The sequence below is a fragment of the Aeromonas sp. TECH754 genome (genome assembly GCF_056279295.1).
Genome location: NZ_JBWBRA010000001.1, coordinates 2,911,484 through 2,969,154, shown reverse-complemented (window position 1 = coordinate 2,969,154; position 57,671 = coordinate 2,911,484). Strand labels below are relative to the sequence as shown.

Genomic DNA, 57,671 nt, shown 5'->3' with positions numbered 1-57,671 from the left:
TGGGCTCGCCATCAGCTCGCCCGCGGTTGGTAGCGCTTTCAACGAAGGCGCCCCGGTGGCCCTGGCGGTGAGCCTGAGCGGCAACAGCAGCGCGCTGACCCGGGTCGAGTATCTGATCGACGGGGTTCAGGTGGCGGTGAGCAGCGCGGCGCCCTGGTCGGCGAGCTGGACCGCCAGCGGGGTCAGCGCCCATCAGCTCAAGTCCCGCGGGCTGGACAAGGACGGCAAGCTGCTGAGCGAGGCCGATGCGGCTTTCAGCGTCAGTGCCGTGGTGGCGCCAGAGGCACCCAAGGTCAGCATCGCGAGTCCGGCCGCCGGGGCCAAGCTGACCCTGGGCCGCGCCGCCACCGTGACGGCCAATGTGACCGATGCCAACAACGACGTGGCCAAGGTCGAGCTCTATGTGAATGGCCAGAAGGTCGGTGAAGACAGCAGCGCCCCCTGGCAGTTGAGCTGGACACCGCAGAACAGGGGCCTGGCCGGCCTCAAACTGGTGTCCACCGATAAAGCCAATCTGGTCGGCGAATCGAGCCAGGTCGATGTACAGGTGGAAGAAGCCGCCTTGCCACCCACCGGTGGCAACCTCTCCTGCGACATTCGTCAGGTCTACCGCGCCGACGGCAGCGAGTGCATGGGGGATGACCATGCCCGCCGGGTCATCGGCTACTTCACCTCCTGGCGTACCGGCAAGAACGGCCTGCCTTCCTATCTGGTGAACGACATTCCCTGGGACAAGATCACCCACATCAACTACGCGTTCGCCGGGGTGGACGAGCAGAGCCATCTGATCAAGGTGGACGACTCTGCCACCAAGATGACCTGGGAGGGGGTAGCGGGCGCCGAGATGGATCCCGAGTTCGCTTATCAGGGCCACTTCAACCTGCTGTCGAAGTACAAGAAGCAGTATCCGGACGTGAAGACGCTGATCTCGGTGGGCGGCTGGGCCGATACCCGTGGCTTCTACACCGCCACCACCAAGGGGGATTGCTCGGTCAACACCGCCGGCATCAACGCCTTTGCCGACTCGGCGGTGGGCTTCATCCGCCAGTACGGCTTCGATGGGGTGGACGTGGACTATGAGTACCCCACCTCCATGAAGGATGCGGGCAACCCCAACGACTTCCCGCTCTCCAACCAGTGCCGGGCCAAGCTGTTTGCCAACTACGAAGTCTTGATGAAGACCCTGCGTTCGCGGCTCGACAGTGCCGGTACCGAGGATGGTCGCAAGTACATGCTGACGATCGCCTCGCCGGCGTCGGCCTATCTGCTGCGTGGCATGGAGAACTTCCAGGTCACCCAGTATCTGGATTACGTCAACCTGATGACCTATGACTTCCACGGTGCCTGGAACAACTTCGTGGCCCACAACGCCGCGCTGTTCGACAACAAGGCGGATCCCGAGCTGGCCCAGTGGGGGGTCTACAGCCAGGCCCAGTACGGTGCCATCGGCTATCTGAACTCGGCCTGGGCAGCGCACTACTTCCGTGGCGCCCTGGCGGCCGGCAAGATCAACATAGGGGTGCCCTATTACACCCGTGGCTGGCAAGGCGTCACCGGCGGTACCCATGGTCTCAACGGCAAGGCAGCCCTGCCGAGCCAGAGCAACTGCCAGCCGGGCACCGGTGGCAGCACCATCCCCTGCGGCAACGGGGCTGTCGGCATCGACAACATCTGGCACGATCTGGACAAGAACGGCAAGGAAGTCGGCGCCGGTGCCGTGCCCATGTGGCACGCCAAGAACCTGGAGCACGCGGCCAGCCTCGGCATCACTACCCTGCCGAGCTATGGCACGGCCTGGGGCCTGGATCCCAACGATCCGGCTGACGTGATCCAGGGCCAGTACGTGCGTTACTACGACGACAAGGCGCAGGCGCCCTGGCTGTGGAACGAGCAGAAGAAGGTGTTCCTCTCCACCGAAGATGAAGAGTCCATGGGCAAGAAGCTGGACTACATCGTCAACCGGGGTCTGGGGGGCGTGATGTTCTGGGAAATGGCGGGGGACTATGCGTTCGACCCGGCCAAGAACGAGTATGTGATGGGTAGCACCTTGACCAGCCTGGCGTACGACAAGTTCAGCAAGGCGAGCAAGGCGAACCTGAAACAGAACGATCTGCCGGCACCGGCGGCCCAGCTCGACATCGGTGTGAGCCTCTCCGGCTTCAAGGAAGGGGATTCGAACTACCCGATCAACCCCACGCTGAAACTGACGAATAAATCCACCCAGACCATCCCGGGCGGGACCCGCATCGAGTTCCTGGTACCCACTTCCACCTCTGACACCATCACGGATCAGAGTGGCATGGGCCTCAAGGTGGTCGAGAGCGGCGGCAACCAGAACTCGGACGGCATTGCCAACGAGAAGGACTTCCACAAGGTGGCCATGACGCTGCCGACCTGGAAGGCCTGGGCGCCGGGCTCCGACGTTGAAGTGGCCATGACCTACTACCTGCCGGCAGCGGGCGTACCGAGCGGCGTGCGCCTGATTGTCGGCAGCCAGACCATAGGTCTCAAGGCTGATTTCCCGGCCCTGGCCGAGGCGGTCGTGGGTACGGGCGGGGGTGATGGCGGTACCGGTGGCACCACCTGCAGCAGCCAGAACGTCAACCCGGCGAGCTATCCGGCCTATCCGAGCTGGCCTCAGGGCGATCACGCCAATGCCAACGATCGCGTGACCAATGGCAAGGCGGTGTGGCAGGCAAACTGGTGGACCAGCAGCGAACCCAAGGCGGGTGACGGCAGCTGGAAGCTGGTGTGCAGCTACTGATATGACGAAACGGCATCTTTCTGATGCCTCGTAGAGACGATAAATCCGGAGCCTGGCTCCGGATTTTTTTATGGGTAAATAGCGTGATAAACGGCCATAAAAAAGACCGCTCCGGAGAGCGGCCAATGTGCCACCAAGGCAACTGGTGGGGCAAGGCCCCTTGTGTCGTGGAGGCAGGGCAGGGGCTCTCCCTGCTGGGCCGTCACTGGGTGATGGCGCCACCTTGTTGTTCCTTCAAGAAGTTGATCCAGGGGGAGGCGCGGCCACTGACGTTGTCGTTTTGAGCCGCCTGACTGAAGGCGGAGAGGGCCTCCTTCGGTTTTTGCTGCTCGAAATAGGCCACCCCGGTCAGGAACTTCAGATCGGCGCGCTGTTCACCGTTGGCATTGGCTGCGGGTTTGGCGGCCAGCGCCACCAGATCCTGATAGCGTTTGCTCTGGATCATCATGCGCGCCATCTTCAGCTGCAGCTCGGCATCCGGGGCCAGCTTGTAGGACTTGGCCAGGGTATCGATGGCCGGATCCAGCTCCTTGGCCTGATGCCAGTAGTTGGCCAGCGTCTTGTAGTTGGCCGCGTTGCTCGCTATGGTCCCCTCCTTCATGGACTTCTCCATCACCCGGGCGGCGCGATGGGGAATACCGGCGAAGGCCAGGTAGTTGGCCAGTCGCTGCAGCTCGTTGGCCTCGGTCAGCATGCCGAGGTTATAAGCTCCCTCCAGCGCCGCCAGCGCCTTGGCGTCGTTGCCCGCCTGCATGTGCATGGCGGAGAGCTGGGTCCAGTACTTCTTCTTCTCCGGATACCTGTCGATGAGGGCGGTCAGCACCTCGGTCGCTGGCTTGTACTGTTTCAACTCGTAGTGCGCCGCCATCTTGAGCAGGTACCAGGATTCGGGCGCCTTGCCCCCTGACAGCTTGATGGCCTGATCCACCGCCGGTATGGCTTCCCGGTACTGCTTGAGCTGTACATGGGCGTTGGCCAACGTGATGTAGGCGTGGGGGGTGGGTTTCTCATCCTTGCCAAGGCTCGCGAACCACTGGTTCATGGTGCTGATGGAGGCCTTGAAGTTGCCCTCCGCCATGTAGAGCTGGGCCAGGTTGTAGCGCACCTGCTGGGCCACCGGTTGCGGCAGGCCGCCGGTGGCGATGGCATCAGCGAAGTACTTGGTCGCCTGGCTGTATTTCTCCTGCTGGGCGGCCGCGAAGCCCAGGGTCTGCAGTATCACCCCCTTGTCATAGACTCGCTCGCCTGCGCCAGACAGCGCCTCTTGCAGCTTGGCATTGGCCTCGCCGTATTTCTTCTCTGTGATCAACGCCTGGGCCTTGTTGACCGCGCGGTAGGCGCGATCGGACAGGGCGGGTTGCTCGGCGGCCCAACTGGCGGTGCTAAGCAGCACCGCCATGGCGACCGGGGCGAGGATCAGGCTACGTAACTTTTTCATCGCCACCTTCCTTAGTTGACCGCAAACTCGATCTCTTGCTGCATGCGGGATGCCTGCGGCCTGCCATCGACCATGGCCGGTTTGAACGTCCATTTGGCGATGGTCTTGCGCGCTTCCTTGCCGAGGTCATAGCTGCGCGGATCCTCTTTCACGATCCGCACGTCGCTGACGGTGCCGCGCTCGGTGACGGTGAACTCCACCACCACCTTGCCGCTCGCCAGCCCCGCCAGGGCCGCCTTGCGGGGCATCATGGGCTCGAAGGTCGCCATGGGAATGGCACCGTTGTTGCCCCCCATGCCACCACCACCGCCACCCGTGCTGTAGGCACCGAGGGCGTTGCCACCGCCGATGTTGACCGGGATGTCGAGTTTGGGCATGTCCATGGACGAGCTCTCCATCTGCGGCCTGTCCGTGCTGGCCACTTCCATCTCCGGAGGGGGAGGCGGCCGGTTCGGGGGCGGCGGCTTGGGCAGTTCCCGTTGTTTCTCTTGCAGGGTCTCCTGGGGTTTGAGGCGAATGAAGTCCGTCATGGTGACGTCTTCTCTCTCCGTCAACTCCCGGTGATCCGGCGTGATGAGTTTGTTCATTCCCAGAAACAGGAAGAACACCACCACACAGGAGACCGTTATCGCTATCAGGTATCTCATGGTGCTCGCTCCGGCATCAGCTGCTCTTGCTCGCCGCGATGGAGATGTTCTGGACACCGGCCATGCGGATCTGATCCATGACCTGGACCACCAGACCCGAGCGGGATTCGGTATCGGCCTGGATCACCACGGCACTCTCCGGGTTCTCCGCCCGCAGCCGCTCGATGTTGGCACGCACGGCGCCCACTTCGACGGATCGCTTGTCGACCCAGACCTGGCCGTTCTCGCGGACCGCAACCATGATGTTCCCCTTCTTCACCGTCTCCGCCGTGCTGGCGCTCGGGCGGTTGATCTCTACCCCGGACTCCTTGACGAACGAGGTGGTGACGATGAAGAAGATCAGCATGATGAACACTATGTCCAGCATGGGGGTCAAATCGATGGCCGCCTCATCAGCACCGCTATCGCTGTGACGTTTTCTCATGGCAAAAACTCCTTGTTTAACTGTGGCCAGACGGTGTGCCGTCTGGCGCATGCATCCTGCATCAGCCGTGTTTCAGGTTATCTTCCAGCCTCTCGACCGCCAGCTTGGCTTTGTGGTCGAGCTGGTTGACAAAAAACAGGCCGGAAAGGGCGGCAATCATGCCCGCCATGGTCGGTACCGTCGCCTTGGAGATGCCCGAAGCCATCGCTCTGGGGGAGCCGGTGCCGGTGATGGCAAGGGTGTCGAACACCTGCACCATGCCCACCACGGTACCGAGCAGACCCATCAGCGGACAGAGGGCGATCAGCACCTTGATGACCGGCATCCCCTTGTCCACGGCCATGGCAACCCTTGAGACCAGCTCGCGCCGGATCTGCTTGGCCGACCAGGAGAGGTGGTCGCTGCGGGCCAGCCAGGTCGCCTTGGTCTGCTTCACCTGTTTGGGATAGACGGTCATGAAGTAGAACCAGCGCTCCAGCAACAGGGCCCACATCATCAGGGTCAGGAAGAACAGGGCGACCAGTACATCGCCCCCCAATCCCAGAAACCGGCGGACCGACTCGACTTCTTCAATCAACCAGAACCACATGGATGACTCCTTAGGCTGCGGCCTTGGCGGCGTGCAGATTTTCCTGATAGCGGGCGACGAAACCGGCGCTCTGCTCTTCCAGGATCTGGATGAGACGGCGGCTCTGGGTCTGCACTATGGTGTAGAGGAACAGCATGGGCACGGCGACCACCAGACCTTGCATGGTGGTGACCAGGGCCTCGGAGATGCCGCCCGCCATCAGCTTGGGATCCCCGGTGCCGAACAGGGTGATGGCCTGGAAGGTGGCTATCATCCCCACCACGGTACCCAGCAGACCCAGCAGCGGCGCGACCGAGGCGATCAGCTTGATGAGGCTGATGCCCTTCTCGAACTTGGGCACGTTGCGCAGGATGATCTCGTCGAGCTTGGATTCCAGATCCTCTATGTTGTCACCGCGGTGGGACTGATAGGCCCCCAGCATCTCGCCGATGGGGTTGCCCTTGACGATTTGCTCGGATTTCAGCTGCTTGCGCATGGAGCTGCCGATCATCGACAGACGCAGGCCGCAGAAGATGGCCAGCAGGGTACCCAGTACACCGAGCACCATGATGACGTAGCCCACTTCCCCCCCCTGATCGATACGCTCCTTCAGGGTCGGGGACTGGACCAGCAGGGAGAGGATCACGCCACGGGACGGGTCGATGAAGATGGGCTCGACGGTGCCATTGCCCTGCTCAAACTTGGCCACTGGCTCCAGCACGCTGTTGTCGGGCTGGCGTGGCAGCTGTTCGAACTTGCCGGTCTCCGGTACGAAGGTGAGGTACTTGCCCTCGGAGACGGTGTTGAACTCGCCTATCTGGGTCACCGTCTTCTCGGCCTGGTTGCCCTCGCCGTAGACCACGGTGGCCGGGATCTGGCTCACCTTGCCACCGTCCACCATGCGGCCGAGGGTGGTGGTCCAGAAGGCGGTCAGGTCGTCGCTGGAGGGGAGCTCCTTGCTCTCCGCCAGGCGGGTCAGCAGTGTCGTCTGCTCAGGGTGTTCGACCCGGCGGGCGGAGGCGTTGAAGATCCCCTTGAACTCGCCGGCGAACTGGCGCAGCACGCCGAACATCTCGCCCATGTTGCCGGAGCGCTGACGCAGGGTCTCGGTCAGCTCGGTGAGCTGCTTGTCGTTGGCATCGAAGGTGGCCTTGAGCTGTTCGCCCTTGGCGGTCTCGGCGGCCAGCTCCGCCTTGGCCTTGGCCAGCAGGGCCCCTTGCTCGTTCTTGTCAGCCAGGAAGCGGGCCTCCCGCTCCTTGTTGAGCTGGGATTCGCTCAGGTTGGACGCCTTGACCTGGCTCAGCAGGGCATTGAGGTCCACCGGTTTCTCGGTGGCGGTCACCGGCAGGATGATCAGGGTGGTTCCCGCGATCAGGGAGGCAATGGCGAGTTTGATTCCTTTCATGATGCTTTCTCCGCAGTTTGAACCGGCAGCTTGATGAGCGCGGGTGGCGCCTGCTTCTTGGCGATACGCAAGCCCTGTTCTACTGCACTGCGATACTTCTGGGGCAGTTCTTCCCATTGACGGGTCTGCTTGTTCCACATGCCGGTCTCGTTGCCATCCGGGGATTGATAGAGCAGGGCGATGCGGCCGACCCGCAGGAACTCATAGGTCTTCTCGGTGCCATCCTTGTCCAGGCTGGCCTTGTAAGACTCTATGGTGCGGCTGAAGCCCTCCTCGATCTGATAGGCTTCGAGGATCTTGCGGTACTTCTCGGAGATGGTGACGTCGGCCCGGTTCATCAGGTCGGTCAGGGCCGCCACGCGGTCCTCCCGCTCGACCTTCTGGAACGGCAGGTCCAGGGAGACGAACTGATCGAGGGAGTCGATCATCTTGAGCATCAGGGGCACCACTTCGGTGCTGGTCTGATCGATCTGGGCTATCTGGCGCTGCATGGAGGCCAGCTCGGCACTCTGGGAGTCGACCATCTTGCCCACCTGCTCGTTGTAGGTGCGCAGGCTGTCGACCTGGCGCAGGGCGGCCTTGTACTGGGCCAGGGCAGACTCGGCAGACTCGGCGTAGCTGTCGATCTTCTGCTGGGATACTTTGGAGGCATTGTCGGTGGCGGCTTGAGCGTCCACTGCCTGACCGGCAGAGGCGGCACTCAGATTGAAGCTGGTCAGCAGGGCAGCCGAAACCAGGCTGCCGAGGAGCGCTTTCTTCATTGTAATAGTCCTTGTTTTCATAGGATTACCCTATCTCCGTGACTTCCTTGGAACCTTGGGCAGAGCCGGCCCGAGGGGGCCGGCTCGTCACTTTCCTGGTGGATCAGAACTTCTGGGCGTAGTCGAGGTAGTAGATGCGACCGTCGATGCTGTAGAGCTCCTCGTCATAGGTGAAGCCATCGCTCTCGAGGGACGGGCCCGCGTTGAACATGTTCTTCACCCCGACCTGGATCTTGCCGTTCCACGGCGCTTCCACGCCGACGTTCAGGTTCCAGGTGGTCTGGGACGCGATGTGGCCCACTTCCTGACCGGTGTCGGCGATGTAGTCCTGGCTCTGGGAGTCGATGTAGTTCGCGCTCAGGTAGGTATCCATGTTCCACCACTGGGACACGTTGACTCCCACGCCGGAGCTGAAGCGCATCTGCGGCTTGCCGTTCTGGCCGATCTTGTCGATGACGGGGCCACCGGCGTACAGGCCTTCCTTGTACTCCAGGATGTAGGTGCCGCCGAGGTCATAGCGGATGGTGGCGGAGGTCAGGTCGTAGCGATAATCCAGTTTGAGATCCAGGCCGCTGGTGTTCAGTGTCCCCCGGTTGACCATGGGGGAGATGGCACCGCTGATCTTGCCCTGGCTGTTGCGGGTGATGTTGCTGGAGCCCCCGTTATTCAGCTCGTCATAGATGACGGACTGCAGGGTGTTCAGCTGGATCACGTCGTCGATGCTGATGGTGTAGTAGTCCAGGGAGAGGTTCAGGTCATCCAGCGGACTGTAGGCCACCCCGAAGTTCCAGGTGTCCGCCGTCTCTTCCTTGAGCTGCTCGTTGGCAGTGCGGGTGGTGTCGTACTGGCGGTTCGGGCAGTCCGCCGCCGAGATGCCGTTCGCCTCGCAGTAGACATAGTCCTTGGCCCAGTCGGCCGAGAAGGAGTCAGCCGCGTAGAGGTCGCTCAGGCTGGGGGCGCGGAACGAGCGTGACCAGGAGGTGCGCAGCATCAGGTTGTCCAGCGGCTGGTAGCGCAGGCTCGCCTTGGGGGAGAAGGCGCTGCCAAAGTCGCTGTAGTCATCGAAGCGACCGGCCAGGTTCAGCTCGATCTGCTCTGTGATGGGCACCAGGGATTCAATGTAGGCGGCGGTGACATCGCGCACCCCGCCGGAGGAGTTGCCGGCGGAGCCTATGATGTTACCCGCTTCGGACTGGGCATCGTACTTGTCGCTGTAGACCCAGTCGTTGTACTCGGCGCCGGCGTACCAGCTGACTGGGCCGGCGGGCAGTTCACCCATGTCCCACTGCACTCCGGCGTACCACTGGTAGAAGTCCATGGTGGAGCGGCGGCTGGTGTCGGCGGTCATGGCGGCAGTGCTCTTGGGATCGAACTCCCCGCCGACGAATTTGCCGTCGGCTACTGCCTGCTGGGCGGCGGATTTGAGCACGTAACCGGTGCCGTTCTCCTTGTTGTCGGTCTTGGAATACATGTAACCGGCGTTCCACTGCATGTCGCCCACGGATTCTGTGGCGATGGTGCCCTCGAAGCCGAGGTTGAGGCTGCCGGTCATGTCGGTGACCAGGTTGTCACGAGGGCCGACGTTGCTGAAGCGGTAGTAGGCGTAGGCGGCCTCGCCCAGACCCTGGGTAGCGGCGGCATCCAGGCCGTTGTCGGTGAAGAACTGGGCGTTGTTCGGGTTGGACGGGTCTATGGCGAAGGCGCCGGCGGCGGGGGCGAAGCGACCGAAACTCTCGACCCGGGAGCCGATGATCTGCGGCACGAAGTCGACGGTGTCGTTGATGTGGTAGCGGCCGTTCACGTACAGGGTGTCACGGCTGCGGGAGGCCGTGGTGGCGGCTATCTGGCCGTAGTTGTAGTTACAACCGTCTTCAAAGTCGATGAAGGGGGATTTGCAACTGCCGTCGGCATTGGTGGCGCCGGCCAGGGGGCCGTATTTCCAGACAGGATCGCCGTTGGCATCCAGGCCTGTGATCCCTTCTACGTTGCGGCCGTAGGGGCTGGGGGACTCGTTGCCCTGCTTGGCGAGATAATCCCGATCGCGGGCGTAGATGACGTCTTTCTTGTCATGCTCGTAGACCGCCATCAGCGAGCCTTTCTCGCCGTTGATGCCGGCGACGACGGAGCCACTCGCCTCGTCACCGCCGTCTTCGGTCGGTGAGCCGAGGCGACCCTGGAAGGTCAAGCCCTCATAGCCCTCTTTGAGCACCACGTTGATGACACCACCGATGGCGTCGGAGCCGTAGATGGCCGAGCCGCCATCCAGGTTGACTTCAACCCGTTCGACGGCAGCCATGGGGATGGTGTTGAGGTTGATGGAGGTGCCGCCCATGGTGGGGGAACCCGCGACCCGCTTGCCGTTCAGCAACACCAGGGTGCGCTCTGACCCCAGGCCGCGCAGGCCGACGGTAGATTGGGACTGGAAGGAACTGCCTGAGGCGGGGGAGACGCCGCCGAAGGAGTTGTAAGAGGCCTGTTTGAGGTAATCGGCGACGGTCTGTTGACCGGATTGCTCGATTTTTGCCTTGGTCACTGAGACGACAGGGGTGGAACCTTCCACGTCGACTCGGGAGATCCGCGAGCCGGTGACTTTTATTTTTTGCAGTTTTTCGACGTTCTGGCCCTCTTCGGCCAGGGCAGGGGTGACCACAACTGCCGCGCTCGCCAAGGCAAACGCTATGGCAGCAGAGAGTCTGCTTTTCCTAAGCATCGCTAGTATCCTTCCTGATTGTTTTTTTGTTTGCTTCCTGTACCGCCCTCGTTGGAGCGGTGCGTAAGGCTTATCAAGGTTTAATAAGTGACGTCAAATGAGGCTTGAAGGATGGGGGAGGGGGTGTCAATAAGATGACTATTTTATATTGGTGGGATTTTTTGGAGTATTATTCCGGTTAATTAACAAATCACCATGTAAGAATGATGTTAAATCCAATTGTGTCAATTTTATTGATTATTTTTTAATTTATCAATAAAGGGCCTATTACCCCGATCCGTATATCGTGATTCGATATTTATACAGTATTTAAATCTGCCGTTAGCCAGGGGCGCGGTTTGGTGACGTATCGGTGTTATGGAAATTTCCTTCTTCATTTGTGGGTAAAATTACAGAGAGCGAGAACCATTGTATTTGATTGTTTTATAAGTATATTTTTCTTTGTTGTTCGAGTTTATAATTTGTTTTTAATAATTGAAATTTATTTCAACATGAGTGCGTAGCAGTTTTTTATCTTGAAGTTGAATTTTTAAGAAAAAATCTCAGTTATTTCTGCTGCAGATGGCGATGGCTATCCATCAGGCGCGTGCTACTTGATTTTTGTTGCAGAGCTTTTACAGTGACCGAGCGGATTGTCTGCCAATAGCAGTCAATTCAGTGAGTAATGCCAGGAAGGACAGGCTGTTCATTGGAATGAAGCGGCCATACAAGAACAACAAGGACGAGGTTTCCCCATGCTGTCGTATTTCTTACGTCGGATGCTTTTGATCATCCCGACGTTTCTCGGTATCACCTTGCTCGTCTTCACCATCACCCGTTTCGTGCCGGGCGGCCCGGTCGAGCGCATGCTGATGCAGGCGCAGGTATCACAAAATGAGACCGGGCGCTCCAGCGGCAGCAAGGGGGCGCAGGCCCTCTCCGACGAGCAGATCGAGGAGCTCAAGGCCTTCTACGGTCTGGACAAGCCCATGCTGGTCGCCTACTGGGAGTGGCTGCAAAAACTCGCGGTGCTGGATCTGGGGGAGTCGACCCGTTACTACGAGCCGGTGTGGGGGCTCATCAAGGATAGGCTGCCGGTCACGGCCTTCTTCGGGCTGGCGACCTTCCTGCTGAGCTACGCCGTCTCCATCCCCCTCGGGGTGGCCAAAGCGCTCAGGCACAACAGCCGCTTCGACTCCTTGAGCTCCATGCTCATCTACATGGCCTATGCGCTGCCCGCCTACGTGGTGGGGATCTTCCTCATTACCGTCTTCGCCTTCCACCTGGAGTGGTTGCCCATGGGGGGCTTCCCGGGGGACGATTTTGATACCATGCAGAGCAGCTGGGATCAGATCCGTACCGTCTTCGCCCACGCCCTCTTGCCCCTCATCGCTTACGCCATCGGGGATTTTGCCATCCTCACCATGACCATGAAGAACAGCCTGATGGAGAACCTGTCGGCGGACTATGTGCGCACCGCCGTGGCCAAGGGGCTGCCGTTTCGCAAGGCGGTCACCGATCACGCCATGCGCAACAGCCTGATCCCCATCGCGAGCCACCTGGGGTCCGTGCTCACCGTCTTCTTCGGTGGATCCTTTCTCATCGAGACCATCTTCAACATCGACGGCATCGGCCTGCTCGGCTACGAGGCCATCGTCGAGCGGGATTACCCCACTGTCATGGGGATCCTGGCCATCACCTCCATGCTGATGCTGGTGGGGAACATCGTCTCCGACATCTGCGTGGCGCTGGTCGATCCGCGCGTCAGGTTTGGGGAGTGAGCATGAAGCCAATCTCGCTTGTTATAACGATGTCACGCGATCTTGTCTCCGATATTTGCGTGCCGATGTCGGTCGATCCCCGTGTACGGTTTGGAGACTGACCATGAACCTGAATCTCAACCCGGTCACCCTGAAAAAACTCAAGCGCTTCAAATCCATCAAGCGCGGTTACTACTCCTTCGTCATCTTCTCGGCCTTGGTGATCATCTCCCTGCTGGCGGAGCTGCTGGTCAACAGCCGTGCCCTGGTGGTGAGTTATCAGGGCGAGCTTCACTTCCCGACCTACGGCGACGTGATCCCGGGCCAGCACTTCGGGCTGGACTACGAATACGAGGCCAACTACCGCCAGTTGCAAGCCAAGTTCGAGAAGGAAGGGAAGGGGGACTGGGTGCTGTTGCCCCTGGTGCCCTGGAACCCCTATGAGCAGGACTTCAAGCAGGATGCCTACCCGCCCTATGCCCCGAGCCTGGCTGAGCGCCACTTTCTCGGCACCGACACCAGCGGCCGCGACGTGCTGGCGCGGCTGGTGTACGGCTTTCGCATCGCCATCGGTTTTGCCTTCATTACCCTGGTGGCGAGTTACGTCATCGGGGTCAGTCTCGGCTGCATGATGGGCTTTCTCGGCGGGCGCTTCGACCTCATCTTGCAGCGCTTTATCGAGATCTGGTCCCAGGTGCCCTTCCTCTACGTCATCATGATCCTGGTGTCGCTGGCCAAGCCGAATTTCGGCCTGTTTGTCGGCATCAACGTGCTGTTCGGCTGGATGGGGATCACCTGGTACATGCGCACCCTCACCTACAAGGAGCGGGCGCGGGACTATGTGATGGCGGCGCGGGCCCAGGGGGCGACCACGGGGCGCATCATCTTCCACCACATCTTGCCGAACACCCTGATGATGATCGTGACCCTGGCGCCCTTCGCCGTGGTGGGCAACATCTCCACCCTGACGGCGCTGGATTACCTGGGTTTCGGCCTGGCGCCGCCGACCCCGAGCTGGGGGGAGCTGCTCTCCCAGGGCATCAACAATCTGGATGCCATCTGGATAGTGAGCTCGGTAGTGGCGGCGGTGAGCCTGGTGCTGATCATGGTCTCCTTCATCGGCGAGGCCATTCGGGAGGCGTTCGATCCGCGCAAGTTCACTCGTTACCAATGATGGTGTGGTGTGAGATGCCGGTAGTGCATTCAATGATGTGATTTAACCCTTAATCAAGAAGCCCCCGTAGCAGGGGTCATGACCAGGAAGTCAAATATGAAGAATAAAATAAAATGGATAGGTGCACTTTTCCTGCTGGTGAACGGCGCCTGGGTCTGGGCCGCCAGCCTGCCCGCGGATCTCAAGTGGGAGACCAATGACGCAGACCCGGTATTTGCCTCTCCCAAGGCGCTGCGAGGCGGCTCCCTTACCATGTTCATCGACAGCTTCCCGCTGACGTTTCGCACCGTGGGGCCCGACTCCAACGGCTCGTTTCGCTCCTTCATCCAGGACAACCAGCTGCGTCTCATCAGCTTTCATCCCAACACCGGCAATCCGATTCCGTCTCTCGCGACCCACTGGGCCATAGCGCCGGACAGCCAGACCGTCTACTTCAAGCTGGATCCCCGCGCCAAGTGGTCAGATGGCAAGCCAGTCACCGCCGACGACTACACCTTCGGCTACGAGATGATGCGCTCCAAAGAGATCCGGGCTCCCTGGTACAACAACTACTACACCACGGAAATCGTGGCGGTGGAGAAGGTCGACGATCACACCATCGAGGTCAAGTCGGGCAACCGCAAGGCCAGGCTGGACTTGCTCAACACCACGGAACTCTGGCCCCAGCCCAAGCACTACTACAAGCTGACCCCGAACTGGGTGAAGCAGTACAACTGGTCCCTGGTGCCCACCACGGGTCCCTACGTCATAACGGAGGTGAAGAAGGGCAAGTCCATCACCTTCAGCAAGCAGCCGGACTGGTGGGCCCAGAACGATCGCTACAACCAGCACAGATTCAATATCGATACCATCAAGGTGCAGGTCATCCGGGATCACAACATCGCCTTTCGCCACTTCCTGAAGGGGGAGGTCGATACCTTCGAGATGATCCTGCCGAACTGGTGGCATGAAAAAGCGGTCACCCCGGAGTACAAGCAGGGTTATGTGCAAAAGGTGATGGCCATGACCGACACCAAGCAGGGGGCGCAGGGGCTGCACCTCAACGTGACCAATCCCAAGCTGGCGGACATCAATGTGCGCCTCGGCATCCAGCACGCCATGAACCTCGACAAGATGATCGCCACCGTACTGCGCGGTGACTATGACAGGGCCACCACCTTCGGCTCGGGCTTTGGCGAGTTCACCGACATGAAGCTGGCGGAGCGGGCCTATGACGTGGCCAAGGCGCGGGACTACTTCGCCAAGGGGGGCTATGGCAAGCCGGGGCCGGATGGCATTCTGCAAAACGACAAGGGGGAGCGGCTCACCCTGGCCATCACCTACACCACTCAGGAGCACTCCAAGCGGCTGACCGTACTCAAGGAAGAGGCCAAGAAGGCGGGCCTGGATCTGGAGCTGAACCTGGTGGATGGCGCCACCGGCTTCAAGGTGATGCTGGAGAAGAAGCATGAGGCGGCCTGGCTCGGCTGGGGCGGCGGTGGTCTCTATCCCCAATACTGGGAGTCGTTCCACTCGGACAACGCCAACAAACCCCAGACCAACAACCTGTTCAACGTGGCGGACAAGGAGCTCGACCGCCTGATCGACGCCTATGACGTGGAATTCGACACCGCCAAGCGGGCCGCGCTCTCCCGCCAGATCCAGCAGCGCATCTATGACTTGGCCATCTTCGTGCCCGGCGTTCAGCTCAACTATGTGCGGGCCAGCAGCTGGCGTTATGTGATGCTGCCGGAGGTGCCAGCCACCAGGAACACCCCGGATCAGCTCTACTGGCCCATGGATGGTTACCCCCACAGCAGCGGCGGCCTGCTCTGGCTAGATCCCAAGGTGAAGGAAGAGACCCTGAAGGCCAAGGAGGCAGGGGAGGCGCTGACGCCCATCAACCTGCTCGACAAGACCTATGCACACCATTGAGGCCAGCGATAAAGGAGGGGCGGCCATGACCAAGCGTGAGGCCCCCATCCTCGAGGTACGCGACCTCGAGGTGGAGTTCGCCGTCGATGACGGCAAGATCAAGGTGCTGGACGGGGTGAGTTTCTCCGTGGCGCCGGGGCAGACCCTCGGCATCGTCGGTGAGTCCGGCTGCGGCAAGAGCGTCACATCCCTGGCCATCATGGGGCTCCTGCCAAAGCCTCACGGCCAGGTGGTGGCGGGCTCCATCCGCTTTCAGGGGGAGGAGCTATTGTCCCTGCCGCCGGATCAGATGTATCGGGTGCGGGGCAACCGCATCTCCATGATCTTCCAGGAGCCGATGACGGCCCTGAACCCGGTGCAGACGGTCGGGGCTCAGCTGATGGAGGTGTTCAGCCTGCACCGGCCAGATTACAGCAAGAAGCAGCGCCAGGCCGCCGCCATCGCCATGCTGCACAAGGTAGGGATACCCGAACCGGAGCGCCGCTTCGGCGTCTATCCCCACAACCTTTCCGGCGGCATGCGCCAGCGGGTGATGATCGCCATGGCGCTCGCCTGTGAGCCGTCCTTGCTCATCTGCGACGAGCCGACCACGGCGCTGGACGTGACCATTCAGGCCCAGATCCTGGATCTGATGAAGGCGCTGCAAGCCCAGACCGGCATGGCCATCATCTTCATCACCCACGATCTCGGGGTAGTGGCCGAGCTGTGCGACGAGGTGGTGGTGATGTACGCGGGCCGGGCGGTGGAGCGGGCCGACATCTATGAGCTGTTTGACCATCCGCGCCATCCTTATACTCATGGTCTGATGGCCTCGATCCCGCGCCTCGAAGACGTGCCCAAGAGCCTGCTCAAGACCATCAAGGGCCAGGTGCCCGCCCTCAGCGAGATGCCGGCGGGCTGCCGTTTCTCCAACCGCTGCCCCCATGCCACCGAGATCTGCGTGGGGACCAACCCGGTGACCGAGCAGCTGACCGATCGCCATGGGGTGGCCTGCCACCACTGGAAGGAGTTGAGCATATGAGCGTCTTGTTGTCGGTGCGGGTGCTGAAGCAGCACTTCAAGATGGGTGGTGGCTTCTTGCGCAAGCACTACACCGTCTATGCGGTGGACGGTATCAGCTTCGATCTGAAGCAGGGGGAGACGCTGGGGCTGGTGGGGGAGTCCGGTTGCGGCAAATCCACCCTCGGCCGCTCCCTGCTCAAGCTGTTCGAGCCGACGGCGGGGCAGATAAGCTTCGAGGGGCGCGACATCACCCATCTCTCCCCCCGCGAGATGCGCGTCCTGCGCCAGGAGATGCAGATAGTGTTTCAGGATCCCGCGGAGTCGCTCAACAGCCGTCATACCGTGGGTCAGATCCTGGAGGAGCCTTTCATCATCCACGGCAAGGGCACGGCCGCCCAGCGACGGGAGTGGGTCAGCGAGCTGCTGGACAAGGTAGGCTTGCCCCGCAGCGCGGCGGATCGCTACCCCCATGAGTTCTCCGGCGGCCAGCGCCAGCGTATCGGCATCGCCCGGGCCATCGCCCTCAAACCCAAGCTGCTGGTGTGCGACGAGGCAGTCTCGGCGCTCGATGTCTCGGTACAGTCCCAGATAGTCAACCTGCTGCTCAGTCTGCAACGGGAGATGAACCTCGCCATCATCTTCATCGCCCACGACTTGTCGGTGGTGAAGCACATCTCGGACCGGATCGCCGTCATGTACCTGGGACGGATCGTCGAGCTGGCGGATGCCCAGCAACTTTACTTGAGCCCACGCCACCCCTATACCCAGGCGCTGATCTCGGCCATTCCTGTGCCGGATCCACGCAAGCGCCGCCAGCGCATCCCGCTCGGCGGGGATGTGCCATCTCCCATCTCGCCCCCCAGTGGCTGCCATTTTCACCTGCGTTGCCCCTATGCCAAGGATCTGTGCCACAGCCAGTCACCTGACCTGGAGAGCCGCGGGGCCGACCATCAGGTGGCCTGCCATTTCCCCTTGCCGGTGGAGGCGAAAGACGAGATGAGATAAGGCGGTTGCAGGCAGGCTCGCCGCGACCATAGGGTCATGCAAGGGTCAGGAACGAGCAATAAAAAATGGGGCCTGTGGGCCCCATCTTCATGGTTGGAGTTCAGGTTTGGCCGTGGAGCATCTGGCCTTGGCAGGACAGCACCCCTCTGCGGGGATGACTGCTGTGTGGATCGTGATTTGTGTAATTTTACTACGTTCTACTTTCAACCGACGATGCTCAGGCACCATAGCGGAAGTAGTAGTGACGGGTTGCAGGCGCATAAGTGTCTTTCTCTACCACGCCTTTCTTGCTGGTTGCACCCTTAAGGTGGAACAGTACTGCCAGGTTCTCAAACATATAATCACCTCATCGCTCTGTTACTGATGGTTATCCGTGACCTGGGTCACGGTTTTATCCTATGGATTTTTGTGAGCTGGATCAACTTTTTGTGTTGTAAATTTACATAAATCATGGAAAGGGTTTTCAAAAATAGGGTTGCTGATGGATACGCTTTCAGGGGGCGCATACCCGGACGTCATCGTGTAACCGCCCGGTTCATGGCGGGATCGATAGCGGTAAGGGGGAAGGAGATAAGCGGAGGGCTGCCAAGGGGTATCGAAGGTTCGAGGGGACTAAAATGCCCCGCACCGGGCGGGACATCAAGAGTTGCGATGAGGCGCGCTTACTTGGCGGGGATCTGTTCCAGCACATGGACCAGCAACTGCCAGAAGCGCTCGACCGCCGGGATATGCACCTTCTCGCCCGGCGCGTGGGCGCCACGGATGGTCGGGCCGAAGGAGACCATGTCCCAGTCCGGGTAGGCGTTCTTGAACAGACCGCACTCGAGACCGGCGTGGATCACCATGACGTTAGGCATCTCGCCAAACAGGGTCTGGTAGCTGTTGCGTACCAGCGCCATCACCGGCGAGTCGACGTTCGGGGCCCAGCCCGGGTAGGCGCCGGTGAATTCACAGCTGGCACCCGCCAGGTTGAACAGGGAGCGGGTCATCTGCTCGACGCTCTCGCGACCCGAGTCGATCAGGGAGCGGATCAGGCACTGCACGTAGACTTCACCGTCGAGGGTCTTGATGACGCCGAGGTTGGTGGAGGTCTCGGTCACGCCGGGGATGGCGTCGCTCATGCGGATGACGCCGTTCGGGCAGGCCATCAGGGAGTCCAGCAGACGCGCCTGCAGCGCTTCGCTCATCAGCTTGGCCGGTTTGTCCTGGCTGGTGAGCAGCACGGTCAGGTTCGCTTCGGTGGCGGCCAGCTCGCTCTGGTAGATGCCGGCGTAGCGGTCGACCAGGGCCTTGAACTCGCTCACGCTGGCGGCGGGCACCAGCAGCTTGGCGCGCGCCTCGCGGGGGATGGCGTTGCGCAGGGTGCCACCGTGGATCTCTGCCAGTCGCACGCCCAGCGGCTCGGCGGCCTTGAGCAGACGCACCAGCAGCTTGTTGGCGTTGCCACGACCGCGGTGGATGTCGACCCCGGAGTGACCGCCACGCAGCCCCTTCACCTGCAGCTCGAAGCCTTCACCCTCGGTGGTGGCAACCAGTTCCAGCGGGAAGCGAATATTGGCATCCACCCCGCCGGCGCAGCCCATGTAGACCTCGCCATCCTCTTCGGAGTCGGTGTTGAGCAGGATCTCGCCCTCCAGCCAGCCCGCCTCCAGCCCGAAGGCGCCGGTCATGCCGGTCTCTTCGTCGGTGGTCAGCAGCACTTCCAGCGGACCGTGCTTGATGCTCTTGTCGGCCAGCACGGCCAGACAGCCGGCCATGCCCATGCCGTTGTCGGCGCCGAGGGTGGTACCGCGGGCGGTGACCCAGTCGCCATCGATGTAAGCATCGATGGGATCCTTGGTGAAGTCATGCTGGGTGTCGGCATTGGCCTGGGGCACCATGTCGATGTGAGCCTGCAGCACCACGGCCTTGCGATTTTCCATCCCCGGCGTGGCCGGCTTCTTGATGATGATGTTGCCCACGGCGTCCTGCTTGACCGCCAGGCCTTCCCTCTGGGCCCACTGCACTATCCAGGCGCTTAAGCGGGCTTCGTGCTTGGACGGGTGGGGAATGGAGCAGATCTGTTCGAAGAATTGCCAAATCAATTGGGGGGAGAGAGAGCTAAGCTGTGCCACGTTGGAACTCCTTACCAGCACGGGAATGGACCGGGCCCAGGGGGCCGAGGAAGAGGATAACGATAATACAGCCAAAAACACAAAAATGTGAGCGAGCAGTGCAAATTGCGGTCTGCTTGTGCTGATAAAGAGAGCAAAAATGGTACAGATGGCTACCGTATAGACTCGGACCAGCACAAAGATAATGTGTGATGCGCATCACAAAAATATTGTCTTTTTGGCGCCGGATGGTAAATTAGCCGCCGTGGGTCAACCACTTGTCAGGATGACAATGAATGCCTCCAGGGAACCGAAGCAAAGCAAGTGCGCCTCCACGGAACCGAGTGTTTGTTCAAGGATCTGAGCCCGCATAAAGGTACGTAACTTGTTAAGCAATGAGGAGTTTTATTATGTCAGGCAGCAATTCAACCTATTGGTTTGCCCAGTCTCTCTATACCCAGGGCTTCAGCTACCCTAACCCCTACGCCGGCCGTCGCTAAGACGGTCAGTCAGCTAGGCTGACAGGCAAACGAAAAAAGCAGGTGCGTGAGGTCTTTATCCTCCCCCTGCTATTTTTTTACCCGGAATCCGGGATCCGGCGCCCGAGTGGGAAAGAAGGTGTGCCAGATGGCTCAATCTTTGTGGATGAAACCGATTTTTCCTGCTTTCGCATACGTTTGTCAGGCATTTTCTGTACAAACGATGCTAATATGCGGCCCCAACAGCCGGTCTGCGTTCTTGCTTCCGATCGACATGACCGCCGGCGATGCCCATCCTGCTTCATCATTGCACCAGCGTTTGCTGCCGAGGGTCTCCTCCCGAGGCGGCCGAAGTGCAAGCCAAATTCGGCGTGCAGGGGGCCAGAATTGACAGCTGCCGATGTTTTTCATGCTCGGCGTTTGTTTTCAAGTGCTTGTTTGTACAACTTTTTCGAGAACGATAATATGCCAAAAAAATTCTACGTGTCGTGGGACAACCTGCAACGTGAAGCGCGCCGTCTGGCCCGTCGTCAGCTGCCGGTCAGCCAGTGGAAAGGGATCATCGCGGTCAGCCGTGGCGGTCTGGTACCTGCCGCGCTGATGGCTCGTGAACTTGGCATTCGCAATGTCGAAACCCTCTGCATCTCCAGCTATGACCACAACAGCCAACGCGAGCTGGTGGTTGTCAAAGCCGCCACCACCGCCGGCGACGGCGAAGGCTGGCTGGTCGTGGAAGATCTGGTGGATACAGGTACTACCGCCAAGGCGATCCGCGAGCTCTACCCCAAGGCCAAGTTCATCGCCATCTTCGCCAAGCCCATGGGCCAGGAGCTGCTGGATGACTTCGAAGTGGCCATTCCGCAGGACACCTGGATTGAACAGCCCTGGGATATGGCGCTAGAGTTTACCACCCCGATCTGCGACGAAGAGTAATAGCGCAGCAGGGGCCTGGTGCCGGCATCCCAAGCCGGACCTGGGTCATATTCCGCCGTCGTCATGATGAAAATGTTTTCAAGGGGCCCCTGTTTTGGGGCCCTTTCTTTTTTCTCATGTGGCTGCCCGGCGTGAAAAATGGTTAAGATGGGCCATCGCTTGAGACAGAAGAGCCACCATTTTGGACCCAAACAACGATACCAACCTGACGGAAAAGCTGTTTACCCGGATCAAAAAGGTATTGGAGACCTCCGAAATATCCAACTCCAGTCCGGTAGACGAGCAGGACAGCAGTCTGGCCGAGAGCTTTATCGACGGCGCCCTGTCCCCCCACTGGTACCGGTTGCTGCGCAGGCCGACCTGGGCCTGGCAGGGCGCCGATCCGGTCGAGGTAGAGCAGATCCTGGCCCGCATCGCCATGGGGCAGGGGGAACGCACCCACGAGCGCTACCTGGATACCATCAAGGGCTATGTACCCGGCAACTGGGTCTATGAATGGAGCCAGCTGGGTGGTCGCTACTTCAATCAGGGCCGTGAGCAGGTCGCGCAAGGCGACTCGGCTGGCGCGCTGAAAAACCTGCTCAAGTCGGTCCGCTATTACTCCATCGCGAGCTATCCCCACCTGAAGCACGACGAGCTGGCGGATCAGGCACAGTTGCTCGGCAACATGGCGTACCGCGAGGCGGGACGGCTGTTCAAGGTGCCGCTCAAGGAGCTGCAGGTGCCGTTTCGGGGCAAGACCATCCAGGGATATCTGCATCTGCCCACCACCGACAAGCCGGTCCCTCTGGTCATCGTCAGCGGCGGCATCGATTCGCTGCAGGTCGATTTTCTCAACTTCTATTTCAAGTGTCTCGAACCTCACGGCATCGGTATGTTGTCGCTGGACATGCCGGGCATCGGCTATGCCGAGCATTGGCCGCTGGTGCAGGACACCAGCCGGCTGCATCAGGCGGTCTTGCACTATCTCTCCGAGGTGGCCTGGGTCGATCATCAGCGCATCGCCATGGTGGGATTCCGCCTGGCCGGCAACGTGGCGGCGCGGCTCGCCTTCATCGAGCCGTTCAAGCTGCGGACCGTGGTCTGTATCGGTGCCGGCGTCAATCAGGTATTTACCAACCAGGAGATGTTCGCCCGTTGCCCGCGCATGATGCGCGACGGCTTGGCGAACCGGCTGGGGGCCGATGCGGCCCAGTGGGATCTGATGCGTGCCAAGTGCCAGGTCTTCTCCCTCAAGACGCAAGGCTTGCTGGGGAGCCGCACCTCGGTGCCGATATTGAGCATCGGGCACAAGCGAGACTTTATTTGCCCCGAGCAGGATGTCCGGGCCCTGGCCTCCGCCAGCCGCAATGGCAAGGCGGTGGTGTTTGACAAACAGCCTCTGCTGGAGGTGTACGACGAGGCACTGAAAGAGACGGTAGATTGGCTCAAGAAGCATTTATGCACTTGATATAACGCTAAAAATGTAACATCACCTTGTGATGCTATGGCTTGTTCAACAGGGAGGTTAGCATGTCAGAGAGAGTGACCTACAAGCGACTGCTACGGCAATTCGCGGCAATTGGCCCCTATTTGCGCGAAGACTTGTGCGAGGAGGGGCGCTACCGTTTCGACTGCCTCTCCGTGTGCATCAGCGCCAAACCGGCGCCGGACAAACGGGAGTTCTGGGGCTGGTGGCTGGTGCTGGAGCAGCAGGATCACGCCTTCAGTTACCACTATCAGATGGGCTTCTACAACGCCGAGGGGGAGTGGATCAACAAGCCGCTGCCCAAGAAGCACCAGGTGGAGGTCGAGCGAACCCTCAACCACTTCTACAAACTCATCAGCACCAAACTCACTGCACTGGAGTGCCAGCTCACGCCCGCCGAGCAGGTGACCGCCGAGCTGAGCGTGACCGCCGCCTGATCCACTTCGGCCCCGCGATGGCGGGGCCTTTCTCCCTTCTCTGCTACATCTGTGTGAAGCCGGCTTAACGTGCCGTCCCCTCTATTCTCATCTAGGACCGCTGCAGGGATTAATTGCCTTGCAGGGCAAGGGGGCCGTGGGTATAAAGGGATTCCTTACTTTTTAACCTCCTCGTTCCCATGGAAAACAGAACCATAGTCGTCAAACTGGGCACCAGCGTGCTCACCGGGGGCTCTGCCCGGCTCAACCGTGCCCACATGGTGGAGCTGGTCAGGCAATGCGCCGCCTTGCACCGGCACGGACACCGTGTCGTCATGGTCACCTCGGGGGCCATTGCCGCCGGGCGTGAACATCTGGGCCATCCCTCGCTGGCGCCGACCCTGCCGAACAAGCAGATGCTGGCAGCGGTCGGCCAGACCCAGCTCATCCGGGTGTGGCAGGATCTGTTCAACCTCTACGGGCTGCACATCGGCCAGATGCTGCTGACCCGCGCCGATCTGGAAGACCGGGAGCGTTACCTCAACGCCCGCGACACCCTGCGTACCCTGCTCGATCATCGCATCATCCCGGTCATCAACGAGAACGATGCGGTGGCCACCGCCGAGATCAAGGTCGGTGACAACGACAACCTCTCCGCCCGCGTCGCCATCCTGGCCGATGCCGACTTGCTGATCCTGCTCACCGATCAGAAAGGGCTGTTCACCGCCGATCCCCGCAGCAACCCGGATGCCCAGCTGATCGAAGAGGTGCAGACCATCGACGACAGCCTGCGCTCCCTGGCCGGCGACAGCGTCAGCGGGCTCGGTACCGGCGGCATGGCGACCAAGCTGCAGGCGGCCGATGTGGCGCGCCGGGCCGGGGTCAACGTGGTGATTGCCACCGGCCAGATCCCCGAGGTGATCGGCCGCCTCGCAGCAGGAGAGCGGGTCGGAACCCTGTTCCCGGCGCTGGCCTCGCCGCTGGAAGGGCGCAAGAGCTGGATCCTGGCAGGCCCGCCCCCCCATGGCGAGGTCCAGGTGGATCAGGGTGCCGTTGCGGCCATGCAGGAGAAGGGTTCCAGCCTGCTGCCCAAGGGCATAGTCGCGGTGAAGGGCGACTTCGTGCGCGGTGACGTGGTGCGGATCCTGGATCCCAAAGGCAGCGAGCTGGCGCGCGGCATCTGCCGTTACGATCACATCGAACTGGACAAGTTGCGCGGCGTGCATTCGGATCAGATCGAACAGGTATTGGGCTACGGCTATGGTGCCGTGGCCATCCACCGGGATGACATGGTGCTGCTGTAAAGCAGTTGGCTCCGATGGTTCCTGCGGCTACGGGATCATGGACCATCCACCGGGATGGCATGGTGCTGCTGTAATGCTGTAATGCTGTAATGCTGTAATGCTGTAATGCTGTAAAGCAGTTGGCTCCGGTGGTCCCTGCGGCTACGGGATCATGGGCCATCCACCGGGATGGCATGGTGCTGCTGTAAAGCAGTTGGCTCCGATGGTCCCTGCGGCTACGGGATCATGGGCCATTCAACGGGATGAGATGGTGCTGCTGTAAAGCAGTTGGCTCCGATGGTCCCTGCGGCTTCGGGATCATGGGCCATTCACAGAGATGAATATGGTGCTGCTGTCAGCAGTCCCAATGAAAGAGAAAAAGGGATAAGGCTATGAGTCTGGAGAAAATGGGGCAGGCGGCCCGAGAAGCCGCCTATCAGCTGGCCACCCTCAGCACGGCGCAGAAGAACCGGGCGCTGGCCGCCATCGCCGACGAGCTGGAGGCGCGCAGTGGTCAGATCCTGGCCGCCAACGAGAAAGACATTGCCGCAGGCCGTGAGGCTGGGCTCTCCGAGGCCATGCTGGATCGCCTGTTGCTCAACCCGGCACGGCTCGCCGGCATAGTGGCGGACGTGCGCAAGGTGATAGTGCTCGACGACCCGGTCGGCGCCGAGATCGACTGCCGGGTGTTGGAGAACGGCCTGCGACTGTCGCGGCGCCGGGTACCCATCGGCGTCATCGGCGTCATCTACGAGGCGCGCCCCAACGTCACCATCGACATCGCCAGCCTCTGTCTCAAGACCGGCAACGCCAGCATCTTGCGCGGTGGCCGCGAGACCTTCCACTCCAATCTGGAGCTGGTACGGGTGATCCAGAGCGCACTGGCCGCCTCCGGCCTGCCTGCCGAGGCAGTGCAGTACATCGATAACCCGGACCGGGCGCTGGTGGGCGAGCTGCTGCGTCTCGATCGTTACGTGGACATGATCATCCCCCGCGGTGGTGCCGGGCTGCACAAGATGTGCAAGGAGAACAGCTCCATCCCCGTCATCATCGGTGGCTTCGGTATCAGCCACATCTTTGTGGACGAGAGTGCCGATCTGTTGCGCTCCCTGGCCCTCATTGACAACGCCAAGGTGCAGCGTCCCTCCGCCTGCAACGCACTCGATACCCTGCTGGTGCACGAGAAGATAGCCGCTGCATTCCTGCCGCAGCTGGTCAGTCTGATGAACGAGCGCAAGGTGACCCTGGTTGCCAGCGCCGACGCTCTGCCGCTGCTGACGGGGACCGAGAGCCTGCGCGCCGCCGGCCCCGAGGATTTCGACACCGAATGGCTGGGGCTGATCCTGGGGATCAAGCTGGTGGCGGACGTGAACGCGGCGCTGGCCCACATGCGCGAGCATAACGCCGGTCACTCGGACGCCATCCTGACTAACGATCTCGCCAACGCGGAGCGCTTTGTCAATGGCGCAGGTTCGGCGGCGGTCTATGTCAATGCCTCCACCCGCTTCACCGACGGTGGCCAGTTTGGGCTCGGTGCCGAGGTGGCGGTGTCGACCCAGATGCTGCATGCCCGCGGCCCCATGGGGTTGACCGAACTCACTAGCTACAAATGGGTGGGTCTGGCGGACTATCTGAGCCGTGCTTGAGTCAGGCCCTGCGCTCGTCACCGAGAATGCCGACTCCAGTCGGCATTTTTATGGTTTTTTATGGCGACTCATCAGGGGCTTGCATATAACTATTCAGCAAGCAGTGGCGAGATATCGCGTGCTCGGCTACCAGCAAAAACGGGAGCGACTTCAAGGATGAAGCACACAAACTGGAGAGTGCGGCTGAAAAGGCTCTGGCTGAGCCTGCCGTTGCTGCTGGGGGCGCTCTGGTTCAGCGGCGCCAGCCACGCAAGCTGGGATCAGGATCTCTACCGTCAGCTCGGGCTGGCGGGCAAGCTCGACAAGCAAGTATTTCGCAAGGCCCTGCAGGGCTACCAAAGCGTGCATCACAAACGCAAACCCATTCTGACCATCATCGACTACAGCAAGCCCTCGACCCAGCGTCGGTTGTTCGTGATCGACGTGAAGCGTCACAAAGTGCTCTATCACACCTGGGTCAGCCACGGCCGCAATTCGGGAGAGCTGGCCGCCCGTCAGTTCTCCAATCAACTCAATTCCAGGCAGAGCTCGCTCGGGGTCTATCGCACCGCCGAGACCTATCAGGGCAAGCACGGTTATTCCCTGCGCCTCGATGGTCTGAGCCCGGGCCAGAACAGCAATGCCCGCAAGCGTGCCATCGTCGTGCATGGGGCGGACTACGCCAGCCCGAGGCATCTGCAAAAATATGACAAGCTGGGCCGCAGCTGGGGTTGCCCCGCGCTGCCGAGGGAGCAGTCGAGAGCCATCATCGACCTTATCAAGGGGGGCAGCGTCATCTACGCCCACGGCTGAGAACCTGTCCACGATCTTCAAGGCTCATGCGCTGATCGGAAACCTCATGTATTCACATACACTCCGGTTCCTGCGCTGCGTTTTACTGAGTTTCCGACCTTTCGTCACCGCTCGTGAACCGGTTATGAGGCGAGCGTCCCATGGCCATCAGCAACAAGAAGGCCAGCAATCGCTGGCCTTCTTGTTTCGGTTGGTTGTGGCTGTTACTTGCGGACCACCAGTACCGGGCAGGGGGCGTGGCGCACCACTGACTCCGCGACGCTGCCGACCAGCAGGTGGCTGATGCCGGAGCGGCCATGGCTGCCCATGACGACCAGATCCACCTTGTCTTCCTTCGCCTGAATGACGATTTCGTCGGCGGCGCGGCCGAAGCGTACCTCGAAGGTGGCGGGGATGGGCAGCATGGCGACCAGCTCCTTGAGCTGGGTCTTGGCCTGACGCTCCATCTCGTGGGTGATCTCGATGGCGGTCATGTGGAGGATCTTGTAGCTGTCGAAACCGTGCAGCTGATCCACCACGTGGACCAGCTTGAGCTCGGCCTGATGACTCTTGGCCATGAAGACGGCATAGTCGAGTACGGCCTTGGACATCTCGGAGAAATCGACGGGGCAGAGTAGTGACTTGATGGTTGGCATGATGAGACTCCTCGCTGATTGGGTCACTAATGAATCTTATTGCCCATAGTATCGTTCGGGGTGACAAATACCCTCGACCCGCTCGCAAAACGGGGAAAAGATGTGAGCCACCGCGAGAACTTCCTATGATGTGTTAAGGCGTTAACCTGCTGGCCCCCAGAGACGCCTTACAGAGGGCGCCGCCACCGAGGAATACCGATACATGGTTCGACCGCTTCTCCTGCTGTGCTGTCTGCTGCTCGCCGGGCCCCTTCGGGCCAACCTGATACATGTCTATTGCGGTGATTGGCCCGGCTTCTGTCAGGCCGATGGTCACGGTGTCTATCTGGACATTGTACGCGCCATCTATGAGCCGCAAGGCTATGCCATCCACCCTCATCTGGTGCCCTACAAGCGGGCGCTGGCGGTGGTGGCCCAGCCGGGGGGGGACATGGCGATGGGGGTTTATCAGGGGGAGGTGCCGGGGGTACATCAGCCGGATTACCCAGACTCTGCCGACTACGTGAGCGTGGTGATGCAGAATCGCTGGTTGCCGCACTGGGCTGGCGAGCACAGCCTGAAAGAGCAGGATGTGCTCTGGCTGCGGGGCTGGGCCTTCGACAAGTTCATTCCGGTGCCGATGCGCTGGTATGAGATAGATAGCCATGAGATGGCACTGCAATTGCTGGTCAAGGGGCGATACCGTTACTACCTGACCGACGGCGCCCTCCATCCCAAGGACTCCCTCCCACCCGAGTTGGCACAGGTGTTCCTGCGCTGGATCCCGACCTATCCCATCTTCGCCGATACGCAGCAGGGTCGGCATCTGAAAAAACTCTGGGATCCCGGCATGATCACGTTGCTGCGGCGTGGCACCTTGGCCGAGATATACAGGCGCAACGAGCTGTACGACTACTACCGCGATTTCATCAAGAAGCAGGAGAAACGGGCGGGTAAATAGTGCCGCCGCTATCCGTTTTGTCTAGGTCTCACTCACCTCGTAGCCGCTTGGCTAAACGATCGTAGAGGATGACGTTGACCGAGGCGGCCAGGTTCATGCAACCATTCGTCGGTACGTAGATCACCTCCTTCACCGCCGCGAAGCGAGCGGGCTCCAGAGTGCCGTCCTCCGGGCCGAAGATGTAGAAGGCACGCTCAGGGTGCACATAGTCCGGCAGCGAGGTCGCCCCCTCGATGAGATCCACCAGCACAGGGGTGCAGCCAGGTGGCACGAACTCCAGCAGATCGTCCACCCCGAGCAGGGGGATCTTCTCCACCATCTGCTTGGTGTCGGTGGCGAAGCGGCGCGCCAGCTCGAAGCGGGAGCCGGTGTAATAGACCTCGTCCGCCCCGTAGCAGCCGGAGGCCCGCATCACGGCCCCTACGTTCTCCGGTGACTTGGGATTGACCAGCCCGATGCAGCAATAACCGGCCTCCGCACTCTGGATTGGTTGGTGGGCGCTATGCGCCTTGCCGTCATGGCCCGACTCTTTCATCTCTCTCTCCTCTGTGGCGGCCGCATTATACCCTCCTCCCACGTTTTGCCCATGATGGCACCTGTTCCGGGCTCGTCCTCGCAGGAGTGGGCCCTACAAGGGGGCGCTTGCACCGTCCCGGCGCAACCGAGCGCCATCGATCTCAGTCGCGGGGCACCCTGCATCCTGGCGCGGGGCTTGCAGTCACTCTTGGACAGAGTGAACACGGCTTATCTGGACAAAGGCGTCCGTCCCCCTTGGGGGCGGACGCTTTTTTTATGGGCCATGGCAGAGGCGACCCAGGGATGGGTGGCCGGACGACGAGGAGTGAGGGAATGAAGACCACCTGTGCCTATTGTGGAGTGGGATGCGGCATCCGGCTGAGCCGGGAGGGGGATGGCTGGCAATTGCAGGGGGATGAGGGGCATCCGGCCAATGGCGGTGCTCTCTGCGTCAAGGGGGCCAGTCTGCTGGAGAGCCTGGACTTTCCCGATCGCCTGCTCTATCCGCGCTGGCAGGGGCAACGCATCGGCTGGGATGAGGCGCTCGATACCCTGGCAGAGCGCTTCACCGCCATCCTGGCCGAGTCCGGGCCAGAGGCCATCGGCATCTACCTCTCGGGCCAGCTCACTACCGAGGATTACTACGTCGCCAACAAGTTGATGAAGGGGTATCTGGGCAGCGCTAACGTGGACACCAACTCCCGGCTCTGCATGTCGTCGGCGGTGGCGGCCCATCAGCGGGCCTTCGGCGAGGATTTGGTGCCCGCCTGCTACGAGGATCTCGAGCTGGCGGATCTGGTGGTGCTCACCGGTGCCAACACCGCCTGGACCCACCCAGTACTGTTTCGCCGCTTGCAGCAGGCGCGGGCACGGCGCCCCGAACTCAAGCTGGTGGTGCTGGATCCGCGCCGCACCATGACGGCGGAGCAGGGGGATCTGCACCTGGCCCTCAAGCCCGGCAGCGACGTGGCGCTGTGGAACGGGCTCTGCCGCTACCTGCTCGACAGCGACGGCTGGGATCATGCCTATGTGGCGCAGCATGTGAGCGGCTTCGCCGAGCTGGCGGCGGCGCTGGACGATCCGGCCTGGCAGCTGGAGGCGGTGGCCCAGAGCTGCGATCTGGCACCAGGGGATCTGCTCGGCTTCTACCGGCTGTTTGCCCGCACCCCCAAGACAGTCACCCTCTTCTGCCAGGGGATCAACCAGTCCAACCAGGGGGTGGACAAGGCCAACGCCATCATCAACGCCCATCTGCTGTGCGGACGTATCGGCAAGCCGGGGGCGGCTCCTTTCTCCATGACGGGGCAACCCAATGCCATGGGCGGGCGCGAGGTGGGCGGGCTGGCGACCCAGCTGGCCGCCCACATGAGTTTTGGCGAGGCCGAGTGCGACCGGGTGCAGCGCTTCTGGCAGAGCCCGACCATGGTGCGTGGCCCCGGCCACAAGGCGGTCGAGCTGTTCGAGGCGGTGCACCGGGGGGAGATCCGCGCGCTCTGGGTGCTCGGCACCAACCCGGCGGTCTCCCTGCCCGATGGCAACCGGGTACGGGAGGCACTGGCTCGCTGTGAGCTGCTGGTGGTCTCGGAGGTGACGGCCAATACCGACACGGCGCGCCTCGCCCACCTGTTGCTGCCCGCCGCCGCCTGGGGGGAGAAGAGCGGCACCGTCACCAACTCCGAGCGCACCATCAGCCGCCAGCGCGCCTTCCTGCCCCTGCCGGGAGAGGCCAGACCCGACTGGTGGGCGCTGACCCAGCTCGCCCGGCGGCTCGGCTTTGGCGAGGGGTTTGCTTATGAACACGAGCACGACATCTTCTGCGAGCATGCGGCCCTGTCGGGCTTCGAGAACGAAGGGACCCGTCAGTTCGACATCTCCGGGCTGGCCGGTCTTGGCCGGGACGAGTTCGAGGCGCTTGACCCCCTGAGCTGGCCCGTCAACGCCCGCTGGCCCCGGGGCCGCGCCCGCCTGTTCGAGGATGGGATCTTCGCTACCCCGGATGGACGGGCCCGTCTGCTGCCCCTGGCCCAGCACTTTCCCCCTGCGCCTGTCGCAGAGTCAGCGGGCGCCATCACGGTACTGCTTAACAGCGGCCGGTTGCGGGATCAGTGGCACACCATGACCCGTACCGGCCACGTGCCGCGCCTGCAGGAGGCCGAGCCCTGGCCCAGGGTGCGGCTCGGCGCCGCCAGCCTGCTGGCGCTGGGACTCAAGGAGGGAGACTTGGTGCGCCTCTATAACGAGCTGGGAGAGGCGCGGCTGCTGATCGGGCTGGACGAGGGGCTGCGGGAGGGGGAAGCCTTCCTGCCCATGCACTGGACCGACAGCCAGTGCAGCCAGGGGGCGGTCAATCGCCTCATCGCCGCCGTGGTGGATCCCCTCTCGGGTCAGCCCATGTTCAAGCAGGGTCGGGTGCGGGCCGAGCCGCAGCCGACCCGCTGGCAGGGGGTCTGGCTCGGACGGCGGGACTGGTGCGAGCCGGTGGACTGGTGGGCCAGGCGCCCCCTGCCCGAGGGCAGTTGTACTCTGCTGGCCTCCTGGTCAGAGATGCCTGAAGTCCTGTGGCTGCGGCTGGCAACCCAGGGGCGCTGGCTGCGATTGCCGCTGGCGTCGGGCTGGCTCGCCGTGGCGCTGGCCGGGGATCGTATCGATGGCCTGCTGCTGGTGGGGGAGCGGCGGCCGGATCTCAAGATAGAGCTGCTGGCGAGCCTGCTCGGCACCCCGCTGCAGGCGGGGGCCCTGAGCCAGACCCTGAGCGCGGCCCTGCTGGGGGAGAGCCGGTTGATCTGCTCCTGCCTGCGGGTGTCGGAACAGCGCATCGTCGACGCCATAGTGCGGCAGGGGGTGGGCGAGCTGGCGGGGCTGCAAACCCTGCTCGGCTGCGGCAGCAACTGCGGCACCTGTCTGCCAGAAATAGACAAGTTGTTGATCAAGCATGTTTTTATCGCTTCGGCCTGAGGGCGGTGGCGTAAACAAAAGGAGTGGGATATGAGCCATATCAGTCTGGTGGGGGCCGGTCCCGGCCCGCTCGAGTTGTTGACCCTGCGCGCGCTGCAGCGGATCGAGGCGGCGGAAGTGGTGGTCTATGACCGCCTGGTGGGAGCCGAGATCCTGGCCCGCATCCCCCAGGGGGCTGCCCGTTTCGACGTGGGCAAACGCTGTGGCGAGCCGAGCCCGAGTCAGGAGCAGATCAACGCCCTGCTGCTGGCGCTGGCCCGCACCGGCAAGCGGGTGGTGCGGCTCAAAGGGGGGGATCCGCTGGTGTTCGGTCGTGGCGGTGAGGAGGCGCTGCACCTGGCCCGCCACGGCATCGAGGCCGAGCTGGTGCCCGGCATCACGGCGGCACTGGGCTGCGCCGCCAGCAGCCTGATCCCCTTGACCCACAGGGGGCTGGCTCGCTCCCTGACCCTGGTGACGGGTCACCTGATGGACGAGCGCGACTACCAGGGCTGGCAGGGGCTAGCCCGTGCCGGTCACACCCTGGTGTTCTACATGGGGCTGGAGCGGGCGGCGCAGATCCGGCATGGACTGCTGGCAGCGGGCGCCTCGGGATCTCTGCCGGTGGCGCTGGTGGTGGCCGGTTGCAGCTCTCGCCAGCAGGTCCATGAGACCACGCTCGACGGGCTGGAGCAGGCCGCCAAGGCCCTGCTCGGCCAGAGCCCGGTGCTGATGATCATGGGGGAGGTGGTGCGCCTGCGGGCCGAGCTGCAGGGCTTGCTGACCCAGGCGCTGGATCGGGTGGCCTGAGCCATCGGTTCACGTTCTACCCCTACTACCTCCAGAGGAATAAAAAGGAGGTAGATTCAAACAGTTGGCGCTCATGTTGCGTGATAGATGGCAGACAAGTCTCGGCAGACAAGCCGAAAGCCGTTGGCAAGGAGCGCCATGACCATTCTCACCCCAGGGGGGCCCGGTGGCCCCGTTTCCCGCCTGCTGATCCACGCCGACGATCCGGGTCAGGCAAATCGGCTGGCCCTCTTGGTCAGCCAGTATGGACATCAGCCAAGGATCCTCGATGCCCGCCAGCTGCTGAGCCAGGACGGGCAGGGCGACGCCCTGCTGGTCAGCAGTCGCCGTTTCGACGCCGAGACGCGGCTCGGTCTCTCCCTCTGGCCCGACTTGCCGCGCCTGCTGTTCTGCGAGCGGCTGGGGGGCGAGGCGCAGCAGGCCTTGTTGCAGCAGGGGGTGCTGCTGGTGCCCCATCCGTGCGGGGAGAAGGAGCCGGTGGAGCAGTGGTTGCGGCTGGCCCGCAGCCAGCTGGCCATGGTGCAGGCACTGCTCCAGACCGAGAGCGAACTGCGCCAGAAGTTGGCCGAGCGGCGATTGATCGAGCAGGCAAAAGGGCGACTGATGCGCCATCAGGGGCTGGACGAGGAGCAGGCCTACCAGCTGATGCGCAGCACCGCGATGAGCCGCCACCTGAGCCTGGGGGAGCTGGCTCGCCAACTGCTGCTGGCTCTGCCGGCGTGAGGCCTGGGCTCGCCAACTGCTGCTGGCTCTGCCGGCGTGAGGCCTGGGCTGGCCAACCGTTTTGGTGCAACGGCGCCTCATTGAGGCGCAGAAACGGGCAGGGGAGGCGCACCCGGGCCGCTCAGGACCCGTCATCAGCGGCTCGGCCAGATTGGCACGGAAAGTGAATTAACGATTACACAGAACAAGAGACAACACGCAGTGGTGAGGCCGCGAGGCCCCACCCGCAACAGGGCAAAGAAGCCTCACCGATCCCGGATCGGTGGGGCTTTTTTTTTGGTCGCGACGCTCTTTCTTGGTCGCAGCGCTGCAACGAGGCAGCGCTGCGCTTAGCCGAAAGAGTGGCGCGATCACCCGGGACAGGGAACCGAGCGAGGGGATCAAATGAACAGACGACAAGGATGTGCGGGCCTGCTGCTGGCGGTGCTGTCACTGCCGGCGCTGGCCGCGGTGGGGGCGCCCGAGCAGGAGGAGCTCAGGCTCGGCTTCATCAAGCTGACCGACATGGCACCGCTGGCGGTAGCCTATGAGCGCGGCTATTTCGAGGATGAGGGGCTCTACGTCACCCTGGAGGCGCAGGCAAACTGGAAGATCCTGCTGGATCGGGTGATCGACGGCGAGCTGGACGGTGCCCAGATGCTGGCGGGCCAGCCCCTGGCCGCCCACATCGGTATCGGCACCCGAGCCGAGCTGGTGACCGCCTTTGCCATGGATCTCAACGGCAACGCCATCACGGTGGCCAATAGCGTCTGGGCCGCCATGGCAACCCAACTGCCCAGGCCGGTGGTGGGCCAGGTGCCGACCCCGGTGAGCGCCGCCGCCCTCAAGCCGGTGGTGGAGCAATACCGGCAGGGGGGCAAGCCGTTCAATATGGGGATGGTGTTCCCCGTCTCCCCCCACAACTACGAGCTCAGGTACTGGCTGGCGGCCGGCGGTCTGCACCCCGGCTTCTATGCCCCTCTGCTCGGCGACAACTCGGGCCAGCGCCAGGCGGATGTGCTGCTGTCGGTCACGCCGCCGCCGCAGATGCCTGCCACCCTGGAGGCGGGCACCATCGCCGGCTACAGCGTGGGGGAGCCCTGGAACCAGCAGGCGGTCGCGAAGGGGATCGGAGTGCCCGTCATCACCGATCAGGAGATCTGGCGCAACAACCCGGAGAAGGTGTTCGGCGTCACCCGCCAGTGGGCCGAGCGCCATCCCAATAGCCACATCCGGCTGGTGAAGGCGTTGCTGCGGGCTGCCTGGTGGCTGGATGCGGAGCAGAACGGCAACCGGCGCGAGGCGGCCAAGCTGTTGGCGAAACCCGAGTACGTGGGGGCCGATGAGGGGGTGATCGCCAGCTCCATGACCGGCACCTTCGAATACGCCAAGGGGGACGTGCGCCAGCTGCCGGACTTCAACGTCTTCTTCCGCCACCACGCCACCTATCCCTACTACTCTGACGCCATCTGGTACCTGACCCAGATGCGGCGCTGGGGCCAGATCCCGCAAGCCCAGCCGGATGCCTGGTTCGAACAGGTTGCCAAGACCGTCTACCAGCCCGAGGTCTACCGCCAGGCGGCCGAGGCGCTGATCGCCGAGGGCAAGTTCAAGGCGGGGGATTTCCCCGATTTTGCCAGCGAACAGGGATATCGCGGCCCCCAGGATGGCTTCATCGACGGCCTCATCTACGACGGCCGCCACCCCAACGCCTATCTGCAGCAGTTTGCCATCGGCCTCAAGGGCGATGAGCGGGTGCAATGAGCAAGGAGAGCGCAATGAAACGACACAAGTGGCAACTCATCAATTGGAAACTCATGGTGCAGCCCCTGCTGGGCGTGCTGCTGTTCCTCGGCCTCTGGCAATGGGGGGCGAGCCAGGTGCAGACCAGCCTGGGCACCTTGCCGGGGCCGCTCGCGACGGCCAGCCAGCTCTGGTCCCTCGGCCAGGATCACCTGATGGAGCGGGAGAAGGCGGCGGCCTTCCTCGAGCGCCAGCGGGTGCGCAATGCCGAGCGGCTGGCAGAGGATCCGGCAGCCGAGGTGAAGCTGCGCCCCTACACCGGGCGCCCCACCTTCTTCGATCAGATAGCGACCAGCCTGCTCACCGTGCTGTGCGGCTTCGCTCTGGCGACCCTGATCGCCATCCCGAGCGGCGTGCTGCTCGGCATGAATCAGGGGCTCTATCGCGCCGCTAACCCGGTGATCCAGCTGCTCAAGCCCGTGTCGCCCCTGGCCTGGCTGCCGCTCATCACCCTGGTGGTGAGCGCGCTTTACGCCAGCCCGGATCCCTGGCTCGCCAAGTCGTTTTTGACCTCGGCGCTGACGGTGACCCTCTGCTCCCTCTGGCCGACCCTGATCAACACCGCGGTCGGGGTGGCGGGGCTGGACGCTGATCTGCACAACGTCAGCCGGGTGCTGCGGTTGTCGTTTGTGACCCACGTGCGTCGCATCGTGCTGCCCGGTGCCCTGCCCATGATCTTCACCGGGCTGCGGTTGTCGCTCGGGGTGGCCTGGATGGTACTGATCGCGGCCGAGATGCTGGCCCAGAACCCGGGGCTCGGCAAGTTCGTGTGGGACGAGTTCCAGAGCGGTGGCTCCTCGTCCCTGGCTCGCATCATGGTGGCGGTGATCACCATTGGCCTCATCGGCTGCGCCCTGGACAGGGGCATGCTGGTCCTGCAGCAGTGGTTGTCCTGGGACAAGCGCCAGGTGCTGCGTTAACGATGCCTGTAAAGAACCAAAGCAACACTGGCCCTGCAGCAGTGCTCCTGCTTCAGGACAAGCGCCAGGTGCTGCGTTAATCACATTCATATTCAGGCAGGAGAAGAGCCAATGAAGAGTTATCTGCAGATAAGCGACGTCGGCATTGCGTTCGAGACGGAGCAAGGGCGCTTCGAGGCCCTGAGTCGAGTCAACCTGCGCATCGAGCGGGGGGAGTTCGTCTCCCTCATCGGCCACTCCGGCTGTGGCAAGAGCACGGTGCTCAACCTGGTGGCCGGGCTGCTTGAGCCGACCACCGGGGGCATCATCCTCGATGGCCGAGAAGTAGCGGGGCCGGGCCCCGAGCGGGCCATGGTGTTCCAGAACCATGCGTTGCTGCCCTGGCTCAGCGTCTATCAGAACGTGGCGCTGGCGGTGGGGCAGGTGGAGCCAAACCGGCGGGCGGCGGCGGAGCGGGTCGACTACTACCTGTCGCTGGTGCAGATGGATCACGCCAGCCAGAAGATGCCCCACGAGCTGTCGGGGGGGATGAAGCAGCGGGTCGGCATCGCCAGGGCGCTGTCACTCTCCCCCAAGGTGTTGCTGATGGATGAGCCGTTCGGTGCCCTCGATGCCCTGACCCGGGCCCATCTGCAGGATGCGCTGATGGCGATCCAGGCTGAGCTGGGCAACACCGTCATCATGATCACCCACGACGTGGACGAGGCGGTGCTGCTCTCCGATCGGATCGTCATGATGACCAATGGGCCCCGCCGCCACCGTCGGCGAGATCCTGACCGTGGACTTGCCAAGGCCCAGGGACAGGGTTGCCCTGGCGGACGATGTCCACTACCACAGGCTGCGTCAGCAGGTGCTGCGCTTCCTCTATGAGAAGCAGCGCAAGGTGACCCCGCTCAAGGTGGCCGAGCAGGTACGCAGCAAGCGCCGGGCCTGAGCCCTCATCGGATTCAAGGAAGAGAGACATGGACAACAAACAAAGATTGCTGGTGGGTCACGGCATGGATTTGCTCGATCACCACTTCGCCGGGTCCCCCGGGAGGGTTGAGAAGCAACGTCTGCTGGTCGTGGGCAACGGCATGGTCGGTCACCACTTTATCGAACAGCTGGTGGCGGCCGGTGGCCTCGACCGGTTCGAGGTGACGGTATTCGGTGCCGAGCCGGACTCCGCCTACGACAGGGTGCACCTGTCCGAGGTGTTCGGCGGCAAGGCGCCGGAGGCGCTGCGGATGGCGGATCCCGACTGGTATGAGGCACAGGGTATCGCACTGCGGTTGGGGGCCGAAGTGGAGGTGCTGGACCGCACAGCCCGCACCCTGACGCTGGCCTGTGGCGAGCAGTTTGGTTATGACCGGCTGGTGCTGGCAACCGGCTCCACCCCCTTCGTGCCGCCCATTCCCGGTTATCAGCGGGAGGGGTGCTTTGTCTACCGCACCCTGGGGGATCTCGCCGCCATCCGCGATGCCTGCGCCGGGGCGCGCAGCGGCGTGGTGATTGGCGGCGGCCTACTCGGACTGGAGGCGGCCAATGCGCTGCGCCTGCTTGGGCTCAGCACCCGGGTGGTGGAGTTCGCCCCCAGGCTGATGCCGGTGCAGCTCGATGAGAGTGGCGGCGCCGTGCTGCGGGACAAGATCCAGGCGCTCGGGGTCGAGGTGCTGGTAGAGAAGGTCACCGACTGCATCGAGGATGGCGAACAGGCCCGCCACCGGCTGCGCTTCAAGGACGGCTCTCATCTTGAGACCGACGTTCTGCTGTTCTCGGCCGGCATCCGACCCGCCGACGGGCTGGCACGTCAGGCCGGGCTGAGTGTCGGCGAGCGCGGCGGCATCTGCATCGACGACGGCTGCCACAGTTCGGATCCCGCCGTGCTCGCCATCGGTGAGTGTGCGCTCTGGCAGGGACGCATCTTCGGGCTGGTGGCGCCGGGTTACCAGATGGCGCGGGCCGCCGTGGCCAGCCTGTGCGGCGGCGAGACCCGCTTCCTTGGGGCCGACATGTCCACCAAGCTCAAGCTGATGGGGGTGGACGTGGGCTCCATCGGCGACGCCCACGCCAGCACCGCCGGGGCCCAGGAGTTGCTGTTGCTGGACCGGGTCAACGGCATCTACAAGAAACTGGTGACCGACGGCGAGGGGAGCCGCCTGCTCGGCGCCATCCTGGTGGGAGATGGTAGCGATTATGAGCGACTGCTGCAGTACTACCAGAACGGGGTGGCGCTGCCACAGCCGCCGCTCTCCCTGCTGGTGGGAGAGGCGGGCGGCGCGGCGGCGCCCCTGGTGCTGCCGGACAGCGCGATCCTCTGCTCCTGCCATAACGTCAGCAAGGGGGCCGTGGTGGCCGCGGTCAAGGCGGGCAATCACGAGCTTTCGGCTGTGAAGAGTTGCACCAAAGCGGGCACCGGCTGCGGTGGGTGCAGCAACCTGCTCAAGCAGGTGATGGAACAGACGCTGGCGGAGATAGGAGTCGAGGCAGACAAGGGGCTGTGCGAGCACTTCGCCCACAGTCGCCAGGAGCTGTATCACCTGGCCAGGGTCGGCGAGCTGAAGAGCTTCGAGGCGTTGCGGGACAAGCACGGTCAGGGGTTGGGCTGTGACATCTGCCGGCCGACGGTTGCCTCCATACTGGCGTCGCTCTGGAACGAGCACGTGCTGGAGAAGCCGCATCGCGCCTTGCAAGACAGCAACGATACCTTCCTTGCCAACCTGCAAAAGGACGGCACCTACTCGGTGGTACCGCGCATCCCCGGCGGGGAGATCACCCCGGACGGGCTCATCTGCATCGGTGAGGTGGCGCGCAAGTATGGGCTCTACACCAAGATCACCGGCGGCCAGCGCATCGACCTGTTCGGTGCCCGGGTCGATCAGCTGCCCGCCATCTGGGGCGAGCTGGTGGCGGCGGGGTTCGAGACCGGGCAGGCCTATGGCAAGTCGGTGCGCACGGTGAAGTCCTGCGTGGGCTCGACCTGGTGTCGCTACGGGGTGCAAGACTCCATGACCCTGACCCAGACCCTGGAGAACCGTTACAAGGGGCTGCGAGCCCCCCACAAGCTGAAGTTCGCGGTCTCCGGTTGCACCCGGGAGTGCGCCGAGGCCCAGAGCAAGGACATTGGCGTCATCGCCACCGAGCGCGGCTGGAACCTCTATGTGTGCGGCAACGGTGGCATGCGGCCGCGCCACGCCGACCTGTTTGCCACCGATCTCGACGAGCCGACCCTGATCCGCTACATCGACCGGCTGCTGATGTTCTACGTGCGCACCGGCGATCGGCTGCAGCGCACCTCGGTCTGGATGGAGAGCATGGAGGGGGGGCTCGACTACCTCAAGTCGGTGATCATCGAGGACAGGCTCGGCATCGGTGCCGAGCTGGAGCAGATGATGGCGGGCATCGTCGGCAGCTGGCAGTGCGAGTGGAAGAGCACCCTGGCGGATCCGGACAAGCTGAAGCTGTTCGAGGCCTTCGTCAACCGGCCCGAAGACGAGACGCCGCCACGGCGGGAGGAGCGGGGCCAGTGGGTGCCGGATATCAGTATCAAGGAGGTGGTATGAACGGGGCCGGCGGGTTGCAAGCCAGCCATCAGCATCAAGGAGGTGATATGAACGGGGCCGGCGGGTTGCAAGCCAGCCATCAGCATCAAGGAGGTGACATGAGCGGGATCTGTGAGTTGGACAGCAGCCATCGAGAGCAGGGAGTTGAGATGAACACACTCAAGGAAGATATGCTGCCGTCGGAACATGGTGAATGGCTGCGGGCATGCGAGCTGGCCGCCCTGCCGGAGCAGACGGGCCGCAGCGCCTGGCTGGGGGGGCGGGCGCTGGCGCTGTTCCGACTCGGCGAGCGGGTCTATGCGCTGGATGCGGTGGATCCCCTGGCCGGAGTGGCTGTGCTGGGGCGGGGGCTGGTGGGGGATTGCGGCGGCGAGCCGGTGGTCGCCTCGCCACTCTACAAGCAGCGTTACGCCCTGGCCGACGGTCGCTGCCTGGACGATCCAGCCCTGTGCGTGGCCTGCTGGCCGGTGATGCTGAGCGACGACGAGGTCTGGGTATTGCTGGGCTGAATAGAATCATCTGAAAACCGTTTTTATCACCGGGCTCTGCCCGGTGATTTTTTGTGCGCGACCCGACACTTTTTGCACGGGGCGATAGCGGGAAAACGTTTTTGGATAATAATAGACAAACGTTTGTAACTGGATGTTTGTCTATGACGGAGCGTGAACAAGAGATCCTCGCCCTGCTGCGCCAGGATCCCATGATTGCCCAGCAAGATCTGGCGGACAGCCTCGGGATCAGCCGCTCGGCGCTGGCCAGCCATATCTCCAGCCTGATGCGCCAAGGCTATGTGCAGGGACGGGGTTATGTGCTGCGAGAAGGGCCCTACGCCGTGGTGATCGGCGGTGCCAACATGGATATCTGCGGCAGCAGCCACGACAACCTGCGCATCGGGGATTCCAACCCCGGCCAGGTGCGGACCTCCGCCGGCGGGGTGGGGCGCAACATTGCCGAAAACCTGGCGCGGCTCGGCACCGATACCCGGCTGCTGAGCGCGGTGGGCAATGATCAATACGGTCATCACCTGCTGGATGTCACCCAGCGTGCCGGCGTCGATGTGCGCCAGGTGCTGATGCTGGAGGGTCAGGCGACCTCCTGTTACCTCAGTCTGCACGATGGCAGTGGCGAGATGAGCTGTGCCGTCAACGACATGGGGATCATCGACGAACTCACCCCGGCGCGGCTCACTCCGCTCGGCGGCTTCCTCGGGGCTGCCAGCCTCTGGGTGCTCGACACCAACCTCGCGACCCACACCCTGGACTGGCTGTTCGAGCGCCAGGGGGAGCACATTATCTTCGTCGACACCGTCTCGGTGGCCAAGGTGGAGAAGATCCGCCCCTGGCTGCACCGGATCCACACCCTCAAACCCAATCGCAGCGAGGCCGAGCAACTGTGCGGCTTGCGCATCGCCGGTCCCGATACCTGGACCATGGCGGCGGCCTGGTTCCACCGCGCCGGGGTGGCGCGGCTGTTCCTGAGCCTCGGCGAGCAAGGCATCTTCTATAGCGATGGGGAGCAGCAGGGCCATCTGCCCGTGCTGGGCAGCCCCGTCATCAATGTGACCGGCGGTGGCGATGCCTTCATGGCAGGGCTGGCCCACGCCTGGTTGCAGGAGCAGGACGTGGCCGAGACCACCCGTTTCGCCCTCGGCTGCGCCGCCCTCACCGTCAATTGTTCCGATACCGTCTTTTCCGGCCTATCCAAGGCCGCCGTTGAACGCATGCTGGAGGAGTACCCATGTTGAACGCTTATCTCGATATCCAACCCGAAGTCGCCGCGGCCCTGGCCGCCGGCAAGCCGGTCGTGGCCCTGGAGTCCACCATCATCTCCCACGGCATGCCCTATCCGCAGAACGTGGAAACGGCGCGCCAGGTAGAGCAGGTGGTGCGCGACAACGGCGCCGTACCGGCCACCATCGCCCTGCTGGATGGTCGCCTCAAGGTGGGGCTGGATGCGGGGGCGCTGGAGGCGCTGGGCAAGGCCGGTCATGCCGCCACCAAGTGCAGTCGCCGTGACATCCCCTTCGTGCTGGCGAACAAGGGGCTGGGGGCGACCACGGTCGCGTCCACCATGATCATCGCCGCCATGGCCGGCATCCGGGTGTTTGCCACCGGCGGCATCGGCGGCGTGCATCGCGGCGCCCAGGAGACCTTCGACATCTCGGCGGATCTGCAGGAATTTGCCCATACCCCTGTGGCCGTGGTCTGCGCCGGTGCCAAGTCCATCCTCGATATCGGCCTGACCCTGGAGTACCTGGAGACTCAGGGCGTGCCGGTCATCGGCTACCAGACCGAGGAGCTGCCCGCCTTCTACACCCGCGAAAGCGGCTTCAAGGTGGATTACCGCCTCGATACCCCGGCGGCGATCGCGCAGGCGCTGCGCCTCAAGTGGGAGCTGGGCCTGGCCGGTGGCGCCGTGGTGACCAATCCGATCCCGACCGAGTTTGCCATGCCCAAGGCCGACATCGACGCCGCCATCAAACAGGCGTTGCAGGAAGCCGAAGAGCAGGGCGTCAAGGGCAAGGAGTCCACTCCCTTCCTGCTGGCCCGGGTGTGCGAGCTGACCGGTGGCAACTCCCTGGCGGCCAACATCCAGCTGGTGCTGAACAACGCCGCCCTGGGGGCAAAGATTGCCGCCAGCCTGTGAGCGTGTGCCGATCGATGAGAGGGCCTGCGGGCCCTCTTTCTCATTCTGGGCAGTCACCGGCGGTCTTGTTGGTCAAATCAGGGACTTCCTGTAACTCGGAGATCTGAATTCGCAGGTCAACCTCTAAGCGTGCCAGATGAGTAAATCCAAGAAGGCCAGTAACTGGCAACAATGCAAGCAGGGCTGGTTCACCCCGGCTCTCTGGCCATCCATTACCCGGTGGCCTGGCACGCTTTCGTCATAGCAATTCTGCTGTCGAGAGGCGCTTGGTGCTAAAGGGGCCGTCAAGGTCACAAATGTGGGTCATAGGGGGCTTCATCAATCCATTCTTCTCGTTGATGAATGTCCCGTTCCAGCCGCCAGATTACAGCTCTATGAGGGGGAAGTGGTGATTCACTCTCAGTTCGAGAGCAATCAATATCCTGTGTAGGCAGGATATGTAAACTAGAGCGATGATTTGAGGTAATAAATTTATTGAGTTTTAAGACATCAATAGCTCAGCATGAAGTATTGCCAATAAATTTTTTGGAGATATGACGAGCTATTCCGAAGATGAATTTACGTGATGTGATTTACTCAAATTTCGATACTTTTGTGGCGTCATTCCTATGTGTTTCTGGAAGGTGCTGTAAAACCGACTACTTGAACGAAAACCTGCCGTCAAGGCGATATCTAGCACTGATTTGTCAGTGTCGCCGAGCAGGGCTCGAACATGATTCAGGCGCATCGTCGTGATATATTGTTTCATCGTTAATTGCATCACCCGTTGAAATATTCCCATCGCATAATTAGGGTTCAATTTCACGTGCTCTGCTATGTTCGCTATGGTCAATGCTTGATCATAATTGCTTGAAATATAAGCCAGCATTTGACTGACATAAACTTGTGCATGTTTTGACACCAAATTATCAGTGGTTTTTGTGGATCTGCTGATGGAGACTTTTTCCCAACCCAATAGACTCAGTCGTTTCAGCATCAGCCCTATTTCATCTGTTGCCAATTGCCTTATCTGCCCATTCTCACTAGCCAATTCCAACTGCCAGCGCTTTACTTCAGATTCACTGATAATGTGTTCAGTGCAAGACTTGACTACCATGCCATGGGTGATACAGGTTATTAATTCACGATCAACTGGCCATGACAGGAATAGATGCATGGGTAAATTTAATATAGCCATGCTCTTGCAATCACCAGGTTCAGTTAGCTTGTGTGGGACACAGGCCCAAAACAAGCCGATATGATTTTTTTTTAGTTTTACCACCTCACCATTGATGATGTATTCGACACCACTATCAAAAGGCAAGTTTATTTCTATCTGGCCATGCCAATGATAGCATGACATTGGTAATGGCTGTCTCAGCTCGATGCTGATATGTTGGTTTTTTGAGTAAACGGATAGTGGGCTGAGTGTCGCCGAATCTAAACTATTGCTCAAGGGAATACTTGCAATGACGTCGACCTTATTTGAAACATCCAGTTCATGGTTTTTTATTACATCAGCATTGCTCTTTATTTCCATCATATCGTCTTCCTGGATCAGCCTTCCATTTGTGATTTTCCAGCTTCATATGACAGCGATGAAATCTTTCATTGACAGATCAATTGCTAGATATAGAAACGCCACGAGCGATGTTTTACCAGAGGTTAGCTGTACTGAGGCTGTTGAATATCATGAGAAGTCTTGTATTCAAGATACAAGCTTGAAGTAGCCAGAACAAAGCATATCAATTAAACGTAACTATTTCTAACTATATCATTAATATTATATATTAAAGTCTTTTAAAAAAATGTGATCTAAGCTGTATTTCTCTTCATTAGCCTGCCCAAGATATGAAATATCCCATTTTCATCAGAGAACTGTGCTTTTGAAACTAAGTAGTCCCGGATCATCAGATTTTATAGCGCGAGTTCTACATTCTGATGTTCTGGGAATGCACTGATGAAAACGCGGACGTTTTCTTGTTTTTCAGGATGCACAATGCCGCCATCTCATAGAAAGCGTCGGAGTGAAGTCATGAGTTCCCCCAAGATTACGTTTATAGGTGCAGGCTCAACAATCTTTGTGAAGAATATTCTTGGCGATGTATTTCATCGTCCTGAGTTGAAGTCTGCGCATATCGCACTGATGGATATAGATGCGGTTCGGCTGGAGGAGTCACATATTCTTGTCAGGAAGCTGATGGAATCAGCTGGTGCGAGTGGTTTCATCACTTGCCATCAGGACCAGAAAGCGGCGTTAAAAGACGCAGACTTTGTGGTCGTCGCTTTTCAGATCGGCGGCTATGAACCCTGTACGGTCACAGACTTCGAGGTGTGTAAGCGCCATGGTTTAGAGCAGACCATCGCCGATACGCTGGGGCCAGGCGGGATCATGCGTGCCCTGCGGACTATCCCGCATCTGTGGCAGATTTGTGAAGACATGTCCGATGTTTGCCCGAACGCGACCATGCTCAACTATGTCAACCCGATGGCGATGAATACGTGGGCCATGTATGCGAAGTATCCGCATATCAAGCAGGTCGGGTTGTGCCATTCCGTGCAAAGCACGGCGGAACAAGTGGCGCTGGATTTGGATATAGACCCAAGCGAACTGCGTTATCGTTGTGCGGGCATTAATCACATGGCGTTTTATCTGGAGCTGGAACGTAGAGGCGCGAACGGCGAATACAGCAGCATCTATCCGGAACTGCTGGCGGCCTATGAGCAGGGCAGAGCCCCGAAACCAGATAATGAGCATTGTCAGCCCCGCTGCAACAACATCATCCGCTACGAAATGTTCAAGAGATTTGGCCATTTTGTGACCGAGTCATCGGAGCACTTTGCCGAATATACCCCTTGGTTTATTAAGCCTGGCCGCCCGGATCTGATCCAGCGTTATGGCGTTCCGATTGACGAGTATCCGAAGCGCTGCGTGGAGCAAGTGGCCAATTGGCAGAAAGAACTCAACGAATATAAATCTGCCGAGCGGATCAATATTAAACAGTCTAATGAGTATGCCAGCGCGATTATCAATTCCATTTGGACCGGCGAGCCGAGTGTCATTTATGGCAACGTGCGCAATGATGGGCTGATCGATAATCTGCCTGAAGGCTGCTGCGTTGAGGTAGCTTGTCTGGTCGATAATAATGGCATTCAACCGACCAAGGTGGGGAAAATCCCATCCCATCTCGCTGCACTGATGCAAACCAATATCAACGTACAAACCTTGGTGACCGAAGCAATCCTCACGGAGAATAAGGAAAGAGTTTATCACGCGGCTATGTTGGATCCACATACAGCCGCGGTGCTTGGTATCGATGAGATATATAACCTGGTTGACGATTTGATTTCAGCACATGGTAACTGGTTGCCTGCTTGGTTGCATGATTAACCCATATCTAATCTGTTGGCATGTCAGACATGCCAACATTCTTATTACAAAAGGTGACCTTAGTCTCTTTTTATAATAAGTCGTCACTGAAATATCTAGTTGGAGGTTTCATGAGTGTATCGATGACCACAAAACTGGCCTTGGGATTTGGGGCATTTGGTAAGGACTTTGCCATTGGCATCGTCTATATGTATTTGATGTATTATTATACCGATGTAGTAGGCATTTCGGCCGGAGTCGTTGGCACCATATTTTTGGTATCCAGAATTTGGGATGCGGTTAATGACCCTTTCATGGGGTGGATAGTCAGCTGCACTCGTACTCGCTGGGGGAAATTTAAGCCTTGGATATTGATAGGCACCATCACTAACTCCATTGCGCTGTTCTTGCTCTTTAGTGCTCACCTCTTTGATGGCACCACCCAACTGGTTTTTGCCGCTGTGACTTATGTCTTATGGGGTATGACTTATACCCTGATGGACATTCCATTCTGGTCATTGGTCCCCACCATCACATTGGATAAGCGCGAGCGGGAAAAACTGGTACCCTATCCACGTTTCTTTGCCAGTTTGGCCGGTTATGTCACTGCTGGCATTACCATTCCTTTTGTAGATTATGTCGGTGGGGCCGATAAAGGATTCGGTTTCCAGATGTTTACACTGGTCCTGATCGCATTCTTCATCATGTCTACCATAGTGACATTGCGTTATGTAAAAGAGTCATACTCCTCGGATAACACTGCCTCGGCAGGGGCTGACGAAGCCCGTCTGACATTTAAAAAAATCATTGGTCTCATCTACAAGAATGATCAGCTCTCTTGCGTACTGGGTATGGCACTCGCTTATAACTTGGCGACAAACCTCATCAGTGGTTTTGCGATCTATTACTTCACCTATGTCATCGGCGACAAATCACTCTTTCCTTATTACATGTCTTACGCCGGTGCCGCGAATCTGATCACCCTGATCTTCTTCCCCCGCTTGGTGAAGGCACTGGATCGCAGAGTGCTATGGGCCTGTGCCTCCATCCTGCCGCTGCTGGGCTGTAGTGTGCTGGGCTGGGTTGCGATGAGTGGTGACCACAATGTGTTCATCATCTGTCTGGCTGGTGTATTGCTGCAGATTGGCACTGCCTTCTTCTGGGTATTACAGGTCATCATGGTTGCCGATACCGTGGATTATGGTGAATACAAATTGAAGGTACGTTGTGAAAGTGTGGCCTATTCGGTGCAGACGCTGGTCGTGAAAGCGGGATCCGCCTTTTCTGCCTTCTTCATCGGGGCTGTGCTTGGCATCATCGGCTATATACCGAATGTAACCCAGTCGACAGATACCATCATGGGGATGCAACTCATCATGATTGTATTGCCAGCGGTGTTCTTCACTATCACTCTTTTCCTGTATTTCCGTCACTACAAGCTCAATGGCGATTATTTGAGGAAAATAACAATCCATTTGCTGGACAAATATGCACAACCCAAAAAAGCTCATCTAGTAAATGAATAAATGTATTCACTGTAGTGATAATTAAAGGTGTGGTAAATGGAAATGATACCCATGATAGGTTATCTGGCGGCTAGTCTGACAACCTTTTCATTCGTCCCTCAGGCAATCAAAGTCATCAAGACGCGCAACACGGAAGGCATTTCTATCATCATGTATTTGATGTTTGTCGTCGGTCTGGTGATGTGGTTGATTTATGGCGTACTGATCGATGATCTGGCGCTCAGTGTGGCCAACTTTATGACTTTACTATTTGCCGCACCAATATTGATTATAAAGCTGCTCTCGAGTCGATAGGCTATTGTTGGCCTCTTTATAAAATCCCACTCTATGGAGAGGCTCAATATTATTTATTGCGGTTGGCTATATCTTACGATGCCGGCCATCTGAAAAGAAACAGGAGAAATCGTTATGTTTATTGTTTGTGTCGCGGCTTGCCCCACCGGTGTTGCTCATACCTTTATGGCTGCTGAAGCGCTGGAACTGCTCGGCAAGGAGCGTGGTCATGAGGTAAAAGTAGAAACTCAGGGCAGTATGGGAATTGATAACGAGATTACCTCTGCTGATTTGGCGCGTGCAGATGCGGCGATCCTCGCGGCAGATATTGCCATCATGAACGCTGAGCGCTTTGACGGCATGATAAAACTGGAATGCAGCGTGGCCGACCCGATTAAATTTGGCGAAGCCGTCTTTGACGCCATTGAGCAGGAAGTGGGTAATGGCTAAGTTTCAGGGCGGAGAAAAAAAATCTCTTGGGGTAGAGATTAAGAACGCCATCATGACTGGAGTATCCTGGATGCTACCATTCGTGATTGCCGGAGCCGTGCTCATGGGCATGGCCCGCATCGGGGGCTCCATGTACGGCATCGATAATATATGGGAGGCGAGCCATGCTCTGTCGCCCAATATGATGGTGCAAGTACTGCACAAACTCGATGGCTTCGGTACTTTGGCTCTGTCTCTGATGTTGCCTGTGGTCGCGGGGTATATCAGTTTTGCCATTGCCAACAAGCCTGGCTTGGCGCCAGGCATGGTGGGGGGGTTGTTGGCCCATAACTTGGGAACCGGTTTTTTAGGCGCATTGGCGGCTGGTTTTGTTGCTGGTTATATCGTGCTTGGCTTGATGAAATATATCCGGCTACCCAAGGCATTAGCCTCGGCAGGCCCAATATTTGTGCTGCCAGTCGGTGGGACATTATTAACCAGTGTGGTGATGGTATTTGTGATCGGAACGCCACTGGCGGTGATCAACCATGGCTTGGAAAGCTGGCTGCTTGCCATGTCGGGTACCAATAAAGTCATTCTGGCCGCCGTCGTCGGTGGCATGGTTGGATTTGACCTCGGTGGACCATTTAATAAGGCTGCGGTGACCACCGCCATGGCGCTGCTGGCATCTGGTATCTACGCCCCAAACACTGCGGCGCAGGTGGCGGTCGTTATTCCGCCGATAGGATTGGGGTGCGCCACTCTCATCTGGCGAAAACGCTTCCCTGCCTCGCTGCAAGAGGCGGGCAAGGCATCCACCTTGATGGGGCTGATTGGGGTATCCGAGGGGGCGATTCCATTTGCCCTGGCGAACCCAAAAATCATTGTGGTCAATGTGCTGGGTGCCGCCATTGGCGCCAGCATGGCCGTCTGGCTGGGGGCCGTCAATCGTGCACCGCTCTCGGGGTTTTATGGTTGGCTGGCGGTAGAGAATGTATTGGTTTATGTACTTTCTATTTTTACTGGGGCGGCCATCATTGCCATCGGCTCACTCTTGGTATTCCGGGGTGATACACAAGCCAATCAGCCAATATCCCAAGAGAAAGAAAAAATAACGGCACCAAAATTTAAAGTGAGCCGTTGAGCAATGCCTCCGATGAATAAGTCATGGGATAGGTGTGGTTGTTAATGCATTGGTGGAAAATAAGTTAGGGTCATAATATGAAAATGGTGCATTTGGTTCAGCATACACACTGGGACCGGGAATGGTATTTTACCGAAAATGACTCGAAGGCTGTCCTTTATTATTTCATGCATGACCTCCTGAATCGACTCGAGCAGGATGAGGAATTGGGGCCCTTTGTGCTGGATGGTCAGACAGTCGTGCTGGAAGATTATTATCAGATTGCACCGGAGCAGCGCGCCAGAGTGGAGAGCCTTATTCGAGCTGGGCGTATTCTGATCGGCCCCTGGTATACCCAGACAGATTTTTTGGTCGTCGGTGCCGAATCTATCACCCGTAATCTCTTGCTTGGCGCGATGGATTGCCAGCAATGGGGTGGGCGGATGACGGTCGGCTATGTGCCTGACTCCTTTGGGCAGACCGCCCAGCTGCCCATGTTCTTGCGACAGTTTGGTATTCATGAGGCGGTCATCTGGCGTGGCTGGTGTGAACATGATGTCGCCAACAGTGAATTCCTCTGGCGTAGCGATGATGGCAGTGTCGTCACCACGGCCGTCATGCCATGGGGATATGGCTGTGCCAAGTGGTTGCCTCATGACGTCGAGAAGGCCCAACAAAGTCTGGTTAGCATCATTGAAAAACAGGCGCAGTTTTCACTGACCGATCTGGTGCTGCTGCCCAATGGCAACGATCAATCGCCTTTTGAATACAAGGTGCCATCGGTATTGGCACAGCTGAATGCGCAACAGCAGGATTATCACTTTGTCCGCAGCAGCTTCAGTCAGTTTTTTTCTGCGCTGTCCGAGTCAGCTGCGCCATTACCCCTTTGGCAGGGCGAATTGCTCAGTCCCAAATATATGCGTATTCATCGCGGAATATTCTCCACCAGGATGGATATCAAGCTGCTGAATGCACGGCTTGAGCAGTTCGTCAGCCAGACGCTGGAGCCATTACTGAGCCTTAATTGGCGTCTTGGCCTGCCTTATCCGCAGCAGGCTGTCGATCATATCTGGCGTGAAGCCATGAAGTCCCATGCACATGACAGCATTGGTGGCTGCAACTCAGATCGCGTGAACAGCATGGTGAAAGATCGGTTGCTGTCCGGCATGGAGATGGCGGATCAGCTGTTCGATCTGAACATGAAGCTGCTGGCTGAGGGGATCACGGCTCAGCAGCAAGGGAAGAAGGTCATTGTCTTTAACTCCTTGCCCCGAGTGCGTGATGCTCAGGTTCGGTTGACGCTCTACACGCCGGAGGCCGATTTCCGCATCCTGGATGGCGAGGGCCAGCCCTGCCGCTGGCAACTGCTGCATGAAAAACCCCAGGACATGTCCAACATTGTGCAAGAGTTGGCGAACAGCACCTCCACCACCTGGTATCGCCAATGTGAGTTGTTGCTGGAAGTCAGCAGCATGCCGGCTTGTGGTTATCGCACCTTCTATCTGCAGGAAGGGCAGGGGGCTGGCTTCGAAAGCGAGGAGCGGGAGGTCGACTGCCTGGAGAATCCATGGCTCAAGCTCACCTTTGAGCAGGGGGTGTTGACCCTGACGGACAAACGCAGTCAACAGCGCTACCCGGATGTGTTGCGCCTGGTGGATGGCGGCGATGCGGGGGATAACTACAACTATTCTCCGCCAGAAGATGATTGGCGCGTTTCCAGCGATGGTCAGCTGCAACTGGTGCGTTGCACCCGCTCACATCTGACAGACAGTATGCTGTTGACCTGTGTCATGGCTGCGCCGCGCGATCTGGTCGCCCGCAATCAGCATCGGCTGGACGCCTGTCTTGAGGTTGAGATGACCCTGACGCTGCCTCGCGATCAGCCTTGGCTGGATGTTGAGATTGCGCTGGATAACAGCCTCCGTGATCATCGACTGCAGATCGAGATCCCCGTAGGCGTTGATAATACTGATCATTTTGCGGATCAGCCCTTTGGCCTGATCCGCCGTGATGACCAAGCCGCCGTCATGGCGCTTTGGTTGCAGGAGCAGTGGAGTGAAGCGCCGGCATCGCTCTACCCGATGCAGAGCCTGGTCATGAAGCATCAGGAGGATCGCGGTATCTGTCTGGTAACGGAAGGGTTGCGGGAATATGAGATCCCCTCGCAGCAATCCGGTGTGCTGGCGCTGACCCTGCTGCGCAGCGTCGGTTGGCTCGGCCAGGCCGACATGCCCTGGCGCCCAGGGAGAGCCTCCGGCATGGTGCTGCCATCCCCCGATTCACAACTTCCTGGTCCGCATCGCTTTCATTTTGCCTTGTTGCCGATGGCCGAAGGCCAAAGCCCTGCCTTCTGGCGCGATGTGGAGCAGTGGCGGGTGCCAATGACCAGCTATCTGGCATCGGATTGGTCGCGTTTCAAGACGAATGCACACGAGCAGTGCTTCCCCCCCCACTACAGCCTGCTGAGCTGGGATAGCGAACTGCATTTCAGCACCCTCAAGAAGGCTCAAAAAGGCGATGGGCTGATATTGCGTGGCTGGAACCCGGGAACTCATGAGCTTCCCCACCGTATCCCCAATGCCGCCGGCAAGGTGACGGAGGTGACACTGGCGGAGCAGAGCGTCGTCTCAAGGACCACTGCCGTCGTACCGCCCGGTGCCCCTGTTTCTTGGATCATTGAGTAACCACCTTACCCGAGACCACTATTATGCTAACGATATCATTCAGTTGTCAGTTGCCTCACGGTATTCACGCTCGTCCTGCGAGCCTGCTGGAGCAGAAGACCAGTCCGTTTAACGCGGAGATCACGCTGCTTAATCAAACCAAGCTGCGGCAAGCCAATGCCAAGAGCGTGCTCGCCATGGTGGGGGCTGACGTGGTCCATGGTGATCGGTGCCAGTTGCTGATTGAAGGGCCGGATGAGCAGGCGGCGTTTCAGTTGTTGGAGCATTTCATCATTCAGGAGTTTCCCCATTGTGACGAGGCGCTGGTCAGCGATGCGGCTAAGTCGTCACAGCAGGCGCTACCGGTATTTCTCTCCCGCAGCACTTCCTCTTGTCTGCGCGGCAACGGTGTGAGCAAGGGCATTGCCAAAGGGGTTCCCGTCTATTTGGGGCAGCCGGATCTGCATGCCCTGGCGACCCAGGAGGCACCTTGTGACGCAGAGGAGCAACGCCAACGGCTGGCACAGGCCTTGGAGAACACCCGCGCGGAGTTGAACGACCAGCTTGCCAACCGCTCAGGTGAGGCGGCCAGCGTGCTGCAGGCACACATCAAGTTGGTGTCTGATCAGGAGTTTGAGCATCAGCTGCTTGGCCAGTCAGGTGCTCGCAACGGTTTGGCAGCGCTGGCCTGTGCGATAGAAGTGCTGTGCCAGCCCTTGCTCAGCAGCAGTAGCGCCTATCTGAGAGAGCGGGCACTGGATATTCAGGATCTTGGCTTACGTCTCGCGACCCATCTGACCGCTCAGCCACTGGATACCACGGTGGCGCTCATCGAAGACGCTATCGTCATCAGCCAGGGGGTGATCACCCCGGGCCAATTCCTGGCATTGCAGGGGCCCTGCTTGAAGGGCATCGTCATGGGCGAGGGGGGAGAGACATCCCATACCGTGATCCTGGCCCGCGCCTTTGGTGTTCCGCTGCTCTGCATCGAGGGGCCCATGCAACAGCTGCCTCACCCTGTCGATCAACTGCTGCTGGATGCTCGCCATGGGGTGCTGGTAATAGATCCCGATGCCCAGGCAGAGCATTGGTATCGGCTGGAGAGGAACAAGCAACAGAGCATTGCCGAGCGTCAGGCCAGCCTGAACGACCAAGTGGTGGCGACTCAGGACGGGGTCGATATCAGGGTCCTGGCCAACATCGCGCTGGCAGTCGAAGCCGAACGAGCCTTTATGAAAGGTGCCGACGGTGTGGGATTGTTTCGTACGGAAATGCTGTTTTGTGAGCGTGCAAGCTCACCCGATGAGGAGGAGCAGTACCAGGCCTATAGACAGGTGCTGAGGGTGGCACAAGGCAAGAAGGTGGTGATCCGTACGCTGGATATCGGCGGCGACAAGCCCTGTTCCTATCTGGCGCTACCGCAGGAGGAGAATCCCTTCCTCGGTTATCGGGCTGTGCGGATTTACCCTCAGTATCTGGCGCTGTTTACCACCCAGGCGAGGGCATTGTTGCGGGCCAGCGCGGCCGGGGCCCTGCATATCATGGTGCCCATGGTTTCCACCCTCACCGAGGTGAAATGGCTACACCAGCATTTTCATGACACGGCGGAGCAGTTAAAGGCGCAGGGTCATGCCATCGGGGAGTGGCATCTGGGCATCATGGTTGAGGTCCCCTCGACCCTGTATCTGATGGACAAGATCCGGCCTTATGTCGAATTTGTTTCGATCGGTAGCAACGATTTGACTCAGTATTTCCTCGCCTGTGATCGGGGTAATGCTAACGTCCGCCACCTGTATAACTATTGCGAGCCAACCTTTCTGGCGCTGATGAGAGATCTCGTTAGCCGCGCGCTGGCACAAGGTTTGGACATTAGTCTCTGTGGTGAGATGGCGGGCGATCCCAAGGTGATGCCACTGCTCCTGGGCATGGGGCTGAGGGACTTCAGTGTGTCTGCCTCCGGCATCATGAATGTCAAAGATCAGCCGCACAGGCTGGATAGCCAGGCCTGCCGTCAACTGCTGGAGAAGGCATTGGACTGCGAGGGGCCTCAGCAGGTGGAGAAACTGTTGCATACCTTCGCCGCGCGGCAGGCTCAAGGCATTCTGGCGCCATCGCTCATGCTGCTTGATCGATCGGTCGGTAGCAAAGAAGAAGCGATCAAGTTGCTGACGGATAACCTGGAGCTGGAGCAGCGTGTCACCACAGGGGCATTGGCCGAGGCTGCAATATGGCAGCGTGAAGCCGTCTTTTCGACGGCACTGGGGTTCTCCGTGGCGCTCCCGCACTGTAAATCCCCGGATGTGCTTCATAACAGCATCTCCGTATTGCGCCTGAGCGAACCACTGGCTTGGGGGGATGATGTTGATGTCACCCTGGTGATCATGTTGACGGTCAATGAAAATGATCAGCATCAGCACATGAAAATATTTTCTCGTCTGGCACGAAAGCTAATGCATGCCGATTTTCGGGAACGGCTGATGTCGATCCCACACTCGACGGAATTGGTCACCTTGTTAAATGAACATCTGGTCGTTGAGTAACATGCCAGCATATTAAAATGGCGGGGCATCATGTTGGTTGCAACGTGATGTACTGCCATTCAATGGACTTATGCATTACCACCACTTGGCGATAATGCACACCAGCAAAGTGTATTTTAATACACATATTAAAATATGATGAGACATCACAATGGGAAGCTAGTCACTCCCATTGCGATCTCATCTATATTAAAAATAAAAAGAGGTTATGATGAAAAGCCATAAATTCACCGCCCTGTTTATTGCGTTATCTTCTGCGTTTGGTTCAATGGCAGCCAATGCTGCCGTTTCATATGAAAACGAGCAAGGAAAGCTCACCTTCGCCGGTGATGTTGAATTTAACGTTGATTATGAAGAAAAAAACAATGATACCAATAAGCAATTTGAGTTTGATCAGAACGGCCGTATCTTGCTTGATATTTCCGGGGTGCGTGAAACCAAGCACAATATCAATATTTTATTCAAGGTTCAGCCGCTGGTCGATACCAGTGGGAAAATAAATCTTGATGATGCCTGGTTTGGTCTTGAGAGCAAGAATGACTGGTTCTTTAAAATAGGGCGATTCGAAGCTTATGATATGTTCCCGGTTGGTCAAGATACCTTCCTGGAGTACACTGGCGATTCATCTAACGAACTTTATTCTGACAAGGGTGGCTACTCTTATCAAATGAAAGAGGGGCGTGGTCGGGCAAGTAGCTCTGGCCAAATTATGGTGAGCAAAACCATAGATGATTTCTATATGGAGTTGGCTACTGTCATCGGCGATCGTACGGAATTGTTCCAGAATGCGAGATATCATGGCCGTGACTTGACCGAGAATGGTGTGGAAAACAAAGATTTCATTGTTGCCCGGCCAGTCTTGGCCTATCAATTTGACCGTTTTAAATTCTCGCTCGGGATGGAAAAAAACCTGGCTGCCGATGCCATTGTAACCAATGAAGGTGATGTGAGTGACCGTACCGGTTACGGCTTCACCACGACTTACAAGGCTGAAGATTTTATATTGAATGCTAACCTGGCCTATATGGCTGCGTTGAATGAGAAAAACACATCCTATGGCGCCAACATTGTCTGGAATCACTTCGGACTGGGTTACATATACAGTGTTAATGATTTTGATAAAGCCTCCGGTTGGTATGACGGCGAGGTTGAGGTCCAAACCTGGAATGCGTCCTATGAATTCAAAAATATTTTTGAGGTGAGCGACTTTTCTATCTTCTTGGGTGCCTATTATACGGAAGAGAAAGGCAAAGGTGACTCTATTAATGGTGACGCCGATTATAATGACAACACTAACGACATTGGCACCCGAGTTAGAATAAAATATTTCTTCTGACCGCAGGTGTAATCTCAAGGGGAATATATATTATTCCCCATGCAGTTCTACGCATTGCGAGACCCCGGCCTTGTAACCTGAGTCTCGCATTTGCCCTGCCAGGGACTTGGTTGCCTGACGCCCAGAGCGCCGATTGCAGGCACAAGGCCTCGCTGGCGACAAAGGCGAAGGGGTCGCGTCAAGCGCAGTCCTGGCCCGCTTCGTCGAGCCGCCGGATGGGCGGGCGTCGCCGAGGATGGCGCGCTGGGCCATGGGCGGGCATCCCATCGCGGCGACCACCACCGGAGCCTGGCTCGCTCAGTTGTTCAGCTCGTCTCCGACCTGTTTGACGGCATCCCGAGTACCGTGTCCTATCTCTCGGGTCACATCCCGGGTGGTGTGGCCAATCTCGCGAGTCACATCGCGGGCGGTATGACCCACTGTCCTGCCCGCTTCCTTGATGTCGGCACACCCCGTGCTCAGCGCCCCGATGGTCAGGGCGATGGCCAGCAGTGCCATGCGGTTGTGCCTCATGGGGATCCTCCTTCTCGTTTCATCTCAACCTCCCTGTTCAGACTGCTGCGGGCATTATGACTCGCTGTGCAGCGGCCGGGCAACCAGCAGGGTGTGACCGGGGCCGGGGATCTCATGCTCGGTTTCCACATGAAAACCCGCTTCGCGCAGGCACTGGTACATCTGCTTGGAGTGGTAGAAACGGCTGTTGCCATTGGCGATGGCGGTGAAGTAGAGGGAGGTGGCATTGAGGCTGAAGCTGGCTGCCTCGAAGCTCTGTCGATCCCAGAACAGCTCCAGGATGCAGACCCTGGCCGCGGGCTTCATGTGCTGACGAATGCGCTTGAGGATGGCGACTATCTGCGTGTGGCTGAAGCAGTCGAGGAACTGGCTCATCCACCAGATATCTGCCTCACCCGGCAGCGCCCCTTCGGCTTCGAGCATGTTGACGGCATGGCCGCCGACGCGGTCCGCCAGTCCGGCCGCCTCGATAAGGGGCCGAGCCAGGGCGAGCTGCTCGGGCAGATCCAGAATGGTGACGCTGAGCCCGGTATCCCGGGTGGCGCAAGAGATGGCCCACTTGCCGGTGTTGCCACCCACGTCATAGAGATGGCGCGGCGCATAGCCCAGCACATGATCCTGGGCCTGCTGGAAGGCCCAGTCGGAGTAGAAGTGATCGAAGGCAAACCAGCTGGCGCGGGCAGGTTCTGGCAGTTCACCGAGATGGGGGTAGAGGGTGGCCCAGTCGCGGTTGAACACCTTGAGCCCCTCGGGCTTGCCTTCGCGAATGGCGTCGAGCAAGTGGGCGAGAGGCAGGTAGCAGAGGTGCTGGGTGAAATCCATGTTGACCCGGGTCATGGGGTCGTTCTGCAGGTATTTGCCGACCTTGCCGAGCACATAGCGCTCTCCGGCCAGATGACAGACCCCGCCCCCCAGCCCCATGTCCAGCAACACGGAGACGCCGTATTCGCTGAGCGCGCAGTGGCTGGCTATTTCGGCCGGGGTGGCCCCCATTTTGCCGCGACTCTCGAGGTAGGCGAGCACGCCGGTTTCACGCAGGCACCAGCAGGCCTGAAACAGCATGGGGGCAAAGGCAATGTGCTGGGCCTGGCTGATGGCGTCGAGCGCATCATGTGACTCGTTCTGATAATGTTTCACGGGATCTGTCTTCTCCGGGATTATGGATGGCTGGTGCGGGACAACTCGATCTGGATGGCCTGATCCAGCCCCTGGACCCAGCGGTTATAGTTGCGATGTATGCGGCCTTTGCCATCGTCATCCAGATTGATGCTGCTGAGATAATGGATGGAATAATGCTGGGCGCTATAGGGAATATCGATCATCGCCTGATGCTGGCGCACATTCAATTGGCCACGAATAAGGCCGGGCTGCTCGCTCTTCATTACCCAACCCTTGCTCAACCCTGCCTTGATGATGGCGTTGCCGACCTGCTCCTCGCTCAGGGTGAAACTCACCTGATTGGTCGGCATATTCTGGATCGGTTGGCGGGTGGCGCAGGCGGCGAGCAGGACGCAGCCGAGCAGCAGGGCAGACTTGGCAATGAGATTCATTTTATTTCCCGATGTCGGTTTATTCTGAAGCGGAACAATGAGACACCATACTGGGGTCGTTTTCAATAAAAGATGACTGTAGACAATGGGTTATGTAGATTGCCGACTATTAATTCTGACGAATAATGCTATGATGTTCGCCGAATTAATGGCAGGCAGGGTGCCATCATTATTTCGCTATATTTGTGAGCCGGACTATACCGGTCTATGGATTAATCCGTTTACCCCCATCAAGCTGCAGCAGGACGGAACGCCGCAAT

The 57,671-nt window shown here is 59.7% G+C and carries 45 protein-coding genes (1 of these 45 cut by a window edge); 31 read left to right on the top strand and 14 right to left on the bottom strand.

The window, feature by feature from the left end:
- Positions 1 to 2,764 carry the 3' portion of a glycosyl hydrolase family 18 protein gene (locus tag ACZ9IL_RS13315; protein ID WP_476003944.1) on the top strand. Its footprint begins 272 nt before the window's first position, so 2,764 of the gene's 3,036 nt are visible here — the last part of the coding sequence; its start codon lies off the left edge, out of view; its stop codon occupies positions 2,762 to 2,764.
- Positions 2,765 to 2,966: 202 nt separating this feature from the next.
- Here the strand turns inward: ACZ9IL_RS13315 and ACZ9IL_RS13310 are convergent, their stop codons facing one another.
- The 7 genes from ACZ9IL_RS13310 to ACZ9IL_RS13280 form a co-directional block, all read right to left on the bottom strand.
- A complete protein-coding gene (locus ACZ9IL_RS13310) occupies positions 2,967 to 4,202 on the bottom strand; it encodes a tetratricopeptide repeat protein (protein ID WP_476003943.1) in 1,236 nt (411 codons plus the stop codon).
- Positions 4,203 to 4,213: 11 nt separating this feature from the next.
- Positions 4,214 to 4,849 carry an energy transducer TonB gene (locus ACZ9IL_RS13305; protein ID WP_476003942.1) on the bottom strand — a complete coding sequence of 212 codons (636 nt, stop codon included), beginning with the start codon at positions 4,847 to 4,849 and terminating at the stop codon, positions 4,214 to 4,216.
- A gap of 16 nt (positions 4,850 to 4,865) precedes the next feature.
- A complete protein-coding gene (locus tag ACZ9IL_RS13300; protein ID WP_476003941.1) occupies positions 4,866 to 5,273 on the bottom strand; it encodes an ExbD/TolR family protein in 408 nt (135 codons plus the stop codon).
- Positions 5,274 to 5,334: 61 nt separating this feature from the next.
- Positions 5,335 to 5,862: a MotA/TolQ/ExbB proton channel family protein gene (locus ACZ9IL_RS13295; RefSeq protein WP_476003940.1), complete on the bottom strand. Its 528-nt coding sequence runs from the start codon at positions 5,860 to 5,862 to the stop codon at positions 5,335 to 5,337.
- A 10-nt stretch (positions 5,863 to 5,872) separates the two neighbouring features.
- Positions 5,873 to 7,246, bottom strand: a complete 1,374-nt coding sequence (locus ACZ9IL_RS13290; RefSeq protein ID WP_476003939.1) for a MotA/TolQ/ExbB proton channel family protein — start codon at positions 7,244 to 7,246, stop codon at positions 5,873 to 5,875.
- Positions 7,243 to 8,007 (bottom strand): DUF3450 domain-containing protein, encoded by a 765-nt coding sequence (locus tag ACZ9IL_RS13285; protein WP_476003938.1) that lies wholly within the window; start codon positions 8,005 to 8,007, stop codon positions 7,243 to 7,245. The genes ACZ9IL_RS13290 and ACZ9IL_RS13285 overlap by 4 nt, the downstream gene beginning before the upstream one ends.
- 103 nt (positions 8,008 to 8,110) lie before the next feature.
- Complete coding sequence (locus ACZ9IL_RS13280; protein ID WP_476003937.1) at positions 8,111 to 10,717, bottom strand: TonB-dependent receptor plug domain-containing protein; 2,607 nt, start codon at positions 10,715 to 10,717, stop codon at positions 8,111 to 8,113.
- A 734-nt stretch (positions 10,718 to 11,451) separates the two neighbouring features.
- On the opposite strand from ACZ9IL_RS13280, the gene ACZ9IL_RS13275 reads away from it, so the two are divergent.
- From ACZ9IL_RS13275 to ACZ9IL_RS13255, 5 genes are all read left to right on the top strand, one after another.
- Positions 11,452 to 12,477 carry an ABC transporter permease subunit gene (locus tag ACZ9IL_RS13275; protein ID WP_476003936.1) on the top strand — a complete coding sequence of 342 codons (1,026 nt, stop codon included), beginning with the start codon at positions 11,452 to 11,454 and terminating at the stop codon, positions 12,475 to 12,477.
- A gap of 109 nt (positions 12,478 to 12,586) precedes the next feature.
- Entirely contained in the window at positions 12,587 to 13,630 is a 1,044-nt protein-coding gene (locus ACZ9IL_RS13270) for an ABC transporter permease (RefSeq protein ID WP_476005352.1), read from the top strand.
- A gap of 96 nt (positions 13,631 to 13,726) precedes the next feature.
- Positions 13,727 to 15,544 (top strand): extracellular solute-binding protein, encoded by a 1,818-nt coding sequence (locus ACZ9IL_RS13265; protein WP_476003935.1) that lies wholly within the window; start codon positions 13,727 to 13,729, stop codon positions 15,542 to 15,544.
- A 25-nt stretch (positions 15,545 to 15,569) separates the two neighbouring features.
- On the top strand, positions 15,570 to 16,565 hold the full coding sequence (locus ACZ9IL_RS13260; RefSeq protein ID WP_476003934.1) for an ABC transporter ATP-binding protein: 996 nt from the start codon (positions 15,570 to 15,572) through the stop codon (positions 16,563 to 16,565).
- Positions 16,562 to 17,551 carry an ABC transporter ATP-binding protein gene (locus tag ACZ9IL_RS13255; RefSeq protein ID WP_476003933.1) on the top strand — a complete coding sequence of 330 codons (990 nt, stop codon included), beginning with the start codon at positions 16,562 to 16,564 and terminating at the stop codon, positions 17,549 to 17,551. Before ACZ9IL_RS13260 ends, ACZ9IL_RS13255 begins: the two co-directional genes overlap by 4 nt.
- 662 nt (positions 17,552 to 18,213) lie before the next feature.
- Here the strand turns inward: ACZ9IL_RS13255 and ACZ9IL_RS13250 are convergent.
- Positions 18,214 to 19,665, bottom strand: a complete 1,452-nt coding sequence (locus ACZ9IL_RS13250) for an aminoacyl-histidine dipeptidase (RefSeq protein WP_476003932.1) — start codon at positions 19,663 to 19,665, stop codon at positions 18,214 to 18,216.
- A 923-nt stretch (positions 19,666 to 20,588) separates the two neighbouring features.
- Here ACZ9IL_RS13250 and gpt point away from each other — a divergent pair.
- The 6 genes from gpt to ACZ9IL_RS13220 all read left to right on the top strand — a co-directional run bounded on the left by gpt (position 20,589) and on the right by ACZ9IL_RS13220 (position 26,661).
- Positions 20,589 to 21,056, top strand: coding sequence for a xanthine phosphoribosyltransferase (gene gpt, locus ACZ9IL_RS13245; protein ID WP_042644409.1), 468 nt, complete (start codon positions 20,589 to 20,591; stop codon positions 21,054 to 21,056).
- Between the two features lie 181 nt (positions 21,057 to 21,237).
- The gene (frsA, locus tag ACZ9IL_RS13240; protein ID WP_476003931.1) at positions 21,238 to 22,506 is read left to right on the top strand and encodes an esterase FrsA; all 1,269 of its coding nucleotides are present in this window, start codon (positions 21,238 to 21,240) and stop codon (positions 22,504 to 22,506) included.
- A 62-nt stretch (positions 22,507 to 22,568) separates the two neighbouring features.
- Positions 22,569 to 22,961 (top strand): sigma factor-binding protein Crl, encoded by a 393-nt coding sequence (gene crl, locus ACZ9IL_RS13235; protein WP_476003930.1) that lies wholly within the window; start codon positions 22,569 to 22,571, stop codon positions 22,959 to 22,961.
- A 179-nt stretch (positions 22,962 to 23,140) separates the two neighbouring features.
- Positions 23,141 to 24,244: a glutamate 5-kinase gene (proB, locus tag ACZ9IL_RS13230; protein ID WP_476003929.1), complete on the top strand. Its 1,104-nt coding sequence runs from the start codon at positions 23,141 to 23,143 to the stop codon at positions 24,242 to 24,244.
- A gap of 371 nt (positions 24,245 to 24,615) precedes the next feature.
- Positions 24,616 to 25,869 carry a glutamate-5-semialdehyde dehydrogenase gene (locus tag ACZ9IL_RS13225; protein WP_476003928.1) on the top strand — a complete coding sequence of 418 codons (1,254 nt, stop codon included), beginning with the start codon at positions 24,616 to 24,618 and terminating at the stop codon, positions 25,867 to 25,869.
- 156 nt (positions 25,870 to 26,025) lie between these two features.
- Positions 26,026 to 26,661 carry a murein L,D-transpeptidase catalytic domain family protein gene (locus ACZ9IL_RS13220; RefSeq protein WP_476003927.1) on the top strand — a complete coding sequence of 212 codons (636 nt, stop codon included), beginning with the start codon at positions 26,026 to 26,028 and terminating at the stop codon, positions 26,659 to 26,661.
- A gap of 203 nt (positions 26,662 to 26,864) precedes the next feature.
- Here the strand turns inward: ACZ9IL_RS13220 and ACZ9IL_RS13215 are convergent, their stop codons facing one another.
- Positions 26,865 to 27,296 carry a universal stress protein gene (locus tag ACZ9IL_RS13215; protein ID WP_476003926.1) on the bottom strand — a complete coding sequence of 144 codons (432 nt, stop codon included), beginning with the start codon at positions 27,294 to 27,296 and terminating at the stop codon, positions 26,865 to 26,867.
- 202 nt (positions 27,297 to 27,498) lie between these two features.
- Here ACZ9IL_RS13215 and ACZ9IL_RS13210 point away from each other — a divergent pair, with 202 nt between their 5' ends.
- Positions 27,499 to 28,236 (top strand): hypothetical protein, encoded by a 738-nt coding sequence (locus tag ACZ9IL_RS13210; protein ID WP_476003925.1) that lies wholly within the window; start codon positions 27,499 to 27,501, stop codon positions 28,234 to 28,236.
- 28 nt (positions 28,237 to 28,264) lie between these two features.
- Here the strand turns inward: ACZ9IL_RS13210 and ACZ9IL_RS13205 are convergent, their stop codons facing one another.
- Positions 28,265 to 28,771 (bottom strand): RNA methyltransferase, encoded by a 507-nt coding sequence (locus ACZ9IL_RS13205; protein ID WP_476003924.1) that lies wholly within the window; start codon positions 28,769 to 28,771, stop codon positions 28,265 to 28,267.
- A 314-nt stretch (positions 28,772 to 29,085) separates the two neighbouring features.
- Here ACZ9IL_RS13205 and ACZ9IL_RS13200 point away from each other — a divergent pair, with 314 nt between their 5' ends.
- The 10 genes from ACZ9IL_RS13200 to ACZ9IL_RS13155 all read left to right on the top strand — a co-directional run bounded on the left by ACZ9IL_RS13200 (position 29,086) and on the right by ACZ9IL_RS13155 (position 42,109).
- Positions 29,086 to 31,707 (top strand): nitrate reductase, encoded by a 2,622-nt coding sequence (locus ACZ9IL_RS13200; protein WP_476003923.1) that lies wholly within the window; start codon positions 29,086 to 29,088, stop codon positions 31,705 to 31,707.
- Positions 31,708 to 31,737: 30 nt separating this feature from the next.
- Positions 31,738 to 32,496 (top strand): uroporphyrinogen-III C-methyltransferase, encoded by a 759-nt coding sequence (cobA, locus tag ACZ9IL_RS13195; protein WP_476003922.1) that lies wholly within the window; start codon positions 31,738 to 31,740, stop codon positions 32,494 to 32,496.
- A gap of 138 nt (positions 32,497 to 32,634) precedes the next feature.
- Positions 32,635 to 33,219, top strand: a complete 585-nt coding sequence (locus ACZ9IL_RS13190; protein ID WP_476003921.1) for an ANTAR domain-containing response regulator — start codon at positions 32,635 to 32,637, stop codon at positions 33,217 to 33,219.
- Positions 33,220 to 33,603: 384 nt separating this feature from the next.
- A complete protein-coding gene (locus tag ACZ9IL_RS13185; RefSeq protein ID WP_476003920.1) occupies positions 33,604 to 34,962 on the top strand; it encodes a CmpA/NrtA family ABC transporter substrate-binding protein in 1,359 nt (452 codons plus the stop codon).
- A 14-nt stretch (positions 34,963 to 34,976) separates the two neighbouring features.
- Entirely contained in the window at positions 34,977 to 35,921 is a 945-nt protein-coding gene (locus tag ACZ9IL_RS13180; RefSeq protein ID WP_476003919.1) for an ABC transporter permease, read from the top strand.
- A 111-nt stretch (positions 35,922 to 36,032) separates the two neighbouring features.
- Positions 36,033 to 36,791, top strand: a complete 759-nt coding sequence (locus ACZ9IL_RS13175) for an ABC transporter ATP-binding protein (protein ID WP_476003918.1) — start codon at positions 36,033 to 36,035, stop codon at positions 36,789 to 36,791.
- Positions 36,792 to 36,883: 92 nt separating this feature from the next.
- Positions 36,884 to 39,463 (top strand): nitrite reductase large subunit NirB, encoded by a 2,580-nt coding sequence (gene nirB / locus ACZ9IL_RS13170; RefSeq protein ID WP_476003917.1) that lies wholly within the window; start codon positions 36,884 to 36,886, stop codon positions 39,461 to 39,463.
- A 149-nt stretch (positions 39,464 to 39,612) separates the two neighbouring features.
- Positions 39,613 to 39,972, top strand: coding sequence for a nitrite reductase small subunit NirD (gene nirD, locus ACZ9IL_RS13165; RefSeq protein WP_476003916.1), 360 nt, complete (start codon positions 39,613 to 39,615; stop codon positions 39,970 to 39,972).
- A 143-nt stretch (positions 39,973 to 40,115) separates the two neighbouring features.
- Positions 40,116 to 41,207, top strand: a complete 1,092-nt coding sequence (locus ACZ9IL_RS13160; protein WP_476003915.1) for a PfkB family carbohydrate kinase — start codon at positions 40,116 to 40,118, stop codon at positions 41,205 to 41,207.
- The gene (locus tag ACZ9IL_RS13155; protein WP_476003914.1) at positions 41,201 to 42,109 is read left to right on the top strand and encodes a pseudouridine-5'-phosphate glycosidase; all 909 of its coding nucleotides are present in this window, start codon (positions 41,201 to 41,203) and stop codon (positions 42,107 to 42,109) included. The genes ACZ9IL_RS13160 and ACZ9IL_RS13155 overlap by 7 nt, the downstream gene beginning before the upstream one ends.
- A 541-nt stretch (positions 42,110 to 42,650) precedes the next feature.
- Here ACZ9IL_RS13155 and melR read toward each other — a convergent pair.
- A complete protein-coding gene (melR, locus tag ACZ9IL_RS13150; protein ID WP_476003913.1) occupies positions 42,651 to 43,631 on the bottom strand; it encodes a transcriptional regulator MelR in 981 nt (326 codons plus the stop codon).
- 492 nt (positions 43,632 to 44,123) lie between these two features.
- On the opposite strand from melR, the gene melA reads away from it, so the two are divergent.
- The 8 genes from melA (at position 44,124) to ACZ9IL_RS13110 (ending at position 55,348) form a co-directional block, all read left to right on the top strand.
- The gene (gene melA, locus ACZ9IL_RS13145; RefSeq protein WP_476003912.1) at positions 44,124 to 45,479 is read left to right on the top strand and encodes an alpha-galactosidase; all 1,356 of its coding nucleotides are present in this window, start codon (positions 44,124 to 44,126) and stop codon (positions 45,477 to 45,479) included.
- A 122-nt stretch (positions 45,480 to 45,601) separates the two neighbouring features.
- Complete coding sequence (gene melB, locus ACZ9IL_RS13140; RefSeq protein ID WP_476003911.1) at positions 45,602 to 46,984, top strand: melibiose:sodium transporter MelB; 1,383 nt, start codon at positions 45,602 to 45,604, stop codon at positions 46,982 to 46,984.
- Between the two features lie 36 nt (positions 46,985 to 47,020).
- Positions 47,021 to 47,278, top strand: coding sequence for a SemiSWEET transporter (locus ACZ9IL_RS13135; RefSeq protein WP_476003910.1), 258 nt, complete (start codon positions 47,021 to 47,023; stop codon positions 47,276 to 47,278).
- Positions 47,279 to 47,392: 114 nt separating this feature from the next.
- Positions 47,393 to 47,707 (top strand): PTS fructose transporter subunit IIB, encoded by a 315-nt coding sequence (locus ACZ9IL_RS13130; protein ID WP_476003909.1) that lies wholly within the window; start codon positions 47,393 to 47,395, stop codon positions 47,705 to 47,707.
- A complete protein-coding gene (locus tag ACZ9IL_RS13125; protein ID WP_476003908.1) occupies positions 47,700 to 48,830 on the top strand; it encodes a PTS fructose transporter subunit IIC in 1,131 nt (376 codons plus the stop codon). The genes ACZ9IL_RS13130 and ACZ9IL_RS13125 overlap by 8 nt, the downstream gene beginning before the upstream one ends.
- A gap of 77 nt (positions 48,831 to 48,907) precedes the next feature.
- A complete protein-coding gene (locus tag ACZ9IL_RS13120; protein ID WP_476003907.1) occupies positions 48,908 to 51,493 on the top strand; it encodes a glycoside hydrolase family 38 N-terminal domain-containing protein in 2,586 nt (861 codons plus the stop codon).
- A 23-nt stretch (positions 51,494 to 51,516) separates the two neighbouring features.
- Positions 51,517 to 54,012 carry a phosphoenolpyruvate--protein phosphotransferase gene (gene ptsP / locus ACZ9IL_RS13115; RefSeq protein WP_476003906.1) on the top strand — a complete coding sequence of 832 codons (2,496 nt, stop codon included), beginning with the start codon at positions 51,517 to 51,519 and terminating at the stop codon, positions 54,010 to 54,012.
- A 211-nt stretch (positions 54,013 to 54,223) separates the two neighbouring features.
- A complete protein-coding gene (locus ACZ9IL_RS13110) occupies positions 54,224 to 55,348 on the top strand; it encodes a carbohydrate porin (RefSeq protein ID WP_476003905.1) in 1,125 nt (374 codons plus the stop codon).
- A 297-nt stretch (positions 55,349 to 55,645) separates the two neighbouring features.
- Here ACZ9IL_RS13110 and ACZ9IL_RS13105 read toward each other — a convergent pair whose 3' ends face one another.
- Genes ACZ9IL_RS13105 through ACZ9IL_RS13095 form a run of 3 tightly spaced genes read right to left on the bottom strand, consistent with a single transcriptional unit; the run spans position 55,646 to position 57,411 of the window.
- Complete coding sequence (locus ACZ9IL_RS13105; protein WP_476003904.1) at positions 55,646 to 55,861, bottom strand: hypothetical protein; 216 nt, start codon at positions 55,859 to 55,861, stop codon at positions 55,646 to 55,648.
- A gap of 54 nt (positions 55,862 to 55,915) precedes the next feature.
- Positions 55,916 to 56,998, bottom strand: a complete 1,083-nt coding sequence (locus tag ACZ9IL_RS13100; RefSeq protein ID WP_476003903.1) for a methyltransferase — start codon at positions 56,996 to 56,998, stop codon at positions 55,916 to 55,918.
- Between the two features lie 20 nt (positions 56,999 to 57,018).
- Positions 57,019 to 57,411 (bottom strand): hypothetical protein, encoded by a 393-nt coding sequence (locus tag ACZ9IL_RS13095; RefSeq protein WP_476003902.1) that lies wholly within the window; start codon positions 57,409 to 57,411, stop codon positions 57,019 to 57,021.
- Positions 57,412 to 57,671 lie beyond the last annotated feature (260 nt).

What these genes read in the sequence shown, in the direction of transcription:
- ACZ9IL_RS13175 (WP_476003918.1), top strand. Translation starts at nt 36,033, where the DNA reads ATGAAGAGTTATCTGCAGATAAGCGACGTCGGCATTGCGTTCGAGACG.
- ACZ9IL_RS13295 (WP_476003940.1), bottom strand. Translation starts at nt 5,862, where the DNA reads ATGTGGTTCTGGTTGATTGAAGAAGTCGAGTCGGTCCGCCGGTTTCTG.
- ACZ9IL_RS13280 (WP_476003937.1), bottom strand. Translation starts at nt 10,717, where the DNA reads ATGCTTAGGAAAAGCAGACTCTCTGCTGCCATAGCGTTTGCCTTGGCG.
- ACZ9IL_RS13285 (WP_476003938.1), bottom strand. Translation starts at nt 8,007, where the DNA reads ATGAAGAAAGCGCTCCTCGGCAGCCTGGTTTCGGCTGCCCTGCTGACC.
- ACZ9IL_RS13095 (WP_476003902.1), bottom strand. Translation starts at nt 57,411, where the DNA reads ATGAATCTCATTGCCAAGTCTGCCCTGCTGCTCGGCTGCGTCCTGCTC.
- ACZ9IL_RS13305 (WP_476003942.1), bottom strand. Translation starts at nt 4,849, where the DNA reads ATGAGATACCTGATAGCGATAACGGTCTCCTGTGTGGTGGTGTTCTTC.
- ACZ9IL_RS13135 (WP_476003910.1), top strand. Translation starts at nt 47,021, where the DNA reads ATGGAAATGATACCCATGATAGGTTATCTGGCGGCTAGTCTGACAACC.
- ACZ9IL_RS13275 (WP_476003936.1), top strand. Translation starts at nt 11,452, where the DNA reads ATGCTGTCGTATTTCTTACGTCGGATGCTTTTGATCATCCCGACGTTT.
- ACZ9IL_RS13265 (WP_476003935.1), top strand. Translation starts at nt 13,727, where the DNA reads ATGAAGAATAAAATAAAATGGATAGGTGCACTTTTCCTGCTGGTGAAC.
- ACZ9IL_RS13300 (WP_476003941.1), bottom strand. Translation starts at nt 5,273, where the DNA reads ATGAGAAAACGTCACAGCGATAGCGGTGCTGATGAGGCGGCCATCGAT.
- ACZ9IL_RS13205 (WP_476003924.1), bottom strand. Translation starts at nt 28,771, where the DNA reads ATGAAAGAGTCGGGCCATGACGGCAAGGCGCATAGCGCCCACCAACCA.
- ACZ9IL_RS13105 (WP_476003904.1), bottom strand. Translation starts at nt 55,861, where the DNA reads ATGAGGCACAACCGCATGGCACTGCTGGCCATCGCCCTGACCATCGGG.
- ACZ9IL_RS13225 (WP_476003928.1), top strand. Translation starts at nt 24,616, where the DNA reads ATGAGTCTGGAGAAAATGGGGCAGGCGGCCCGAGAAGCCGCCTATCAG.
- ptsP (WP_476003906.1), top strand. Translation starts at nt 51,517, where the DNA reads ATGCTAACGATATCATTCAGTTGTCAGTTGCCTCACGGTATTCACGCT.
- ACZ9IL_RS13215 (WP_476003926.1), bottom strand. Translation starts at nt 27,296, where the DNA reads ATGCCAACCATCAAGTCACTACTCTGCCCCGTCGATTTCTCCGAGATG.
- crl (WP_476003930.1), top strand. Translation starts at nt 22,569, where the DNA reads ATGTCAGAGAGAGTGACCTACAAGCGACTGCTACGGCAATTCGCGGCA.
- ACZ9IL_RS13200 (WP_476003923.1), top strand. Translation starts at nt 29,086, where the DNA reads ATGAAGACCACCTGTGCCTATTGTGGAGTGGGATGCGGCATCCGGCTG.
- melB (WP_476003911.1), top strand. Translation starts at nt 45,602, where the DNA reads ATGACCACAAAACTGGCCTTGGGATTTGGGGCATTTGGTAAGGACTTT.
- ACZ9IL_RS13155 (WP_476003914.1), top strand. Translation starts at nt 41,201, where the DNA reads ATGTTGAACGCTTATCTCGATATCCAACCCGAAGTCGCCGCGGCCCTG.
- ACZ9IL_RS13290 (WP_476003939.1), bottom strand. Translation starts at nt 7,246, where the DNA reads ATGAAAGGAATCAAACTCGCCATTGCCTCCCTGATCGCGGGAACCACC.
- proB (WP_476003929.1), top strand. Translation starts at nt 23,141, where the DNA reads ATGGAAAACAGAACCATAGTCGTCAAACTGGGCACCAGCGTGCTCACC.
- gpt (WP_042644409.1), top strand. Translation starts at nt 20,589, where the DNA reads ATGCCAAAAAAATTCTACGTGTCGTGGGACAACCTGCAACGTGAAGCG.
- ACZ9IL_RS13110 (WP_476003905.1), top strand. Translation starts at nt 54,224, where the DNA reads ATGAAAAGCCATAAATTCACCGCCCTGTTTATTGCGTTATCTTCTGCG.
- ACZ9IL_RS13190 (WP_476003921.1), top strand. Translation starts at nt 32,635, where the DNA reads ATGACCATTCTCACCCCAGGGGGGCCCGGTGGCCCCGTTTCCCGCCTG.
- ACZ9IL_RS13185 (WP_476003920.1), top strand. Translation starts at nt 33,604, where the DNA reads ATGAACAGACGACAAGGATGTGCGGGCCTGCTGCTGGCGGTGCTGTCA.
- ACZ9IL_RS13120 (WP_476003907.1), top strand. Translation starts at nt 48,908, where the DNA reads ATGAAAATGGTGCATTTGGTTCAGCATACACACTGGGACCGGGAATGG.
- ACZ9IL_RS13125 (WP_476003908.1), top strand. Translation starts at nt 47,700, where the DNA reads ATGGCTAAGTTTCAGGGCGGAGAAAAAAAATCTCTTGGGGTAGAGATT.
- ACZ9IL_RS13260 (WP_476003934.1), top strand. Translation starts at nt 15,570, where the DNA reads ATGACCAAGCGTGAGGCCCCCATCCTCGAGGTACGCGACCTCGAGGTG.
- ACZ9IL_RS13255 (WP_476003933.1), top strand. Translation starts at nt 16,562, where the DNA reads ATGAGCGTCTTGTTGTCGGTGCGGGTGCTGAAGCAGCACTTCAAGATG.
- ACZ9IL_RS13220 (WP_476003927.1), top strand. Translation starts at nt 26,026, where the DNA reads ATGAAGCACACAAACTGGAGAGTGCGGCTGAAAAGGCTCTGGCTGAGC.
- ACZ9IL_RS13130 (WP_476003909.1), top strand. Translation starts at nt 47,393, where the DNA reads ATGTTTATTGTTTGTGTCGCGGCTTGCCCCACCGGTGTTGCTCATACC.
- melR (WP_476003913.1), bottom strand. Translation starts at nt 43,631, where the DNA reads ATGATGGAAATAAAGAGCAATGCTGATGTAATAAAAAACCATGAACTG.
- nirD (WP_476003916.1), top strand. Translation starts at nt 39,613, where the DNA reads ATGAACACACTCAAGGAAGATATGCTGCCGTCGGAACATGGTGAATGG.
- ACZ9IL_RS13180 (WP_476003919.1), top strand. Translation starts at nt 34,977, where the DNA reads ATGAAACGACACAAGTGGCAACTCATCAATTGGAAACTCATGGTGCAG.
- ACZ9IL_RS13210 (WP_476003925.1), top strand. Translation starts at nt 27,499, where the DNA reads ATGGTTCGACCGCTTCTCCTGCTGTGCTGTCTGCTGCTCGCCGGGCCC.
- ACZ9IL_RS13160 (WP_476003915.1), top strand. Translation starts at nt 40,116, where the DNA reads ATGACGGAGCGTGAACAAGAGATCCTCGCCCTGCTGCGCCAGGATCCC.
- melA (WP_476003912.1), top strand. Translation starts at nt 44,124, where the DNA reads ATGAGTTCCCCCAAGATTACGTTTATAGGTGCAGGCTCAACAATCTTT.
- cobA (WP_476003922.1), top strand. Translation starts at nt 31,738, where the DNA reads ATGAGCCATATCAGTCTGGTGGGGGCCGGTCCCGGCCCGCTCGAGTTG.
- ACZ9IL_RS13310 (WP_476003943.1), bottom strand. Translation starts at nt 4,202, where the DNA reads ATGAAAAAGTTACGTAGCCTGATCCTCGCCCCGGTCGCCATGGCGGTG.
- nirB (WP_476003917.1), top strand. Translation starts at nt 36,884, where the DNA reads ATGGACAACAAACAAAGATTGCTGGTGGGTCACGGCATGGATTTGCTC.